This is a genomic window from Methylotetracoccus oryzae, from assembly GCF_006175985.1.
Taxonomy (GTDB): domain Bacteria; phylum Pseudomonadota; class Gammaproteobacteria; order Methylococcales; family Methylococcaceae; genus Methylotetracoccus; species Methylotetracoccus oryzae.
Genome location: NZ_SRSH01000009.1, coordinates 112,792 through 170,462 on the forward strand (window position 1 = coordinate 112,792; position 57,671 = coordinate 170,462).

Here is a 57,671-nt window from a genome sequence, read left to right on the forward strand (position 1 = left end):
CCTGAATCAGCCGAGCAACCAGAGCTTTCAGGTTGACTTGCTCGACGGTTCGATGCGTCTCCCGATCCCGTTCCTGGGCGACGGTTGGCATGCGATTGGGCGCTGGCAGTATTCGCTACTCGACCAGATCACGCTGGAAGCGTTCGGCGGTATCGAGCGCGAAACCTGCTGCTGGCGCCTGGGCGTGGTCGCGCGGCACTACATCAACAGCGTGACCGGGGTCAGCGGCACCAGTAGTTTCACGTCCACGGCGAACAACGGCGTCTTCGTGCAGTTCGAGTTCAAGGGTCTGACCCGACTGGGCGACCAGCTCGAAAAGCTCCTGACGCGGAGCATTCGCGGCTACCGGACGCCAGAGCAATGACGGCCAGGCACCTCGAGGCGATGACCATCCGGGTGATCACGGTGACGCGCGCGGCCGCTGCGGCGCAGCTTCTGTTAGTCGCGTGCTGCATACTTTTTGCGGGGACGGCGCGAGCCTATGACGAATCGATCGATCGCATCGTCGCGGTGGTCGAAGACGGCGTGATCCTGGAAAGCGAGTTGGACAACAAGGTCCGCACGATCCGCCGCAGCCTGGATCAAAGCAATACTTCGCTGCCCCCGATCGACGTGCTGCGCCGGCAGGTTCTGGACCGGATGATCCTCGAGAAGATTCAGCTGCAACTGGCAGAAAAGGCGGGCATCGGAGTGGACGACGAGACGCTGCGGACGGCGGTGCAGCAGATCGCCCAGCGGAACCAGATTTCAGTCGATGAACTGCGTGCGTCCCTAGAGCAGGAAGGCATCGGCTATGCGGATTTTCTGAACCAGATTCGCAGCGAGATTACGCTCGGGCGCTTTCGCTCCAGTCAGGTGAACAGCCAGATTAAGGTTACCGACCGCGAAGTGGATCACTACCTCGAGACGCAGGCGCAGTCGGGAGTAGGGGCGGACAGCGAATTTCTTCTCGGTCATATCCTGATCGCCACGCCGCAGGCGGCGTCTCCGGAAGATGTTCAGAAAGCGAAGGAGAAAGCCGACGCGCTGGCTGCCGAACTGGCAAAAGGGGCCGACTTCAAACAGGCAGCGGTCGAGAATTCGAGTGATCCGCAAGCGCTGAATGGCGGAGAATTGGGGTGGCGCAAGCTGGCACAGATTCCGACCTTGTTCGCGGAAGCCGTGCCAAAAATGAAGAAGGGTGAAGTCCAGGGGCCGATGCGCAGTCCGAACGGATTTCACATCATCAAATTGATCGATGTGAAGGGATCTGAGCAGCAGACCGTCACTAAAACCCGTGTTCGCCACATCCTGATCAAACCCAACGAAGCTTTGTCCGACAGCGACGCAGAGCAAAAGTTGGTCGGGCTCAAGGAACGGCTGGCGAATGGAGAGGATTTCGCCGACCTCGCGCGCGCGCACTCGGACGACAAGGGCTCGGCGATCAAGGGCGGTGAACTTGGGGAGGTTGAGCCGGGCGCGCTGGTGCCGCCGTTCGAAGAAGCCATGAGCAAACTGAAGCCCAGCGAAATCAGTGAGCCGGTGCAGACGCAGTTCGGCTGGCACTTGATCCAGGTGCTCGATCGGCGGGAATCATCGGACAATAACGAGGCGCAAAGGAATCAGGCGCGCGACGCGCTTTTCAAGCGCAAAGTCGAGGAGGAGACGGAGCTCTGGTTGCGTCGAATCCGGGATGAGGCGTATGTCGAGATCCGGCTGCCCGAGGCTGCGCCGGAATCGCTGTTGCCATCCAATCCACTGTCCCCATCGTCGCCCTGACGTGGCGCTCCCCCGTATCCTATTGACGACGGGCGAGCCAGCCGGTATCGGCCCCGATCTGCTGGTAGCGATTGCCGGGGAGGCCTGGGACTGCGAGCTCACCGTTATCGGTGATCCGGCCTTGATCGAAAGCCGGGCGGCTGAGCTGGGTGCGTCGCTCCGGGTGCGTCGGACGGCGCCGGCTGTGACGCTGGGCCGGCATGAGGCCGGCTGCTTGTCGGTGTGGCCGACGCAGCGCAGCGTGCGAGCCCAGTGCGGCCGGTTAGAGCCGGACCACTCCGCCTATGTGCTCGAAACGATCGACGAGGGAACGCGCGCCTGTTTGAGGGGGGTATTCGATGCGCTGGTGACGCCCCCGGTACACAAGGGGGTCATCAACGCCGCGGGGTTCGCCTTCACCGGTCACACGGAACACATTGCCGCGCTGACTGGAGGCGATCCGGTAATGATGCTGGCCGTGCCGGGCCTCCGGGTCGCTTTGGTGACGACCCATATGCCGCTCGCGAAGGTCAGTGGTGCCATCACGCCGGAACTGCTGGAGCGGACTCTCCGCACCGTACATCGGGATCTCCGTTTGCGATTCGGCATAGTGACTCCGCGGATTGCGGTGTGCGGCCTGAATCCACATGCCGGCGAAGGAGGCTACCTGGGGCGCGAGGAGATCGAGGTCATCGAGCCGGTCCTTCTTCGTTTGCGTGGCGAAGGCTGGCAGCTGCGCGGCCCGCTGCCGGCCGATACGGCATTCTTGTCGGAGATGCTGGCGGAGGTCGATGTCGTGCTGGCGATGTATCACGACCAGGGTTTGCCGGTGTTGAAGCATGCCGGATTCGGTCGCGCGGTCAATGTCACACTTGGCTTGCCGATCATCAGAACCTCAGTCGATCACGGCACTGCGCTCGACCGCGCAGGCACCGGGCGGGTCGATGCCGGTAGCTTGAGGGCCGCGATCGAGATGGCGATCACGCTGGTGCGGCGGGGACGCCTGCTGGAGAAGCGGTGATGTCACACGCGCCCCGGCGGCGTTTCGGCCAAAATTTCCTGCGCGATGAAACGGTGCTGCGGTCCCTGATGGATGCGATTGCCCCGGGCCCCGAGGACCGAATCGTCGAGATCGGGCCTGGCCGGGGCGCTTTGACGCAGCGTCTCGCGGGCACGTGCGCGGAGTTGCACCTGGTCGAGATCGACCGCGATCTGGTCGCGGAGTTGCGGCAACGCTACACGGGCGATTCGCGTGTCGTCATCCATCAGGCCGATGCGCTGAAGTTCGACTTTCGTGAGTTGGTCACCGACGGGTGCAGGCTGCGCCTGGTGGGAAATTTGCCTTACAACATCTCGACACCGCTGCTGTTCCACCTATTCGAGCAGCAAGCTGGCGTAGGCGACATGCACTTCATGTTGCAGCGGGAAGTGGTTCAGCGGCTCACAGCAAATCCCGGCTCGGCCGATTACGGCCGCCTGACCGTCATGTCGCAGTACTTTTGTCGCTCGGAGTCGCTGTTCGAGGTTTCTCCGGAGAGTTTCTTTCCGCAACCCAAGGTGATGTCCGCCGTCGTGCGATTGGTGCCGCATCAACAGCCGCCAGTCAAGGTTTTTCTTCCGGCACTGCAAAAGGTCGTGCTCGCCGCGTTCGGACAGCGTCGCAAGACGCTGAGGAACTCATTGAGTGGGCTGCTGGGGCCCGAAATGCTGGCAGCGCTCGCCATCGATACGGGCCTGCGCGCTCAGGACCTGGATCTGGAGGATTTCGCGCGCATAGCGGCAATGCTGCCGCGGGTCGAGGGTGGGTGAGGTGCCGGCTGATCGGCTATCGTGCCGAGTGCGGATAGTGTAAAACTTCGCGGCGAGAGGTTTGCATCCCTTTTTGCTCGGCGCCCCGCACAATAAAAACCCCGATCGGCTTTGACGGCCGGTCGGGGTTTCTCGTCTGACGAGTAAGCCGGAGCTTACTTCATCATCGACTTCTTGAACATGCGGTCGAGCTTCGCATTGACTTCCTCTGAAGCCGCCGCTGCACGGCGAGCAGCAGATTCAGCGCTGGAAGCCTTCGCTTCAGCCGACTGTGCAGCCGACAGCGCTTCCTCGGCGGTGCTCTTGATCGAAGCCTGTTCGGCCTTCAGACCATCGATCTGGGTCTGCAGGGCGGTAACGTCAGACTTCGAGGCGCAGCCCACCAACAAACCGGTCGACAGCAGCACTACGGACAATTTGGTTGCGTTCAACATAGCTAGCTTTCCTTCTTCCTTACTGAGGTTGATTGAGTCGTTCATCCACGCGGGAACTCACGACTCCCGCCCGTTAGTTTGCCGCTATTTCGGCGGATTTTCCACAACTATTTTGGTTTCGCCCTCCCTCACCGGATGCTCACCAGCGTACCTTTCCTGACCCAGTGCGCGAGCCGGTCCACTTGACGGTTGGTCAAGGCTACGCAACCATGCGTCCAGTCGAACAGTTCATGGACATCCGCATTGCCGCGGCCAACGCCGTGAATGCCTATGCGACCCCCGAGCGGGGTACTTTGCGGTGGGACATTCCGGCCGAAGTGGGCTTCCATGATCTGATTCAGAGTATCCCCGCCGATCAGGCCTCGGTCGAAAGCACGACGAGCGACCTGCAAATTGGGATAGGTAAAGCCAAAGAATCGATGAAACTGGCTGCTCTCGTTGATCCAGCCGATCCGATATTCCCCGAGCGGGGTCTTGTCGTCACCGCGTTGCTTGTCAAAACTCGCACCGCGGCGGCCGATCGCGATGCGGGGAAATGATTCCACCGTCTGTTCGCCGGCCATGACATTCAATTCGTGTGTCTTGGTATCGATCAACAGCCAAGTGTCGGGCGTGTTCGCTGGTCCGGCAATGGCCGAGCAGCAGAACGACGTTGCCCACAATGACAGGGAAAGATAGCGCCTCAACGACATTAACCTCATTTTTGCAATTGCGTAAGCTGAAATCCATCATTTACCGAAGCGAATTACTCCGCCAGTAAATGGTACGACTCCCCAAGCTCATCGGACAATAACTATGCTCATCGAGACCAGAAAGACCCAACCTTATCGGGACCAAAAACCAGGAACTTCCGGGCTGCGCAAGAAAGTCAAGGTGTTCCAGCAGCCTGGCTATCTCGAGAATTTCGTGCAATCGGTATTCGACACACTCGGTGACGTCATCGGCAAGACCCTCGTGCTGGGGGGGGATGGTCGCTACTTCAATCGCGAAGCCTCGCAGACCATCATTCGAATGTCGGCGGCCGCAGGAGTAGGGCGTCTTCTGGTCGGCCGCGGTGCGATTTTGTCGACCCCGGCGGCTTCCTGCGTGATCCGCAAGAATAAGGCGCTCGGCGGCTTCGTCCTGTCGGCCAGCCATAATCCGGGTGGACCGGATGAGGATTTCGGCATCAAATTCAATGTCGCTAACGGAGGGCCCGCCCCGGAGAGCTTCACCAATGCGGTCTACTCGCGGACCCTCGAAATTGGGGAGTATCGGATCGCCGAGTCGCAGGAGATCGATCTCGACCGGCTCGGCGAGTACCAACTGGGCGAGATGACAGTCACGGTCATCGATCCCGTGGATGATTACGCCGAGTTGATGGAAAGCCTGTTCGACTTCGAACTGATCAAGGGCGCGCTGAAGACCGGCACGATCACGCTCCGCTTCGACGCGATGCATGCCGTCACCGGGCCGTATGCCAAGCGGATTCTGGAGGAGCGCTTGGGCGCCGCGCCCGGGTGTGTCATGAATGCGGTGCCGCTCGAGGACTTCGGAGGCGGTCATCCGGATCCCAACCTGACCTACGCGCACGAACTGGCCGAACTGATGCATGGCGCCAAAGCGCCCACCCTGGGCGCCGCATCCGACGGGGACGGCGATCGCAACATGATCATGGGGGCACGGTTCTTCGTGACACCCAGCGACAGTCTGGCCGTGCTCGCTGCCAATGCGCACCTGATTCCGGGGTACCGGAACGGTATCTGCGGTATCGCACGTTCAATGCCGACCAGCCAGGCGGCGGATCGCGTCGCGAGGGCTCTTGGGGTCGAATGCTTCGAAACCCCGACCGGCTGGAAATTCTTCGGCAACCTGCTGGATGCGAAGAAGATAACCCTGTGCGGGGAGGAGAGCTTCGGGACGGGATCGGGCCACGTTCGGGAAAAGGACGGTTTATGGGCGGTGTTGTTCTGGCTGAATCTCGTGACGGTGCGCCGGCAGTCGGTGGCTGAAATCGTGCGCGATCATTGGCGCCGGTTCGGCAGGGATTTCTACACGCGCCACGATTACGAAGGTATCGATTCCGTGATCGGAGACAGTATTCTCCAGTCGCTGCGCGATCAGTTGCCGAGTCTGGCGGGTCAGACGCTCGGCGGGCAGGTCGTTCGCTTGGCGGACGATTTTTCCTACACGGATCCGGTCGATGGCAGCACCAGCGAAAAGCAGGGCATCCGGATCCTTTTCGAGGATGGATCGAGGATCGTGTTCCGGCTCTCCGGTACAGGTACGGAGGGAGCGACCTTGCGTATCTACGTGGAACGCTACGTGCGTGACGAGGCGCTGCACGGGACCGAAACCCAGGAGGCGCTGCGCGACCTCATCGAGCTTGCGGAACGACTGTGCGAGGTCAAGAAGCGTACCGGCATGACCGAGCCGACCGTCATCACCTGACCGCAACTGTCTCGCGTCCGGGTCCAGGGACGCGAGGCCTTTCTGTCCCGAGGCTCGTTTTGCTCCGCGACTCCATCGAGCCCAGGTTCCGCTGCGCCGGCGTCGGCCGGCGCCGTCCCTGGTCGGATTGCGCTGCCGCTTCCGCATTCCGGCCATGAGGAGAGCGCCGATGTCGCATCGAATTTCGCGAGTCGTGATGCCAGTGGGTCTGTCCAGCTGTCCAGGCCGATCCTCATGGCTGTCGATCGCCGCGTCAGCGTATTGCTTTTGCTGACGTCAGTATTTTTTACACTCCCGGTGCCGGTGCACCAATCCTCCGTCGACAATGGGCTGTTTGTCGTCGCAGGCAAGGGGTTTATGAGTGTTGGTACGTCACATGCTTGTTCTTTGGGGTAGTCGTTTTCCGAGCGACAACCCGGATGGCTTGATCGCCATTCGCAGTAAGTCTCGCCGAGCGGCGCTTGTGGCATGGCGTCTGGACTGGAGCGTAAGCCCAGTTGATGCCCCTATCGAGCGCGGGCGGTGAAGTACAGCCGGGTGAAGACCGACTCGGGTCATTTACGTGAGCGCATATTGTCAATCGAGGTTACGCGACGCATGAGTCATTCGATGGAAAGTGTTCAATTTCCCTTGCAATCGATGCGGTTATTTGCGGTTGTCCTGATGTCGTTGGGTGCGGCTTCGACGGCGTCCGCCACAACCTCGCTGGTCCGTACCGCGTACGACAGCATCATTGCCGATAGCACCGGCCAATGCCTTGATCTTGGGCGCGTAGCCGGCTCGCCCAGTGCTGTCGCGCAATGGGATTGCCAGGGTCAGACGGGGCAGCGCTGGACCATACAGCGCCGGTCCGGCGCCTCCGTGATCATTAATGCCAAGACGCGACGTTGCCTCGCAGTCGAGGGAGACAGCAGTGATGCTGGCGCCTCTCTGGTTGAGGCCGCCTGCAACGTGCCCAGTCGCTTCTGGAACGTCTCGCCCTCGGGCAGCCGCTTGCAACTCGTTTCGCGGCAGAGCGGCCTTTGTGCGACGGTGCGTGGTGCGTCGCGTACGCGGGGGGCGGCCATGGAACTTCAGCCCTGCACCGATGTGTCGCACAAGCGCTTCGTCATCAGTCGAGGACTCGTGGCGCCGGAGACCTCGGTCCACCTGATCGGTCAGGAAAACGGCCTGTGTGCGGTTGTCCAGGGTGCGCAATTCGCGGCGGGAACGGCAGTCGTTCAGCAAGCCTGCGGCACGACCCTCAACACACAGTGGACATTGCAGCCGTATGGGGCGGGGGCGGCTGGAGCGTATCGGATTGTTGCCGGCCACAGCGGTTCCTGCCTGGCGGTCGATGTCGCGACGGATGGGGCAGGGATGCAGTCCGGCGCGCGACTCGTCCAGGTCGCCTGCACCGGTCAGCGAGCCGAACAGTGGCTGCTTCGCGCTCAGGTGTCTCGCTCGGCCTATCGGCTGGAATCCAATCTGAGTGGCCTTTGCCTCGACGTGGCTGAGGCGAGTCGCGCCAAAGGTGCTGCGCTGGTGCAAACGGCGTGCAGCAACGCGGCGCCGACGCAGAATTGGACTCTGGCCATCGCCAACCCGCGGGCCTCGTGGGGCAACCTGATCAATCTGCCGCTGGTGCCTGTGGCCGTGTCGAATCTCCCGGATGGCAGGGTTCTTGGCTGGTCTGCAGGGGCCGAGCTGTATTTCGAAGTGCCGGCTGCGGGCGAGCCTGCACAGACTCAGTCGGTGGTTATTGACCCCAGCACTGGCGACTGGTCCCAATACCGCGTATCGAACACCAACCACGACATGTTCTGCCCAGGAACCAGCAACTTGCCGGATGGCAGGCTCCTCGTGTCGGGCGGCAGTTCGAGCCGGCGCACCAGCATATTCAATCCCTTCGAGTCTCTGGCCGATCCGTGGATCCGGGGACGGCAGATGAACATCAACCGCGCTTATCAGGGCAACACGGTATTGTCGACCGGCGACGTGTTCACGCTGGGCGGATCGTGGAGCGGCGGGATCGGCAACAAGACGGGCGAACTTTACTCGACCTCTGCCGACGCCTGGCGTTTGCTGTCTGGCGTGCCGCTGCCGGATACGTCGGACATCATCGGCCCCGATCTCGGCGGCACCTACCGGGGTGACAATCATGTCGCGTTGTTTGCGCAGCGCGATGGTTGGGTATTCCATGCCGGCCCGAGTGCCCAGATGCACTGGATCGACACGAAGAACGGCGGCAGCGTGTCGGCCGGGATTCCGCGCGGGGACGACACCTACAGTATTAATGGCAACTTCGTCCTGTACGAGGCCGGTGATGCGAGCCGCATCCTGAAGCTTGGCGGCGCTCCCAATTATGATTCCGGTGACGCGTTCGACCGGGCCTATCAGATTGATATCAACCAGAGTCGCAACGTTGCCGTCAAGCGACTGGCTCCGATGAATCACCCGCGTACCTTCTCCAACAGCGTGGTTTTGCCCAATGGTCAAGTCATCGTCGTGGGCGGGCAGAGTCGTGTTCGGCTGTTCTATGACGACGATGCCGTGTTCGAGACGGAACTTTGGGATCCGAAGACCCAGGTGTTCACCAAGCTGAATGCGCCGATTGCGGTAGCGCGCAACTATCACAGCGTAGCCCTGCTGTTGCAGGATGGGCGGGTACTTTCGGGCGGCAGTGGCCTGTGCGGTGTTAACGCCATGCAATCAACCGGTTGTCCTGGGAATCATCCGGACGTGCAAATCCTGACTCCCCCCTACTTGCTGAACGAGGATGGCTCGCTGGCAGATCGGCCGGTGATCAGCCAGGCGCCGGCAGTGGCGGCGTTGGGTGCCACCATCTCGGTCGATACCGACCGGCCGGTCAGTGAGTGGGCGATGGTACGCATGTCATCCACCACCCACACCGTCAACAACGACCAGCGGCGAGTCCTGCTGAGGCACACCAGTGCCGCGGTCAGAAATCGGTACAGGCTCGCCATTCCGGCAGAGAGCGGTACCGCTTTGCCGGGTTACTGGATGCTGTTCGCACTCGACGCGCGGGGTGTGCCGAGTGTGGCCAAGACCCTCCAAATCCAATGAGGATTCCCGGCAGCCCCTAGACGCAGGCTTTTCCCGCGGCGGCGCTGGTGCTGTGCGCCGCCGTCCGCTGTCTCGTTGTTGGTTGCCTGTCCTGCCTGGTCGATGGCAAGCAGGCAGCGGGTGTGCAGAGTCCGCGAGGCACTCTGCCTTCACCGTTGCCCCGGGTACGGACGAGACTCGCTGAGGAGCAGGTACTTGCCCGCGAATTGCGGGCCGAAGCACGCATATGGAAAAGGTGGCTCTAGGGCGTGCCAACAAGAGGCGCTCGGTTGTCCCCTCACTCGATCGGCATGTCTTGCACTGTATTCGTCTCGGTGCACACGCGGGGCGCTCGGGCCGAATCGCTCCCACTCACGCGCAGCGCGGATGTAGCTGATCATGGCTCTTTGACTTCCAGCGTGCCATTTGGGCTCTCACCGAATACCTCAGGCGCGTAAAGCGCCTCGACTCGCGTCGGTGGCAGGGCAAACCGGCCAGGATTGTTGAACCGCACCGTGTACTCGACGGTCCACCGGCCCTTGGGGACATAATCGTAGTAGGACCTGAGAGCATCGAAACGCCGCTCCTGGTAAAGCGGCCAGGCCCCGCCATCCTGGCGCTCGTCTGCCGTCAGAAGAGATGAATCGCGTCCCAGACCCGCGCCCAGAATCGAGGCTCCGGACGGAATCGGATCGTCGACGACCACCCAGGCCATGTCGGCCTGAGCTTCCAGTTCCAGACGGACGCGTGCGACGTCGCCGCGGCTCCAACTCCCGGCCTGACGCTGCTCGACCGGCAGCAGCGTCCGGTGTATCGCATAGCCATTGAAATCGTCCGCGCGCAACGGCACGGCGGCACGGCTCTGGATCGTCGCCCAGGGCGTGCCGCTTCCCTGATGTTCCAGTTCCAGTGCCGCCGGTTGCGTGGGCCAGCGGAGATCCACGGTGCCGCGGGTAGCATCCGGACCAAAGCGCCAGGAGGCTCGCTGTTCCGCCAGCTTCACTTCCGTGACGCCGCTCACCGCACCGCCGCGAAAGGCCGCCGCGAATTTTTCGAGCGCCAGGGTGCCCCAGGCGTTGGCGACCGTCGTGTCCCAGTGGCCTTTTCTCTGGCGTCCCAGTGCGCCCGTCACCAGACGAGGCAGGTCGCTGCGCCAGTCGAGACGCCCCGACACAGCAAGTATCAATCGCGCGAGGTTGGCGTCGGTGCCGGCCATCAGCCACGGCAGTCCGTCGGACCGTTCGGTGGAGAATCCGGCAGTAGTGCCGCGAAAGCTCAGGCGTGACCTCAAGGTCTGGGCGGCTTCCTGCAGCCGGGCGCCGCGACCCGCGATGGTGGGCAGGCGCTGCAGGATGCCGAGCCAATCCAGGATGGCTGACGTCGGCCAGAGGGCAGGTTCGATGGTCAGCGCGTCCAGCATGGATGGTCGCGCCTGTCCATGCCGCGCCAGCGCTTCGATCGCGGTCAGTCTGCGGACGACCCGATCGGCCATGTAGGGGGCCGTCTGCCTCGACAACCGTCCTTCGACGAAGCCCTGCAACGCGGCCAATGCACGGCGACGGCTCGCGTCGGGCAGGGGCCAGCCGCTTTCGTCGGCCATTGCCAGAAGATACGCGGTCAAGGTGTCGCTCCCCTGGAGCCGGTCTCCCGGAAAGTATTGGAATAGCCCGTCTCCGTCGGTGTAGCTCGGCAGTTCGGCCATCACGGAGTCCCACAGCCCACGATCGCGGAGGGCGACCGCCCGCGAGATGCGCTGTTCCAGGCACGTGTAGGGGTAGTTGTGCATGTACTCGCGCACGCCGTCGCCGCCGTCCCCCAGCCATTCTCGCAGGTCGACGCGCACGCCGCCGGCGCCCGGAACAGCATCCGGTGGCCGAGCCGTCTCGATGCGCACCGGTTGGGTAAGTTGCACCAGTGTGGCCTGCTGCACGCGCACCGGCAGTGCCGGGATGACCGTCTGGGTCAGTCTCAGGTTGTCGCGAGCGTCGCCACCGTCGCGCTCGCTGGCCGTGATGTCCCAGGTAAGCTGTGCCGTGTCGGTCGGCACCGTCATCTGCCAGCGTAGCTCCTGCGCCTCTCCCGGTTTCAGGCTTATCGATTGCGGCATCAGCGTCGGGAGTGCCGATTGCCCGGCTTGGGCGGTGACACTTGCCGACACGTCGGCCGTCACGGCACGACTCGAGGCGTTACGCGCGGTGAAGATCGCCACGATTTCATCGCCTTCCCTGACCAGCGGCGGCAGTCCGCTGTGTAGGGCCAGATCCTGGGTCGCGCGTATCGTCGCACTCCCGGTTCCGAAATATCCGGTGCCGGCGTTGGCGACCGCCGTCAGACGAAAGCCGGTGATCGAATCGTTCAGCGGCACCTCGATTTCTGCCTGCCCGCCGGCATCCAGCGGAACGCGCCCGCGCCAGAGCGGTAGCGTGTCAAACAACTCGCGTGCCGGCTGACGGCCACCCCCGCCGCCGTGCGGGACTGCCTTGCGCCCATAGTGACGCTTGCCGACGACCTGCATTTGGGCGGTCGACGTAAACACCTCGATACCGCGTCGTCCCATCATCGCATCGAGCAGTTGCCAGGACCGATTGGGCTTGAGTTCGAGTAACCCTTCGTCGACCGCCGCAAAGGCGATCTCAGCCGATTCCGGCAACGATCCGGCGTCGGCGCGGTTCACCGCGACCTTGATTCGGGCCCGTTCGCGGACCCTGTAGCTTTCCTGCTCAGGCATGACCTGCACGTCCAGCCGGTAAGGCTTCCACCCCACGTCGATGCTGCGTGTGCCGAGCCGGTAGGCCGGTTTGTCGAGATCGACGGTGGCTGTGAGCTTCTCCCTGTCTTTGATCAGATGCAGTTTGCGACCCAGTTCGTGTAGCCATCCAAGGGGCTCGGCCGCGCGTCCGCGCACCGCGAGCACGGAGACGAATGCATTCGGCGCATACTGAGGCTTGATGGGGATTTCGATGATCGGTGATTTCCCGGACAACTCGGTGACGAAGGCATCGAGCACGCCTTCGCGCTCGATCGTGACGAGCGCAGTCGCCTCGCGGAACGGGCTGCGCACCTGAACTCGGGCCGTGTCGCCGGCCTCGTAGGCGGCGCGCTCGGGCAGCACGTCCATACGGTCACTCGGACCGCCTTCGAACCACCAGTCGTCGCCGGCGGCGACCCACACTTCCCTGGTGGCCAGCGCCGTATTGCCGCGGTCGTCGCGCGCACTCGCCCGCAACACGACCGCTCCCGAGCTTGCCGGTGGGACCTCGCAGGATGCGAGCCCGAGGCGGTCGGTGCGTACGTCGCAGCGTGCCGGGAGACGCCGCAACTCGGAGCGGTTTTCGTACGCGTAGAAGCCACCGATCAGGCGTTTGCGGTAGGAAAAGGTCTTCTTGGCGAACAGTTCGACCTGAATGGCCTGACCTGCAAGCGGTTTGCCGTCCAGGCCGAGTGCGACGACCTGGAACTGCAGACGATCGCGGCTCACGGCCCAGTTCTCGGTCCGCAGGCCCAGATTCAGCTTAGCCGGCCACAGCGGAATGCGGTGTGCCACCGTGAGGCGTTCGCCGTTTGCATCCGGGTATTCCAGTTCCGCCAGCAGTTCCTGGGGTGTCTGTGCGGTCGGTAGGTCGGTCAGCGTGGTCCGCGCCGAGCCGTTCCGGTCCAGGGTGAGCGGCAGAGCGCGTGCCGGTGCCGTGACCTCGTCGGGCGCTTCGTCGGTCTCCTCAATCAGGCCTTCGGCCACCTCTGTTCCACCGAAGCTGAAGTCCTCATAGGCCGGAAAGGTCAGCGCGCGGGGCCGTACTTGTGTCCGCAGCACGACCGGAAGGCTCCCTGCGCCACCGCCGCTCAGATAGCTGACGAACAGGTCGACCGTGGCGCTGGATGCGTTGACCAAGGGTTCCGCGCCGGACTGGATCACGGCGCGCATCGTCGGCACCCGGAACTGCTGCACCTGGAACTGTCCGGCGTCGGCGAGCCACTGATCGTCACGGTATAGCCGCAGGTCGTAAGCGCCCAGCTTGGCTTCCCGCGGAATCGTCCAGCTGGCCTCGGCGATCCCACGCGCGTCGAATGCCACCGGCAGCGGATATTCCTGGCTACTGCCGGAGTGGCTCATACGCAGCTGGTTCGGCTGGGTACCCGCCGGAACCGCAAAGCCATCCATGACTCGCTCACGCAGGAAAAGCTTCATCGACACGGTCTCGCCGCTGCGCAGCAGGCTCCGGTCAAGCACGGCGTGGGCGACGCGGGCCTGCTCGGCCGATCCGGTCATCAGGCCGAAGTCGCTGGGCTGGATGCCCCGGTTCCAGCCGGAGAACGTGAAGCCGAGTTGCCCGTCGCGGCGGGCGCTGACGAACAGGGGGGGGCGGGAAGCGTTCCAGTCGCCGCAGTCACGATCGTCGTTAGGGGGAGGAAGGGTTGCGCCACCGATCGTGGCCAGGCCCGCGGCGTCGGTTGTGCCGGTCCAGATTGCATTGCCTTTGCAGTAATCGCTGATCCGTATCGCGGCATTCGCCACGGGTGTGGCGCGATCCAGGGTCGTGACCCAGACGCGCGAGGACTCTCGTCCCCATTTGAAATGTACGGCCAGATTGGTGACCAGCGCCGAAGTCGCCACGTACCGCGGTGTCGGTGCGTGCAGCAACGCCGCTCCGAGCCGCGGACTGGCCAGTTCGATGACGTAGAAGCCGGGCGTCGGCAGTGGAATGCCGATGACTTCGAAAGCCCCGCCGCCCAGCGGCTTGGTGATGGACAGCGGCGTGGTCCCCGGCGTGCCGGCGAACACCGATGTCGATCCGGTCAGCTCCTTCCAGTGCGGCGGCTTGTCGGTACCGGTCCCGACCCACTCTCCACGTCGCTCGGCCGCCGTCTTGACGGCCTTGAGCCAGCCGATGATACGTGCATCATCGTCATCGACGCGTTGTAGCTGCCCGGACAGCGCAGCGCCCCGTGTTGCCTCGGGCCCCAGGATTTCCGCTGCGACGGCGTCTTCGACATTCCGCAGCGTGACCGGCAAGATGCCGCCTTCGCTGGACTCAAGGATGCCGAATTCCCCGGAGAACTTGGCCAACGGCGGATATTCGTCGGTAGCGACCGGGAAAGGAAAGCGCGCAGCGTTTTCCAGCGGGCGTCTGGCATCATCGGTCAGGTCGGCCCCGAGCCGGATTTCAAATTTGGAAGCTTCGGGGAAAGGCCCCTTGAACACCACATGGTCGATCGTCGCCTTCCCGGTCTCGAAGGCTTCGGGCGAAAAGGTCCGCCCGTCGGCCACGGCAACCAGGCGGATTGCGGCCGCCTGTTCGGCCGGCAGCGGCGCCGAAAAGAACAGCTTCATGGGCAGGAACGGTACACACTGGGCCTGGGCATTGACGCGTTCGCATTCAAAACGGGCGGTGAAGGGCGGGCGGGTTCGAAATTCGAGCGTTCGCGCTTCGGTGGTTGCCAGTCCGCTGCCGACGGCCTCGATGCCCTTGCCCCAGACCAGGCGCACGGGCGTGTCCGGCGGCAGGCGGCGACGGCACTGCAGTGCGACCAGGCGTTCCTGCAGCGCTTTTGCGTCGGGAAATCGGTCGAAGAAGTAGCGGTATTCCTGTCGAAGTTCACTGGTCAGCAGGGTGTCGCGGGCGGTGCCCGTCAGCAACTGGGTTCCGATACGCTCTCCAAGCCCTTCCACCTCGCAATGCGTATGAGCGACGATCGACTCGCCGGTTGCTGCGGCGTCGAGCGCCAGGATGAAGCTTTGGTCGGCATCGATGCCGCCGTGACCCTCGCCCGGCAGCGAATCGATGATGCCGGGACCTCCGGTATCAAAAGTAAACGCACGGTTGCCGCTCAGGAGGCGGCCGCCGAGTGAACTGAGCGAGGGCTCGACGGTGAACGAGCAGCGCAGTCCGGCAGGCAGGTCGGTCGTGAAATCGTAGATCCAATTGCGGCTGTCAAGCCAATGCCCCCGGCCGGCCACCGGGCAGTCGATCCGGAAGGGCTGCGGTCCGGGGGCATCGCCGAAGCGCAGCATCGGGGACGAGAAACGGGCGGTGACCTGGCGAATCGCCTTGACTGTCCCCTGCGGCGAAAAAGCCTCGACCCGTAGCGTTTCTTCCGGGGAGGAACGGGGCGTCGTGGTGCCGGTCGCTCCCCCTTGACCGGGCAGTGCCAGTACAAGCAGGGCTTGAAGCATGGGAAACCGCATGGGAGTGCCTCCGTGGCAGGCGATGGCCTTCGATTCTAGCTGTTCCGAGCGGCAAAAGCGTCAGAGCGTCGACACCGGCAGATCGCTGGCGGGCATCCGAAGCATCGCACGGAGCGGGCGGTTGGCTACGGCTTCTCGGTGTTCGATCGCTTGTCAGTAACGCACGGTTCTGAAATCCTGTCAGCGACTGCGCTGCCGCCGCACTTCCCCGACTCCGTCAGGGTAAGTCAGCGGATAGAGGGGGCTCAGGTCTCGAGAGCTCCGCGCGACTGACGAGGAGGGGTTGCGATGGAACGAATTCCGGAACCGGACTTGATGGACGATGACGATCAGGCGGAAGCCTATCATCTGGCTGATTTCAGTGAGCCGCACAACCATTTCGTGACGCTTTTTGGCCAGTACTTCGAAGCGGGCTCCTGGCAGGGGCCAGTGCTGGATCTCGGCTGTGGTACCGCCGACGTGACCCTGCGCTTTGCCGACGTTTTCGACGCGGTCGAGATCGACGGCATCGACGGTGCGGAGAGCATGCTGCGGTTTGGACGGGCGGCCATCTCCAGCCGGGCCCTGGGGCATCGCGTTCGCCTTTCGCGTGCCTATCTTCCGCTCGATGATCCTCCGCGCAGCGAATATGGCGCTGTGATCTCAAATTCGCTGCTCCACCATTTACAGGATCCGATGGCTTTATGGGCGGCGATCAAGCGAGTCGCTATGCCGGGCGCTCCGGTGCTCGTAATGGATCTGTTGCGGCCCGCGGATATCGGGCAAGTCGAGCAGTTCGTCGCGAAGTATGCCGCGGACGCGCCGGAACTGCTGCGAAGGGACTTTCGCAACTCGCTCCGGGCGGCCTACCGTGCCACCGAGGTGGAGGCACAGTTGCAGGAGGTCGGATTGAGCCGTCTCCGGGTGTCCGTGGCGAGCGACCGGCACCTGGTGGTAGCAGGGCGAGCGTAGCGCGGGCTCCGGCGATTTCGGCCAGCCTCGAAAGGGACTTGACGGGGTCCATGTGTCAGGTTTCTTTACACTTCCTTTTGGGGTGCGTTAGATCTGGTCGCGTTATTCCGGATCGCGCTATTCATAAACAGTCACTTACAGCGCGTGGCTCAGCCATTGCCTTTATATCCTTTGGCGCTATTTTTTACGACGTCGACGTGGCGTGTGGACGTCGGCCTGCGCGGCAGTGGCGCAGTATTGCTGCGGCCTGAGGCTTGCCCGGAGCGCAGGTCGGATCCGGCCTGCCGCGTTCGGAGGATGCCGCTGAACAGCGGATTAAGACTGTGCCATGGCGTTTCGACCGCGATATCCCCTATCGAGTGTCATGATTTTTTACAGCAGTTTTCGCTGACATAGCTGTTCATTTGCGTGAACTTTGAACGGTTGTTGAAATCCCTTTCGGCGTGCAACGCTTGTAACTGGCTGCAAGCGGGGTTCGAGCAGGCTGGCGGACTGAGGCAGGCTACACGGGTGGTCAAGAAATCGCCTGCCTGCCAGGACGGCTCCTGAATGCCGACAGTGCAGTGTCTATCGGAGCGTCTCCAATCACCTGGGCTCGGCCGATTTCTGGTCTCGGGAATGCTGCGGCTGTGAGCCGCCACGGCCTGATGCGGGCGGGTGTCTGGTGACCCGCGTTTTTTGTTTTGCTTTGATTTTTGTCTGAAGGTAATTCCATTGATGTTCGGAGTTTCAAGTATGTATCGAAGGATGCTGGTAAAGGCAGGTCCGGTCACCTTGCTGAGTCTGTGCGCGATGGGCGCACAGGCGGGCGACTGGACCAAGTTTGCGGGGGATCGATCGCTCAACGGGACCGTTCGGGATGCGATCTTCAAGGGATCGAACGTGGGGGGGTTGGCGATTCAGTGGCAGGCGAACACCGGCGGCGCCGTTTGGGCGTCTCCGGTCGCGAAGTACTTCCCTTCGATACAGAAGACGCTGGTCTTCATTGGGAACAGCAGTCGGATGATTGCGGCTTATGACGCCGCAACCGGCGACCGCGTCTGGTATCTCAGGACCGGTGCCGCCGTGTTTTCGACGCCGGTGATCTGGGGCAACAGTGTCTGGGTCGGCGGCCAGGACCGCTATCTTCGCAAACTGAACGCCATGACGGGCGCGATCGAGTGCCAGTACGTCAGCGACGGCGGTATCACATCGTCTCCGCTGATCACCGATCCGGATGGGGCGGGTCCGGCGACACCGATGATCTATTTTGGCGACGCCGGTCTGGCCGGAGCGGACGACGGTGGCCATGTCACTGCGGTCGATGTGGCCGACTGTAAAGAGAAGTGGCGCTTCAGCGGGTATGGTCCGGTGGGTGCGCCGCAACCGCTGGCCGGGACCTGGTCGCCGATCTCGTTCGCTCCCGGCTGGGGCGGCGGCCATCCGCCGCTGATCCTGTTCGGGGGATCGAGCCCTGACAACGCGGTCTACGCAATCAATGCTATTACCGGCAATGCGGCCACCAACGTGCCGCTGTGGCGACTCCAGGCCGCCCCGAACATCAACGACCTGGACGTTGGCGCCGGTGTGACCGCAGCACATGTCAGGCCCGCTACGCCGGGTGGTGTCGGATTCGTATCGGCGAAGAATTCGGTGATGCGGGCGATCGACCTCAACGATGGCAAGCAAGTCTGGGAATTTGACGTCCTGGCGGACTCCCCGGGCAACTACCATGTTCGGTCGACAGCCGCCTACCTGCCGGGGCGCATCATCTTCGGCTACGGCTACGGACTCTATGCGCTCAACGCGACGACTGGCGCCAAGATCTGGAAGACGGCCGACTTCCAGGCGGAAGGTCACGACGTCCTTGCTTCGCCAGCGATTTCCTTCCCTTCCGGATCCCGGATCGGCGATGCCGCCATCTTCTACGGTGACATCCATGGAAGATTCCACGCAGTCAATGGTGGGGGCCAGGAGATGTGGTCGTATGATACCGGTGGCCCGATCTTCGCCTCGGCCGCGCTTATCCAGGATCGGATCTTCGTCGGTAGTGGTGACGGCTTTCTTTATGCATTCGGGCTCGGCGGTGGCGTGAGTGCCAAGCCGGACACCGTCATCTCCTCGCCGTCCGGCGGCACTGTCCCGCATCCAGGTGTCGGCGCCGACGTCACGGTGAGCGGCTCCGCCAGCGATGACAGATCGGTCAGCCGGGTGCTCGTCGCGGTACAGGATACGTCGACCGGCCGATGGTGGGATGCAGCCACCAAGACCTGGGTGCCCGTATTCATGCAGACAGAGGTCGCGACCTCGCCTTCCGCGGGCGGTTCAAACGTCACTTGGCAGACGAAATTCCCGATCGCGACGGCCGGGGGCAGATTCTATGTGCAGGCGGAGGCGGTCGATTCCGACGCCCAGCACGACGCAGAGGTCGCACAGGCCCGGTTCACCGTGCCAACGCTGGGGAATCCGCCTGACGCTGCCTTCACGTACCCGGCTGCGGGCCAGAACCCGCTCTCGCGCTTTCCGAATGGGCGGGAGTCCTATCCGATCACGGTAACGGGTACCGCGACCGACACGCGGGGCGCGAACCCAGGCGTTCAGCGGGTTTACGTCGAAGTTCGCAACTCGGATCACAACGAGTACTACTGTGGCCCTGCCGGCTGCCCGGGGCTCCCGGCAGGCACCTTGTGGCAACCGCAATGGGCGCAGATCGAAGCCACGCTGAGCAATCCGGGTGGCACTTCGACCGAGTGGTCCATCGTGTTCCCGACCTATGACCATCCGCATAACTATCGATTCCGCGTCAAGCCGGTCGACAGGGACGGCGAGACGAGCCAGGGCTGGATCGACGGCGGAAAGATCTGCGTCCGTGATCCAGGTCCGGTAACCGACTGCTACCGAATCTAGTCCTGCGTTCTGCTTCCTGAGGCAACCGGCGGCACCGCGCCGCCGGTTGTGTCTTTTCTCTCCATCGGGGGGGCTCCGAGTCTGATGGCTCGGAGCCATCCTCGTGTCCTCGCGAACGCCGTGTAGGAGCGGGCCTGATCGCACGAGTTGCGCTTCTGGCACATGCCCGGGCTCGCGAAAGCCATGACCTTTGTGATACTGCGGTCACGGCAAGCGGAAACCGCTCGCCGGCGTCTTCAGGCGGGGAGTGGCAAATCAGTCATCGGTTCACGGCCGGCCGTCCGTGCCGCGCCGCACCAGCCCATCCGCCCAACTGAGGATGGGTTGTAAGCGCGCTACAAGCAAACGCCGAGCGCCTGCAACATCCACCCAGCGGAACTCTTCGTGTTCGGCCCTGCCGAGTCGCGGATTGATGTGCAGTTCGACCTCCCCGTTCAACGATTCTGCCAGGTAATAGCGGGCAATCTTGCCGATCCCGTAGGGGGGCGTTTCCTGGAAGTCCTTGCCCCACCGAAACACCAGGTCGCGCAAACCGGCCTCTTCCCACACCTCGCGCTGAGCAGCCTGGAACGGATCCTCGCCCGGTTCAACCATGCCTTTGGGAAAATCCCAGTAGCTGAAGGCCCTCAGCAGCAGGTAGCGCGGTGTGTCGTCGCAGCGCCTCACCACGACGACGCCGGCCGACAAAAGGTACTCCTTGGAAGATTTGTTCGAAGTCATAGGGCATCATACACGCTCGTATGCCGGGGGCCTTTGAGGCACCGGATCGGGGCCTGATTCATGGGGTGAGGACGCTTTCCTGATGGAGGTGCGAATGCCTATCGCGCGTGTCGAAGCCGGTCGTGGCTGGTCCTGGGTAATCGAAGGGTTCGCGTTATTTCGCAGGGATCCGGCGATCTGGATCGGATGTCTGCTCGTCTATCTGCTCGCGGCATTGACTGTGTCGGCGGTGCCCGCAGTCGGGCCGCTGGCCTCCACCGCGCTGCAGACCGTGCTGCTTGCCGGCCTGCTGATTGGTTGCCGCGAGGTCGAGGGCGGCGGCAGGCTGACCTTTTCCCATCTGCTCTCGGGGTGGCGAGCACAGGGCAAGGCACTGGTCGTGCTGGGCATCATCGTTGCGACGGGATGGTTCGCTGTCCTCTTGGTGATGTACGCTCCTTTTGCGGCCATGATGGGTATGGGCTACTTCGGTTCGGCCCTGACGGAGACGCCGGAGTGGCCGGAGAGCCTGCCGGTTGATCTCGACCCGTCCATGATCTGGGCCTCCCTCGCGGTGTTGGCTGTAGCGCTGCTGCTCGCCGTACCGGTGGCCATGGCGACCTGGTTCGCGCCTGCGGTGATGGTGCTGCGCAACATCGGCGTCGCCGATGCCCTGAGGGCGAGCTTTCTCGGGTGTTGGCGCAACATCTGGCCCCTCAGCGTCTACACCTTGCTGCTGGTCCTCGCCGGCGTCATCGCCCTGATTCCGTTCGGGTTGGGATTCCTCGTCCTCGGGCCGGTGTGGGTTACGTCCTTCTACGCCTCCTACCGCGACATCTTCGGCGCGCCCGATCGCCGGTAAGGACTCCTGCCGAAAGGGCGCATCATCCGTCTTCGGGGCGGGAAATTTTCCTTAATTCGCGCTTTGCCGCGATGGCCGCCAACACCTTTCGACATGCCGTCTCCGGTGTCCGGCGCGGCCGTTGATCGCGTCCGGCAGACCGCGGTGTGTCAAAGATCGTATGCCGTGCGTCAAAGGGCTCAGCCTCGTCGCGTCCCGGTTGCGCAAGGGGTTCTGCCCGCCTTTCACCATGCGGTGCTGCGAAGGTGGCATGGCGCCTGCATATATTTGCAGTGCATAACCTCAACTTGCATCGCGGCGGTTGCTGAAACGGGTTACCCGGAAACGGGAACTCGTTCCCTCGACAGCCGCTTTTTTTTTGCGGGCTTACAGGTTAATGTGTGCGCCCAAGGGGAAGCGGGCGATCCGCGTGCCCCGATGAATCGTTGTTCGTTGCATTTGCAAACAGAAAAAGAGGGGATGTTATGCGTAAGATCACCAGGACGGCGCCTATTACTGGTTTGACCGCCATCAGCGCTCTTGTTTTCGCCATTGGTATGCAGTCTCCGGCGCAGGCCCAGGAAGCGCCTTACAAGGTCGATGGCAACAAGGTCGACAAGGCCACGCTCTCGGGCTACAAGCTCTACACGCGTGAGCGTTGCGAAACCTGCCACGGCCAGACGGCCGAGGGTGGCGGAGCTTTCCCAAGTCTCGTCGCCGCGTTGAAGAACATCACGAAGGAGCAATTCGTCGCCACAGTGACGAATGGCAAGGGCGCGATGCCTTCATACAAGGACAATACCAAGGTCATGGAAGGCATCGACGGACTCTATGCCTACGTGAAGGGCCGCTCGGACGGGGCAGTTCCGGCCGGCAAGCTCGAAGAGTTGCCGTAATCGACCCTTGGCCGGGTCCATTCCCGGCCGTCAGAGTGGCTGAAGCTTGGCGTAGGCCAGCATCAGCCATTTGGCGCCCGCTTCGGCAAAGTTCACCTGGACTCTAGCCTGGGCGCCTACCCCCTCCTGTTGCAGGATTACGCCTTCGCCGAACTTGGCGTGCTGCACCCGCTGGCCAAGCCGGAGTCCGGTTTCGCCGGGAACGGGGCTTGCCCTGGTCGGTCCCAGACCTACGGCCGGCCTTGCTATCGTGCCCCTCAGCCGCACTTCCTCTAGTTGTTCTGCCGGGATTTCCCGAATAAACCGCGACGGTCTGGGGTAGGTTTCCTTGCCGTAGAGGCGGCGACATTCCGCGTGGGTGAGGTACAGTTTTTTCCGCGCTCGGGTGATGCCGACGTAACAGAGTCGGCGCTCCTCTTCCAGTCGGCCCGGCTCTTCCAGTGACTGCAGACTGGGAAAGAGTCCTTCCTCCATGCCGACCATAAACACCAGATCAAATTCCAGGCCCTTCGCGGCATGCAGCGTCATCAGCTGGACACAGTCCTGAAATGCGTCCGCCTGGTTCTCGCCCGCCTCGAGGGAGGCATGCGCGAGGAACTGGTCCAGTCTACCCAGTTCTTCGTCGAGGGGTTCAGTCTCGAATTGCCGCGCGGCGTTGACTAGTTCGTCCAGATTCTCCAGTCGCGCTTCGGCCTGCTCGCCCTGCTCTTTGCGGTAGTGATCCAGTAGCCCGCTCCGCGCGATCACTCGCTGCACCTGCTCCCACAAGGGCAACTCCGCGATCTCGTCGGCCAGGGCCCGGATCAATCCGATGAAGCCGGCCAGCGGCGTCCGGGCCCGAGCCGCAAGCCCCGGGTCGTAGCACAACCGCTCGGTCGCTTCCCATAAGGAGATGCTTTCCTGCCTCGCCAGATCGCGGATCAGGTCCAGTGTCTTGGCGCCGATGCCGCGCACCGGTGTGTTGATGATCCGTTCCAGCGACGGATCGTTGCCACGGTGGGCCACCAATCGCAGATAGGCCAGGGCATCCTTGATCTCGGCCCGCTCGAAAAATCGCAGTCCACCGTAAACGCGATAGGGGATGCCCATCGCAACGAGCTTCTCTTCAAGCTGGCGGGATTGTGCGTTGGACCGATAAAGGATGGCGGCCTCGGCGCGCCGGTTGCCGTTCTCGATCGACTGGCGGATGCGTTCGACGACGAAGTGGGCCTCTTCGGTTTCGTTGAACGCGTCGTAGACCGAGATCGGTTCGCCGACACTCCCCTGGGTCCAGAGGGTCTTGCCGAGACGACCCTCGTTGTGTCCGATCAGCGCATTCGCGGCTTTCAGGATCGTGTCGGTCGAGCGGTAGTTCTGTTCCAGTCGCACCAGTCGGTGGTCGGGGTAGTCTTTCTGGAAGCTGAACAGGTTCTCGATCTTGGCGCCGCGCCAGCCATAAATAGACTGGTCGTCGTCGCCGACGACGAACAGGTTCTGGCGTTCGCGCGTCAGCAGCCGTAACCAGGCGTACTGGATCTTGTTGGTGTCCTGGAACTCGTCGACCAAAACGTAGTGGAACCGCCGCTGGTAATGCGCGAGCGTCTCAGGGTCGTCGCGCAGCAATTCGTGCACGCGCAACAGGAGTTCGGCGAAGTCGACCAGCCCGCTGCGGGTGCAGGCGTCCTCGTAGGCCCGATAGATCCGCTGCAGTTCGACCTGGTGCGGGTCGTAGGTCTCCGGGAGGTGACGCGCGCGCCGGCCTTCGTCCTTGCAGCCGTTGATGAACCATTGGATCTGGCGGGGCGGCCAGCGCGCCTCATCGAGGTCCAGCGTTTTCAGGATGCGCCGGATCAGGCGGTACTGGTCGTCCGAGTCGAGGATCTGAAAGGCGTCGGGGAGTCCGGCGTCGCGGGCATGTCGGCGCAGCAGGCGATGGGCAATGCCATGGAAGGTGCCCATCCACAGGTCGCGTGCGCTGATGCCCAGCAGCGCTTCGATGCGGCCCCGCATCTCCGTCGCGGCCTTGTTGGTGAAGGTGACCGCGAGGACGCCGTGGGGCGGGATTTCCTCGGCCCGCATCAGCCAGGCGATGCGGTGGACCAGCACCCGCGTCTTGCCACTGCCTGCGCCGGCCAGCACCAGCAGTGAGGCTTCCGGCGACGTGACCGCCTCACGTTGGGCATCGTTTAACGGGGCGATGATCGGGGTGATATCCATGTGGCTATTCTACGAATGCGGCTTGCGCAAACTCAATGAAGCAAGGAAAATCCGGGCGTTTAACCACCGCACGAGGAATCGCGAAGATGGCCTTCGATTACAAGCGCATGCTCCACCGGGAACTCAATGTCGGGCTAAAGGAACGCCAGTTGCGTTATTATGCCGGCGCCGCGTCGGCATTCATTTCCGTGTTCCTGGGCAACGTGCTGCTGCTTCTGCTCGGGATCGTTCTGATCGCGACCGGTTACACCCGGTGGTGTCCGGTCTATTCCGGCATGAGCCGCAGTACGGTCGATCCGGCCGAGGAAGTCCCATCCGAATCGGCGGGCTCTGTGCACTGAACGAGGGCTGCGGGCCGGAAGCGCTCCGCCGTATCGCGGGACCGGGTTTGCCCGTGGCGGCAATGCGACCGGGTCGCGCAACCCTCAGGTCAATCCTCCCTGCGGAACTCGCCATCGATAGTGCGCGTGTCGGCGCCGTTTCGGGACGCCGGTGCCAAGCCCGCGAAGCGGGTTTGGAGATGCCGCGCCATCCATGATCGCGACGGCGGCAGCAGACAGAACAGGGCCAGGACGTCGGTCAGGAGCCCGGGAACGACCAGTAGAATGCCGCCGGCGATGACGAAAGCACTGTCCAGCAGTTCGCGTCCCGGTGACTGGCCGGCTGCAACGGCCTGCTGCACCCGGCTCCAGATAGTCCAGCTGCGGGACTGGAGGATTCTGGCACCGATGGCACCCGAGGCCAGCACCCAAAGCAACACTGCGGCGAAGCCGAACATCTGGCCGGCTCTCGCGATCAGATACAGTTCCAGCAGCGGCAGTCCGATCAGGATCCATAACGGGTAGCGACTGGAGAGCATGGCGTGAAGCCTCATTGGCGATCGTGGCAGGGGAGTAGGGTGTGAGCAGCGATTTCTGCATCGTCCTGGCCAGTTGCCCGGATGACGAGACGGCGAAGACGCTGGCCGAGGGACTGATTGGCCACAGCCTGGCGGCGTGCGTGAATATTTTACCCGGAATGACCTCGATTTATCGCTGGGAAGGTCGCCTCGAGCGGACTCGCGAGAGCCTGCTGTTGATCAAGACCCGCACCGACTGCTTCAGCGCATTGCGGGATTATCTCGTCGCGAAGCATCCCTACGAGGTGCCCGAAATCGTTGCAGTGCCGATCGAGGCCGGGCTTCCCGCCTACCTGTCCTGGGTCGATGCGTCAGTCGCACCGGGGGGGGCGCCATGATCCTCCGTTGGCTGTTCTTGCTGGCCACGTGCGTTCCGGGTTTCGGGATGGCGGCCGTATTGCCGGTCGACGAGGCGTTCAAGTTGAGCGCCGTCTACGATGTGTCCGGGGAGGCTCGCGTGTCCTGGGTCGTGGCCGACGGCTACTATCTCTATCGCGACAAATTCAAGTTCACCTCGCAGTCCGACGGCGTGGTCCTCGGCCCACCGATCCTGCCGCCCGCCAAGCAGAAACAGGATGAGTTCTTTGGCCTGATCGAGACCTATCGCGGGCAGTTCGACGTTCGCGTGCCGGTTGCACCGTCCGGCTCCTTTGCGGGTCCCCTGCGTCTCGAGATCCGTTTTCAGGGCTGCGCCGACGCCGGCATCTGCTATCCGCCACAGCGCCGCAGCGTCGAGTTGGCAATGGCCGACGCGCCCACGTCGCTTCCCGAGCAGGGGGCATCGGTCACCAGTCGACTGACCGATGCGTTTCGAGCCCTGGGGCTGAAGTCCGGACCCGCCGAGTTACTGCCTGCGGACGAAGCATTCCGCGTGTTGGCCGAGGTCACTGGGCCGGACATGGTGCACCTGTCGTGGCGCATCGCCGACGGGTACTACCTCTATCGGGAGAAATTCAAGGTAACGGTCGTTGCCCCGCCCGCCGTCCACCTCGGCGAGTATCGCGTGCCTCGCGGTGAACCCAAGCATGATGACGAGTTCGGCGACGTCGAGGTTTTTCATCAGGATGTCGGCTTCGATCTGCCGCTGGTTCGCGCGGATGCGCAAGGTGTGCGGGTACGACTGCAGGTCGCTTTTCAAGGCTGCGCGGATCGAGGGGTTTGCTATCCGCCGATGGAAAAGACGCTGGACCTGGACCTTCCGGAGCGGACGGCACCCGCGGCCGGTGCGGAGTTGCCCACGGCGGGCGGGTCCATCCCGGCCATCGGGGAACCCGCCGTCGCGGAGCATGATCGGATCGCGCAGGCGCTCAAGGACCGGTCACTGGGTGCGACCATGGTGTCGTTCCTCGGCTTTGGATTGTTGCTGGCCTTTACGCCCTGCATCTTTCCGATGATCCCGATACTGTCGGGCATCATCGTCGGACATGGCGCCACCATCACGACCGGTCGCGCCTTCTCGCTGTCGCTGGCGTATGTGCTGGCGTCAGCGGCGGCCTACACCGTCTTCGGCGTGCTCGCAGGGCTGTTCGGCAGCAATCTCCAGGCGGCTTTCCAGGCGCCCTGGGTGATCGTCGCGTTCAGCGCGCTGTTCGTGCTGCTGGCCTGTTCGATGTTCGGGTTTTTCACCCTCCATCTGCCCGTTGCCCTCCAGTCCCGCATCGCGGCCCTCAGTTCCCGGCAAAAACATGGAACGCTTCTGGGGTCGGCCGTCATGGGCGCGCTGTCGGCGCTCGTCGTGGGGCCTTGCGTTGCGGCTCCGCTGGCCGGTGCCCTGATCTACATCGGTCAGACCGGTGATGCGTGGCTCGGCGGCGCGGCGCTGTTTTCGCTCGGTATCGGGATGGGGGTTCCGTTGCTGTTGCTCGGGGCCTCGGCCGGCACGCTGTTGCCAAGAGCCGGTGTCTGGATGAACGGCGTCAAAGCGGTATTCGGCGTGGGGCTGCTTGCGGTCGCAGTCTGGCTGCTGGAGCGAGTGATTCCGGCGCCGGCGGCCATGATCCTGTGGAGCATGCTGCTGATCATTCCCGCAATCTACCTTCGCGCGCTCGACCCGCTGCCAGCCGCCGTGTCAGGCTGGCACCGGCTCTGGAAAGGGGTTGGCGTCGTGATGCTGGTCTACGGCGTGTTGATGTTGCTGGGTGTCGCCGCGGACAATCACGATCCGCTGCAACCCCTGCGCGGCCTGTTGGCGCAGTCGGCGCGGCAGGAGTCGGCGGCCCGTGTGTCATTCGTTCGAGTGCGGGATGGTGCCGACCTCGATGCGCGCCTCGCAGAAGCCCGTGCGCGCGGGCAATGGGTGATGCTCGACTACTACGCCGACTGGTGCATTTCCTGCCAGGAGATGGAGCGCAACACGTTTGCGAATCCCCGCGTCGTCGAGGCCTTGGCTGGTCTGCTGCCGCTCCAGGCGGATGTGACTGCGAACGGTCCGGCAGACCAGGCGCTGCTGCAGCGGTTCGGCCTGGTAGGGCCTCCGGCAACACTATTTTTTGGGCCGGACGGACGGGAGCATGCCGCCCGCCGAATCATCGGCTACCTTGGGCCCGAGGAGTTCCTGAAGCATGTGCGAGAGGCGTTCACCGATGCGCGCTAAGCTACTCCTGATCCTTTTTGCCGGTGCTGCCTTCGGTGCCGGTCTCTGGGGGTTCCGTTACGTTTCTCAGGGCACGCTCACGGTGCCGACGCCCGCGTCCGCCGGGACACTGTCCGACATCGCGTTTCCCGATGTGACGGGAAAAATGCGAAGTCTTTCCGAGTGGTCCGGCAAGATACTCATCGTGAACTTCTGGGCAACCTGGTGTCCGCCGTGCAAGGAGGAAATGCCCGAGTTCGATCGGCTTCAGCAGGAGTTCGGATCGCGGGGCATCCAGTTTCTCGGCGTCGCTCTCGAAGACGGCGATGCCGTGCGGGCTTATCTGCAACACAAGCCGGTCGGGTATCCGATCCTGATCGGCGAAGCCGGTGGCACGGAATGGGCCGAAACCTTGGGGAATACGCTGCAGGTGTTGCCATTCACCGTGATCTTCGATGGCGCGGGGCGCGTCGTGCAAACCAAGGCCGGGCCTTACAAGCGTAGCGAACTGACCGAATTGTTCGGGCGTCTGCTCGGTCCGAACTGAGTCCGTTGTGACCGAAAATGACCGCTGCGAGTGAAGATCGCGCATTTTCTGGACAGTTCTCGTCTTTTTGGGCAAAATTTGCGCCGCTTCGAAGCTCAACTGCGCGACAAGAATTACTATAACTGCAATGCCGAGCGTGCTGTTCCTGAACGGTCCCAACCTGAACCTTCTCGGTCAGCGGGAACCTGAGATCTACGGCAGCGACACGCTCGAGGACATCGAACGTCGGTTGTGCCAGGTGGCCCGTGAGTATGGACTGTCGGTGGCGTTCTTTCAGACGAATGCCGAGCATGAGTTGATCGAACGTATACACGCGGCCTTCAGGGACGCGACGGACTTTATCGTTATCAACCCCGGAGCCTTTACCCACACCAGCGTCGCGTTGCGCGATGCGCTGTTGGGTACGCGACTGCCCTTCATCGAAGTTCACCTGTCCAATGTCCATGCGCGCGAGGCGTTCCGGCGCCACTCGTATCTTTCCGACATCGCGCGTGGCGTGATCACCGGGTTCGGAGCGCAGGGCTACGAGTTCGCGCTGGCCGCGGCGGCACGCGAGATTTCCAAGAGTTCCTGAGAGAAAAATGGACATCCGAAAAGTAAAAAAGCTGATCGAGATGATCGAGGAGTCCAAGATCGCGGAGATCGAGATCCGCGAAGGGGAGGAATCGATCCGCATCACGCGCTACACGGCGCCGCCACCGGTCGTTGCCGCGCCACCGTCGCCTGCAGCCGCGGCCTATGCGCCGACGGCAAGCCTGCCGCCCGAGACTGTTGCGGCCGAGGCAGAGCCTGAGTTTGCGCACGTCGTCCGGTCCCCGATGGTCGGTACCTTTTACCGGGCGCCGACGCCCGGCGCGAAGGCTTTCGTCGAAGTGGGACAGACCGTCGCTCTGGGCGATACGCTGTGCATCATCGAGGCGATGAAAATCCTGAATCAGATCGAGGCGGACAGGGCCGGGGTGGTCGCGAAGGTTTTCGTCGAGAACGGGCAGCCCGTGGAGTACAACCAGCCGCTGTTCGCGATCGACTAGCCGACTCGCGCCGCCTCGTCCGTTCAGCCAGGTCAATTCCCCATGCTCGGTAAAATCGTCATCGCCAACCGCGGCGAGATCGCTCTTCGTATCCTTCGCGCCTGCCGGGAACTCGGCATCAAGGCCGTTGCCGTCCATTCCGAGGCCGACCGCGACCTTAAACACGTGCGCCTGTCGGACGAGTCGGTCTGCATCGGACCCGCGGCCTCTCGCGACAGTTATCTGAATATCCCGGCGATCATCAGCGCGGCCGAAGTGACCGATGCCGTGGCGATTCACCCCGGCTACGGGTTCTTGTCCGAGAACGCGGACTTCGCGGAAAAGGTCAATCAGAGCGGTTTCATCTTCATCGGCCCGCGTCCCGAGACCATCCGCTTGATGGGCGACAAGGTGTCCGCCATCGAGACGATGAAGAAGGCCGGCATTCCCTGCTTGCCCGGCTCGGACGGCCCCTTGACGGAGGACTACGATGCGTCGCTGAAGATCGCGCGCCGCGTCGGCTTTCCGATCATCATCAAGGCCGCCGGGGGCGGGGGTGGCCGCGGCATGCGGGTCGTCCACAGCGAAGCCAATCTGCACAGCGCCATCACGCTGACGCGCAGTGAAGCCGCCTCCGCCTTCGGCAACGACAGCGTGTACATCGAGAAGTTTCTCGAGAATCCTCGCCATATCGAGTTCCAGGTGATTGCCGACACGCACGGCAACGTGATCCATCTCGGTGAGCGGGATTGCTCCACGCAGCGGCGACATCAGAAGGTCATCGAAGAGGCGCCGGCACCGGGTATCACCGAGACTCAACGGCATGAGATGGGCGAACGCTGCGTCCGCGCCTGTCGCGAAATCGGCTATCTGGGTGCGGGGACCTTCGAATTCCTGTTCCAGGATGGTGAGTTCTACTTCATCGAGATGAACACCCGGGTCCAGGTCGAACATCCGGTGACGGAGATGGTGACGGGCTTCGACATCGTCAAGGAACAGTTGCGGATTGCCGCCGGCGAGCCGCTCTCGTTGCGCCAGGAAGACATCGTCATGCGCGGGCATGCAATCGAATGCCGGATCAACGCCGAGGATCCGGTCACCTTCATGCCGTCGCCCGGGCTGATCGAACAGTTCCACATGCCCGGCGGGCCGGGCATCCGGGTCGAGACCCATATCTACAACGGTTACCGCGTACCGCCCTATTACGATTCGATGATCGGTAAACTGATCGCTCATGGCGAGACGCGTCTCGGCGCGATTGCGCGAATGCGGACCGCGCTGCACGAGATGGTCGTCGGTGGCATCAAGTGCAACATTCCCCTCTTGCTCGATATCGTCAACGACAAGGCCTTCGAGGCCGGTGGCCAGAACATCCACTATTTGGAACAGAAACTCGGCCTGAAGCCCTGAGCCATGTGGCGCCAGCTCGCAGTGGAAGCGGACGAGCACGTCGCCGAGGCAATCGCCGATGCGCTCTCGGACGACGGCGCCTTGTCGGTCAGCCTTCAGGATGCGGGCGATGTGCCATTGTTCGAGCCGAAACCTGGGGAAACACCGATCTGGGCCCGAACCCGAGTGATAGGACTGTTCCCGGAAGAAGCGGACCTGGATACGGTGCGCCGCAACCTGATGGGTCGTTTCGGACAGGCGGTCACAGCCTGTGACGTTGAATCCCTGGAAGACCGGGTCTGGGAACGCGAATGGCTGGAGCATTTTCGGCCCGTCTGCTTTGGGCGTCGGCTATGGGTCTCTCCGACCGGATTTGCCGTCGATGAACCGGGTGCAGTCGTCGTGACGCTGGACCCCGGCCTGGCCTTCGGCACAGGCTCTCATCCGACGACGGCGCTGTGTCTGGAATGGCTGGATGGACAGAATCTGTCCGGCTGCGCCGTTATCGACTACGGTTGTGGATCGGGCATCTTGGCCGTGGCAGCGCTGGTGCTCGGCGCTGCCGAGGCTCATGCCGTCGACATCGATCCCCAGGCCCTGCTCGCCACCGAGGACAACGCCGCCAAGAACGGTGTCGCCGAGCGGGTCCGTTGCGCCGTGCCCGACCAATTCGGTCGTGAAGTCACGGCTGACATCGTGATGGCGAACATCCTCGCCAATCCCCTGATCGACCTCGCCGGCGAATTGTCGCGGCGCGTGCGTGCCGGCGGTTGGCTCGTGTTGTCCGGAATTCTTGCCGAGCAGGGTGCCGATGTCGCGCACGCCTACGCGGCGGGCTTCGAGTTTGCCCCGGTAGCGCAGCGCGAAGGCTGGGTGCGTCTCGTGGGCCGAAAGAGGGGTTGACGTGATGGGCAGCCTACCGCCCCTGCGGTTGCGACGTAACGAAGAACGGCGCCTGCGCGCCGGACACCTGTGGGTGTTCAGCAATGAAGTCGACGTCGAACGAACGCCGCTGCGCGACTTCGCGCCAGGCGATCTGGTCCGTATCGAGGACCATCGCGAGGCTCCGCTCGGCGTCGCCTATATCAATCCCGAGTCCCTGATCTGTGCGCGCGTGCTGACCCGCGATGCCAGGGCCGTCATTGACGACACTTTCCTGACCCGGCGTCTGACCCGGGCCTTGCACCTGCGGGAACTGCTGTTCGATCGGCCGTTCTATCGCCTGTGCTATGGCGAGAGCGACGGCCTGCCCGGCGTTGTCATCGATCGTTTTGGGGATGTGCTGGTCGTGCAGACGAGCACGGCCGGTGCCGAGCGCTTTCTCGATGTGATCGTCGATATCCTGCAGAAACTGCTGATGCCGCGGGTCATCGTGCTGAAGAACGTGTCCAGCCTGCGGACGCTCGAGGGGCTCGACAGCTATGTTCGCGTCGTCAAGGGAGTGGTCGACGGTCCGACCCAGATCCGCGAGAACGATGTCGCGTTCTGGATCGATCCGGTCAACGGGCAGAAGACCGGGTGGTTTTTCGATCATCGTGCCAATCGGGCGATGGCCGCCAAGCTGGCCAAGTGCCAGCGCGTGCTCGATCTGTTCTCCTACAGCGGTGCCTGGGGCGTGCAGGCAGCGGTGTCGGGCGCCGAGCACGTGGATTGCGTCGACAGCTCCGGGCCTGCTCTGGCGCTAGCGCGCGACAATGCCGCGTTGAACAGCGTCGAGGATCGGATGCGCTTCATCGAGTCCGATGTATTCGAGTTCCTGCGACATGCTCGGGAGGATCGCCGGCGTTACGATCTGATCCTGCTCGACCCGCCGGCGCTGATCAAGCGCAAGCGTGACCTCAAGGCGGGCACTGAAGCCTACCGTCGGCTGAACCAGCTCGCTCTGCAGGCCCTGAATTCGGGGGGAGTGCTGGTCTCGGCATCGTGCTCTTATCACTTGTCGCGCGCCTCATTGAGCGACATGCTGCGCGGCCTGACCCGCCACCTGGACCGGCATGCCGTGTTTCTCTGGCAGGGCGGTCAGGGGCCGGACCATCCAGTCCATCCCGCGATCCCGGAAACCGATTATCTGAAGACCATCTTTTGCCACGTCTCGGCGCCGGGCTAAGACGTCTTGTCGGGACGAATCCCACCCGTGAAATGGGATGGATGGTGGGTTCGAGCTTGGTCTCACCCCGTTTACGCCACCCGCCAACCGGAACCCCTGGTACCGCAGCATGCACCTCAACGCCGCGAGTCTAGTCGAACGCGATCTGCGCACGGTCTGGCATCCGTGTTCGCAGATGAAGGATTACGAGGCCACGCCGCCAATCCCGATTCGTAGCGGCTCAGGTGTCTGGCTCGAGGATCATCAGGGGCGCCGCTATCTCGACGCGATCAGTTCGTGGTGGGTGAACCTGTTCGGGCACTGTCATCCGGCGATCGGTGCGGCGGTGGCCGAACAGCTCGTAACGCTGGAGCAGGTGATTTTTGCCGGCTTCACACACGAGCCGGGCATCGTCCTTGCCGAGCGGCTGACCCGACTGGCGCCGCCCGGGCTGACCCGCTGCTTCTACGCGGACAACGGTTCGGCAGCCGTGGAAGTGGCGCTGAAGATGAGCTTCCATTACTGGCGCAATCTCGGGTTCGATCGCAAGACCCGTTTCGTCACGCTGGAGAACAGTTACCACGGCGAAACCCTTGGGGCGCTCGCGGTTGGCGACGTCCCCCTGTATCGCGATACCTACCGCCCCTTGCTAATGGACGTGGTGACCGTCCCCAGCCCCGATTGCTTTTCGCGGGAGCCGGGCGAATCCTGGGCTGAGTGTTCCGAGCGCCGCTTCGCGGAGATCGATCGCCTCCTGGCCGAGTCCGCCGATACGATTTGCGCCGTGATCGTCGAACCGCTAGTGCAATGTGCCGGCGGCATGCGGATGTATCACCCGATCTATCTGGAGCGCCTGCGCGCGGCCTGCGATCGTTACGGCGTCCATCTGATCGCCGACGAGATTGCCGTCGGCTTCGGCCGAACCGGCACGCTGTTCGCGTGTGAGCAGGCCGGCATCACGCCCGACTTCCTGTGCCTGTCGAAGGGGCTGACGGGTGGCTACCTGCCGTTGGCGGCCGTGCTCACCGGCGAGGCGGTCTACAGCGCGTTCTATGACGACTATGTCACGCTGAAGGCCTTTCTGCATTCGCACAGCTACACCGGCAATCCGCTGGCCTGCCGGGCGGCGCTGGCGACGCTGGACTTGTTCGAGGCGTCGGATGTGATCGGTAGCAATCGCGAGCTCGCGGCTCTCATCGCGCGCCAGTGCGAACCCTTCGCGGACCATCCCCATATCGCAGAGGTCCGGCAGACCGGCATGATTGCCGCGATCGAACTGGTGCAGGACAAGGTGCGACGGGTGCCGTACCCGTGGCAGGAACGCCGCGGATTGCGGGTCCACCGCGCGGCACTGGAGCAGGGTGTCCTGTTGCGGCCCCTGGGGCCGGTCGTCTATTTCATGCCGCCATACGTGATCACGCCCGAGGAGATCAAGCGGATGACCGAGGCGGCGCGCGTTGCGATCGATTCCGCCACGGCGGATTGAGCGATGCGCGTGCCGCGACTGTTCTTGCCCGTTGCGCTAGAGGATGGCGCGACGCTTGTGCTGTCGGAAGAGCGGGCGCACTACCTGAAAACGGTGCTCCGTTTACGGGTGGGTGCGGAACTGGTGGTTTTCGATGGCTCGGGCGGTGAGTGTGACGCCGAGGTCGAGCTGCTGAGTCGTGCCGAGTCGCGGCTTCGGCTTGGTAGCCGGCGGGACCGGTCGGCCGAGTCCCCGCTGTCGCTGCATCTGGGGCTTGGCATCTCACGTGGCGACCGGATGGATCTGGTGATCCAGAAAGCCGTCGAGTTGGGTGTCGCGGCGATCAGCCCGCTGATCGCCGAGCGCACCGTGGTTCGGCTCGATGACGGCCGCCGGGCGAGTCGCTGGGTGCATTGGCAACGGGTGGCTCAGAGTGCCTGCGAACAGTGCCATCGGAACCGGATTCCGCATTTGGCGGAGCCGCAGCCACTGCAGCAGTGGCTGGACGAAGTTCGAGGTACCCGCTTGCTGCTGGATCCCGCCGGCACGCATGCCATCGGCGAGGTGACGCCCACCGCGGAAGGTATCGTGTTGTTGTCGGGACCGGAGGGTGGGTTCTCGCCCAGCGAACGGGCGCAGGCCGAAGCGGCCGGCTTCATGCGCGTGCGCTTCGGGCCCCGGATTTTGCGGGCCGAGACGGCGGCGATTGCGGCATTGACCGCCGCCCAGTTGTTGTGGGGTGATTTGCGCAGCTAAGACCTCGGCAGGTCTGTGCCGGCGCGATCAGTCACGAAAGTTTTCGTACTGCAGCGGCTGTGACAGTTCGCCCTTGCGCAACAGCGCGATCACGGCTTGCAGGTCGTCCCGTTTGGCGCCGGAGACTCGCACCTTGTCGCCCTGGATGCTGGCCTGGACCTTGAGCTTAGAGTCCTTGACCATCTTGACGATGGTCTTGGCCAGCACGCTGTCGATGCCCTGCTTGAGTTTCACCGATTGCCGCGCCTGCCGGCCGCTGACCTCGGGGCTCTGGATGTCGAGGCTCTGGATGTCGACACCGCGTTTGGCCAGCTTCGCCTGCAGGATGTCCATCATCTGTTGCAACTGGAATTCCGACTCGGCCTGCAACTGGACGGTATCGTCCTCCACGGCGAATTGCGCGCCGCTGCCCTTGAAATCGAAGCGTGTCGTGACCTCGCGGTTCGCCTGATCGACGGCGTTGTTAACTTCGTGCAGGTTGACTTCGGATACCACGTCAAAAGTCGGCATCGGCAGGACTCTCCTCAACTCAAATTGCGCTGTTCAACAATCAGTTCGTAGGCTTTGCGGATCTGCTGCGTCTTCACGGTCGCGCTGCGGACCCGTTCCTCGGGCGCGCCGGACGCCACCAGCTTGTCCGGATGATGCTGGCCGATCATGCGACGATAAGCCGATTTGATCTCGGCGTCGCTGGCGGTCGGGCGGATCCCCAGGACGATATAGGCCTCGTCGAGAGCGGAGCGCCGCGGGGGTGGCGGCGGAGACCGCGGACGGGTTCGTTCATAACCCGTATGGGCCAGACGCTGCGCGGCATCCACCCGCGCCTTCAAGGCGTAGAAATCGAGTCGCGACAGATGCAGGCGGTCGCAGATCTGGAGTAGCAGGCGCTCCTCGCTGAAGCGCAGGGGGCCATCCGCATAGGCCATTTCCAGCAGAACTTCCATGAACAGGCGGAACAGCGGGTACCGGTGGTGGCACTCATTCCGGAACTGCTCCAGCGCATCGTTCAGTGGAAAGCCCTGTTTCTTGCCTTCGGTGAACAGTTGGATCGCGGCCCGCCGCAGCTCGGTCGAAAGTTCGAAGCGGTCCATGACGGCTTTGGCCGCGTTGATCTCGGCTGCGGAGACAGCGCCGTCGGCTTTGGCCAGGTGTCCCATCACCGAAAACGTGGCGGTGAAAAACGCCATTTGCACTCGGCGCTGGTCGCCGATTTCGAGCCGGGGCTCCAGTCGCTCGGGTCCTCGCCGGCCACGGTCGTACTGATGTCCGGCTGCGGCGCCCAGGATGGCGCCGAGAGGGCCTCCCATCAGAAATCCGAATGCGCCCCCCAGCACCTTGCCGAGCCAGCTCATGTCGCCATGACTGATTTTTTCTTGCCTCAAGGTCTGCAAACTACCATGATTGAGGGCCAACCAGCAGGTCCAGACCACCGGGAAACGCGATTAACATGGACACCTTGTTCGAGAGCGCCCTGACCGCGCTGCCGCTGCGCAGCCGTGGCAAGGTTCGCGACATTTACGATATCGACGGCGAATATTATCTCATTGTGACGACCGATCGGCTTTCCGCCTTCGATGTCGTGCTGCCGGATCCGATCCCGGAAAAGGGGCGCGTGCTGACGGCCGTGTCGCGCTTCTGGTTCGAGCGACTGTCATCGGTGATCGGCAACCATCTCGCGGATCTCGATCTCGCAGCGGTTCTGCCGGATCCTGAGGAACGCGCGCTGGTCGCGGGGCGTTCGATGGTGGTCCGAAAACTGCAACCGCTGCCGGTCGAGGCCGTGGTGCGGGGGTATCTGATCGGATCCGGCTGGAAGGACTATCTGGTGACCGGCGCGGTCTGCGGGATGCCGCTGCCGGCCGGGTTGGCAATGGCTCAACAGCTTCCCGAGGCGATTTTCACGCCTTCCACGAAGGCGGAGATGGGGTCCCACGACGCGAACATCGATTTCGACGAAACCTGTCGGTTGATCGGCCGTGACCTCGCCGAGCAAGTCCGCGACGTCAGCCTGACGCTGTACCGTACTGCGGCTGCCTATGCGCTGCAACGCGGCATCATCATCGCCGACACCAAGTTCGAGTTCGGCCTGGACCGCGACGGCAACCTGGTCTGGATCGACGAAGCGTTGACGCCCGATTCCTCCCGTTTCTGGCCCGCCGATCAGTACCGCGTCGGGATTAGTCCGCCGAGTTTCGACAAGCAGTTCGTGCGCGATTATCTGGAGACGCTGGATTGGAACAAGCGTGCGCCGGGTCCGCATCTCCCCCCCGAGATCATCGCGAAGACTGCTGCAAAATATCGCGAGGCCGAAGTTCGTCTGACGCAGGCTTAGCCCGCGGCCGGCGTCGTTCCGGGGTCCGCCCGAAACCGGGCGCTTTCGGCGAGGCCAATCGCCTTTCGCTATAATCGCCGCGTTTTCATCGAATCAGGCAACGTCTTCCACCATGGCAAAAAGCACGATCAAGAAAGTCATCCTCGCGTACTCCGGTGGTCTCGACACCTCGGTCATCCTGAAGTGGCTGCAGGAGGTCTACGACTGCGAGGTCGTGACCTTCACCGCGGACATCGGGCAGGGCGAAGAACTCGAGCCGGCGCGCGCCAAGGCGCAGGCGATGGGCATCAAGGAGATCTACATCGACGACCTGCGCGAGGAATTCGCCCGTGATTTCGTGTTCCCGATGTTTCGTGCGAATGCGATCTACGAGGGTGAATACCTTCTCGGCACCTCGATCGCCCGACCGCTGATAGCAAAACGGCTGATCGAGATCGCGAACGAGACCGGAGCCGACAGCATTTCGCACGGCGCCACCGGCAAGGGGAACGATCAGGTTCGTTTCGAGCTCGGTGCCTACGCCCTCCGGCCCGACATCCGGGTGATCGCACCATGGCGCGAATGGGATCTGACCTCGCGCGAAACTCTGGTCGCCTACGCCGAAAAGCACGGCATACCGATCGAGATGAAGCGCGGCAAGGCCTCGCCCTATTCGATGGATGCCAACCTGCTGCATATCTCTTATGAGGGTGGGGTGCTCGAAGATCCTTGGGACGAACCCGAGGAGTCGATGTGGCGCTGGACGGTTTCGCCCGAAAAGGCGCCCGACCGGCCGACCTACATGGAACTGACCTACGCGCGCGGCGACATCGTGGCGATCGATGGTGTCACCGTTTCGCCGGCGCAGGCGTTGAAACTGTTGAATCAGGTCGGTGGAGCCAACGGTATCGGGCGCCTCGATATCGTTGAGAATCGCTACGTCGGCATGAAGTCTCGCGGCTGCTACGAAACGCCGGGCGGCACGATCATGCTGCGGGCGCATCGGGCGATCGAATCGCTGACGCTGGATCGCGAAGTCGCGCACCTCAAGGACGAGTTGATGCCCCGCTATGCAAGCTTGATCTACAACGGCTACTGGTGGAGTCCGGAGCGGCAGATGATGCAGCAGATGATCGATGCTTCCCAGGCCGCGGTGAACGGTGTCGTGCGGCTGAAGCTCTACAAGGGCAATGTGACCGTGGTTGGTCGCAAGTCGGAGCGGGACAGCCTGTTCGACACCAACATCGCAACCTTCGAGGACGATGCGGGAGCATATGATCAGAAGGACGCCGAGGGCTTCATCAAGCTCAACGCATTACGGCTTCGGATCGCGGGGCGCAAGAGCCGCGTCTGAGTCCTCTCAGGGTCGCACCTCTCCGAGGTGCGACCGGCGGCAGCGGTGAGGCCCGCGACCTGCCGATTGGCTCGCGGCAGCCGCTGGCGGTTGGCCGACCGCCTCGTCGCTGCCGGCCAGGTTCGGCCGGCATCTGTTTCGCGGCGCGATGTTGAACCGTCGGGCATGGGCCCTGCGTGACTTCGTGCTCATCTCGCTAGATGAACGCCAGCAGCAGTAGGAGTCCGCTCCAGCCGGCCAGCCAACTGCCCGCGATCTTCATCGCCACGAGGGTTTCCACGGTCTCTTTGCTTTCGAGTTTGATACTCATCGTTTGTCTCCTTCCCCGGTCAGAAATTGCCCACTAATCTTGCCCCGGTCTCGCTGACGGGCTCTGGCTCGGATGCCGAGCTGCCTTTCCGAACGTTGAATCAGTCGCCTACGCAAGCCATGAGCGGGGTGTGTAAATTCCGCCTGAAGCGGACCGCCGATCACGCGCAGTGCCGGGTCGCTTCCTCACGATTTGCGCCGCTGCCCGCTGCACTGGTGTTCCGGGTGTCTAGACGATAAGCTTCGCGTCCCGAGCACACCGTGAACGAGTGGCTTCCCCTATGGGTATTTTTTCCCGACGTCCTCGCCTTGCGAGACGGTTAAATCAGGCTCCGATCTCGAGCTCGGGCGGTGTTCGTCAGGGGAACTCGCTCGCACAGGTTCCATGTCTCGCGCTTCGCTTGACAGGATCGGCCGCGATCGGTAGCCTTAGGTTTCGTTACGAAACTGTATTGCTTGGGCCAGTAGTTGGGTCCGCCGGGGCCCCTTTTCGGTAGGGTGGTACCGGTCGCTCGGCGAGTAGCCGCTCTTCGCAGTCCTCTTGGAGTTCTGAAATGACAACACGCCATCGTGCCAGGCATGCCTCACTGACCTTCTTTCTCGCTGGACTGCTACTGTCGGCGGGTTCCGGCATGGCGAAGGAATTGACGCCGGCTGAGCGGACTCAGGCCGAAACGCTATTCAACGGCAATTGCGCCAGCTGCCATGGTCAGGACCTGGGCGGTTATCTGGCGCCCGCCTTGAATAAGACCCGGTTGGCCGGCCGCAGCCCAACGACGCTGCGCAGCATGATCATGACCGGCGTGTTCGACACCCTGATGCCGCCGTTTTACGGCAAGCTCAGTGACGATCAGATCAAGCTGCTGGTCAACTACATCTCGACGACTCCGAAGCTTGATCCGAAGTGGACGCTGGACGACATGAAGCGTTCCCTGAAGGTCCATGTGCAGGATGAGTCCACGCTGCCCGAAAAGCCGGGCTACGCGATCGAGAACATGGACGATCTGCTCGGCGTCGCGGCGCGTGGCCGCTATGGGCGCGGCGCCGGTTCGAAGGCGGTGTTCATCAACAGTGCCAACAACACCAAGGTCGGTGAGGTGCCGACCGCGACCGCGGCGCACATCATCGAGTTCAACCCCGTCAATCCGCGCTGGGCCTACGTCAAGACCGATGCCGCCGAGCTGTACAAGGTCGACCTGTATTCGATGAAGATCGTCCGCGAGATCAAGACCGGCCTGAATGGCCCGGCGCTCGGAATTTCGCGCGACGGCCGCTACCTGATGGCGGGCTCGTTCGTACCACATGTCGCGGTCATTCTCGATGCCAACACGCTGGAGCCGTTGAAGCTCTTCGCGCTCGAAGGTGTCGATCCCGACGGCAAGTTCGTGACTTCCGATTCGGGCATGATCACCGGCACGCCGTATGCGGATGTCTTTGCGATCGCGCTGGAGAACGCCGGACAGGTCTGGGTCATCGATCTGAAGAGCCCCGATTTCCCGGTCACGGCGATCAAGGACGTCGGGCGCCACCTGCACGATGCCTTCCTTTCGCACGGCGGCCGCAAGCTGATGGTCGCGTCCTACGACGACAGCATCGTCGCCGCGATCGATCTCGAAGAGCGCAAGCTCATCAAGAAGTTGCCGGCCGGTTGCGTGCCGCATGTCGGCGGTGGATCGGTCGTGAAGGTGAACGGCAAGACGCTCGGTTTCGGTACCAATTTCGGTGATTGCGACCACGAGGTCGTCAGTGTCTGGGATCTGGATGCGATGGAAGTCGTCAAGCAGGTGCCGGTCAGCGGTGGCACCGAATCGCCGGCCGCGCATCCCAATGCGCCGTACGTGGCGGTCGACATCATCAGCAAGGACCGTCGGGCCCGTACCATCCAGCTGATCGACAAGAATACGCTCGAGGTGGCGAAGACCCTCGACGTGGGCGGGCATGCCTACTTCCCCGAATACAACGCGCGCGGCAATCTCCTCTTCGTCAGCGCGGGCTATTCGGGGGATGAGGTCGTCGCGTTCGATTCGCAAACTCTGAATCGCGTGGCTTCATTCGAAATGGAAAGCCCGGCCGGCATCTTCTCGCGGGCACGGGCGAAGTTCATGACCCGCGGGCTCGCGCCCGGTGACCTATGACGCCCACGGATCCGGGTGTCCGGAGTAATCCTCGAAAAGACAGGAGAAATGCCATGTCCAGATTGCGTGTCCCGTTCGCACTGATCGTCGCGCTGGGTTCGGGCCCGGCCGCGGCGGCGAACCCGGAGGCCGGCAAGGCTACGGTAGAGTCGGTCTGCGCGGCTTGTCACGGTATCACGGGCATCAGTGCCGGCGATGCCTTTCCGAACCTCGCCGGACAAAAGGAGGCCTACCTGCGCTCGGCGCTGACCGCCTACCGGGATGGGACCAGAAAGGCGCCGATCATGAACAACATGGCGGCCAGCCTGAAGGACGAGCAGATTGCGGATGTCGCTGCGTACCTGTCGTCGTTGAAGCGCTGCGAATAGCCGGTGGTCAAGGAGTTAGCCTGGGGGTTGTTGCTGGCGCCGATGGTCGTCCACGCCGAGACGCTGAAGGCGGAGCGCCAGCAGCAACTGCTCAACCTGTTGAAGCAGGATTGCGGGTCCTGTCATGGCTTGCAGTTCAAAGGCGGTCTGGGTCCGCCGCTGCTCCCCGAGGCGCTGAGTGGCAAACCCGACTCGACCCTGATCGATACGATTGTGAATGGTCGCCCCGGTACGGCCATGCCTCCGTGGCGGGGTTTCCTGACCGCGGATGAAGCCGCGTGGCTGGTTAATCAACTGCGTAACCCCCAATGAAGTTCCTGGTTCGTCTGCTCGCTCTGGTGGCCCCTCTGTCCTTGGCGGTCGGCGCCGAGCTTCGCGGTACCGGCGATCTCGGTGTCGTCGTCGAGCGTGCCGAGGGCAGCGTGCAGATCGTCGACACGACCCGCAGGACCCGCGTCGGCCGGATTACCGGCCTGGGCGACCTGTCCCACGCGACGGCCGTTTTTTCCCGCGACGAGCGCTACGCCTACCTGTTCGGCCGCGACGGCGCGCTGACCAAGCTGGACCTGTTGGCGGGTAACGTCGCGAAGCGCGCCGAACAGGCCCACAACAGCGTCGGCGGCGCGATATCGCAGGATGGGCGCCTGCTCGCAAGTTCCAATTACACGCCGGGCGGCGTGCGGGTGTTTTCTGCCGAAACGCTGGAGCGGGTCGCCGACATTCCGGCCGAGTACGGCAACGGACAGTTGTCCAAGGTCGTCGGTCTGGTCGACGCGCCCGGGCAGCGCTTCGTGTTCAGTCTGTTCGAAGCGGGCGAAATCTGGGTCGCGGATCTGCATGATCCCAAAGCGCCCAAGGTCCAGAAGTTCAAGGCGGGGAAGGAACCGTACGATGCGCTCATCTCTCCGGACGGCCGGTACTATATCGCCGGACTGTTCGGCGAGGAGGGTTTGGCGCTGCTCGATCTGTGGAATCTCGACGCCGGGGTCAAGCGGATTCTGCCGGTCTATGCGAAAACCGACGAGAAACTCCCGGTGTTCAAGATGCCACACCTTGAAGGCCGGGCGCTGGTCGGCGACTACTGGTTCCTGCCGGCGGTCGGCCATCACGAGATGCTGGTCGTCGACCGCCGCTCTTGGGAGGTCGTCAAGCGCATTCCGCTCGAAGGCCAGCCGGTGTTCGTGATCGCGCGGCCGGACGACCGGCAGATCTGGGTCAATTTCGCGCTGCCCGACAACGACAAGCTGCATGTGATCGATACGCAGACCCTCAGCGTGGTCAAGCGGCTGGCACCGGGCAAGGCGGTGCTGCACATGGAGTTCACGCCCAAGGGCGAGGAAATCTGGGTGTCCGCGCGCGATGACGACCGCCTGGTCGTTTACGACACCGAGACCTTGGAAGAGAAGGCGCGGCTGCCGGCAGACAAGCCCAGCGGCATCTTTTTCACGGCACGCGCGCACCGTCTCGGACTGTGACATGGCCACCGCGCTTTCTGTCTTGCAGCAGCATCTGCTGAACGATTTCCAGCGTGACCTGCCATTGACGCCGACCCCTTACCGGGAGATGGCGGACGCCTTGGGAGTTGACGAGGAAGCCGTGCTGTCCCACCTGCAGTCGCTGCAGACCGGCGGCGTGATCAGCCGCGTCGGGCCGGTATTCGCGCCCAACCGCCTTGGTGCCAGCACACTGGCGGCAGTTGCGGTGCCTCCGGAACGGTTGGAGGAAGTGGCGGCGTTGGTGAACACCTATGCCGAGGTCAATCACAACTACGAGCGCGAGCATCGCTATAACCTGTGGTTCGTATTGACCGCGAGGGACGAGGCACGCCTGAGCGAGGTTCTCGCGCAGATCGAGGCGGCGACCGGTCTTCCGGTCCTTTCGCTGCCGCTGCTTGAGGAATTCCATATCGATCTCGGTTTCCCGCTGCGCTGGGAGGACTGACGCGTGGCGACGGTGAACGATCCGCGTGAAGATCCCAGGCTGGCGCGCCTGCTGGAAGCCATTCAATCCGGCTTGCCGTTGACGCCTCGCCCTTATGCAGAATTGGGCGAGCGGGTCGGCTTGAGTGAAGGTGAGGTCGTCGACACCGTGTCGCGCTGGGTGCGCGAAGGGCTGATCAAGCGGCTCGGTGTCGTCGTGCGCCACCGCCCGCTGGGCTACCGAGCCAATGCGATGGTGGTCTGGGATGTCCCCGATGACCGCGTCGGCGACATCGGGCGCCGGATGAGCGCCCACGAGTTTGTGACCCTGTGCTATCGACGGCCCCGTCGGGGCGAGGACTGGCCCTACAACCTGTTCTGCATGATCCACGGACGTGACCGCCACAGCGTGAACGCCCAGATCGAATTGCTCGCGGAAGCCTGTGGATTGACCGATACGCCGCGCGCCGTGCTGTTCAGCAGCCGTTGCTTCAAGCAGCGCGGGGCGCGCTATCTGGCGGAGGTGCCCTCCGGCGACACACGGTCTGGCCGGATGCGCCCGGCATGACCGAGACCGAGCGGGTCGTCATCAATGGTCTGCAGGGCGGATTCCCGATCTGCGAGCGGCCATTTCTCGAGGCCGCGGAGAAACTGGGCCTGGGCGAGGAGGAGTTGATCGGCGTCATTGAGGGGCTGCTCGATCAGGGCCTGCTGAGCCGCTTCGGACCGCTGTACCACGCCGAGCGGCTCGGCGGGGCACTGAGCCTTGCCGCGATGAAAGTGCCTGAGGCCGAGTTCGATGCGATTGCCGAGCGGGTCAATGCGTTCCCCGAGGTCGCGCACAACTACGCCCGCGACCACGCGTTGAACATGTGGTTCGTACTGGCCACCGAAACGGTGGAGCGACATCGGGCCGTGTTGCGCGAGATCGAGGCTGCTACCGGCCTGAACGTCTACGACATGCCCAAGATCACCGAATACTTCGTCGGCCTGCATTTCGTTGTCTGAGCTATGGAGACGCCCGTGCTCGACGACACCGACCGCCGCCTGATCCTGGCCACTCAGGCTGGTTTGCCGCTGACGCCAAGGCCTTATCATGCGCTGGCCGAGCAACTCGGCCTGTCGCCCCAAGACGTCATGGTGCGACTCCGGACGCTGCTCGATCGCGGCGTGATCCGTCGCATCGGGGTGGTGCCGAACCATTACCGCATTGGCTACACCGCCAACGGCATGACGGTCTGGGATGTGCCGGATGAGCGCGTCGATGAACTCGGCGAACAGGTTGGCCGAATGCCATCGGTTAGCCATTGTTACCACCGGCCGCGCCATCTGCCGGACTGGCCGTATAACCTGTTCGCCATGGTGCACGGGCGGACGCGGGCCGATGTCGAGCAAGAGGCCGATCGGATTGCCGCGGTGCTCGGTTCCGCGGTCCGCGCCCGCAGCGTGCTGTACAGCACCCGCATCCTGAAGAAGACCGGGCTGCGGTTGCAGTCCTAGCCCAGCCGCGACCTCATGTTCCGCATCACCCCCTATATCCAGGAACTGCTGACGCCTTCGGCGCCGCCGGCGACGTCACGGCGCCGCGTCCTGCCGGGTCCCGTCGTTATCTGGAATCTGGTGCGGCGCTGCAATCTGACATGCAAGCACTGCTATACCACCTCGGCCGACATCGATTTTCCGGGTGAACTGAGCACCGAGGAGGTGTTCACGGTCATGGATGACCTCAAGGCCTTCCGAGTGCCGGTGCTGATCCTGTCGGGCGGCGAGCCGCTGCTGCGGCCCGACATCTATGACATCGCCGCTCGGGCGAAAGGGCTCGGCTTCTACGTGGGGCTGTCCAGCAACGGCACGCTGATCACCGACGAGAACATCGATCGCATCGCCGCGGTCGGCTTCGATTACGTCGGCGTCAGCCTGGACGGTCTGCGCGACACACATGACGCCTTCCGGCGTAGCAAAGGTTCATTCGACCGATCGCTGGCTGGCGTCCGGCTTTGCGTGGCCCACGGCCTGAAAGTGGGACTGCGGTTTACGCTGACGCGCGATAACTTCGCCGATTTTCCGGGCATGCTCGACCTGATGGGGCAGGAGCGTGTCGACAAGTTCTATCTGTCCCACCTCAATTACGGTGGCCGCGGCAACCGCAACCGCAAGGACGATGCGGTCTACCTGATGACCCGGCAGGTCATGGACCGGTTGTTCGAAACTTGCCTGGAGCGGCTTCGCGCCGGTGACCCGGCCGAGTTCGTGACCGGCAACAACGATGCCGACGGGGTTTACCTGCTGCACTGGGCGGAAGCACGTTTCCCGGGCAGCGTGCCAGCGCTGCGCGCAAAGTTGACCGCCTGGGGCGGCAATGCTTCCGGTGTCAATATCGCCAATATCGACAATCTTGGCAACGTACACCCCGATACGTTCTGGTGGCACTACGGTCTCGGCAATGTCCGTGACCGGCCTTTCTCGGCGATCTGGCCTGACACGAGCGATCCACTGATGGCGGGACTTAAGCAGGATCCTCGGCCGGTGAGGGGCCGCTGTGGTGCTTGCGCCCACCTCGATATCTGCAATGGCAATACCCGCGTTCGCGCCCACCAGACCACCGGCGATCCTTGGGCGGAGGATCCCGGTTGTTATCTGACTGATCAGGAGATTCAGGTCTCGCGCGACCCGGCTTGCCGGGCCGCCGGTCGTGAGGTCGGCGCTCCCCTGATCTGAGTATCGATGGTCGGTATCCTCCCGCTTCCAAGCCGCTGAACAGCGGCGGGCGCCGCCCGTTGGCGTCCCACTCCATTCCCTGTCGCCACAACCCGCTCTGTCTTTGCCGTACCGGCATCGTCTCCCAGCTCAAACGCACTGACACGGACGACCGCAGGTTCGCCGTGGGGGCCTCGCATTCCAGGCTGCATGGCCTGTTACAGATCTTAAGCCCTTTTCAACGACCGGCCTGTTGTCCGTCATGTTCAGGCAGGTCGTCGGGGGACTCTCAGCGATCGCCCAAGTTGCCACTGTCCGGATGAGCGCGTCCTTGTGGAACATCCCGTGACGTCTTTACTGGGTGGCACGCGGGCTCGACACCTTTCTTCCCGCTGCAATCGACAGGCTGCTCCTTGTTGGCCGGCGAGATGCTGAGGCCTATGCCATATTCGGTTGATTGAAATACCGGACCAAGGGGCCACACCGGCGGAAAAGCGGCACATCGTGGTGGGAGGAGGGGTCCGTCGAGTGGGTTGTTCGCCGCGCTCCGGATGGCTGGCAAGCCTGCGGGATAACGGCCGATGTGCATTTCTGAGAAGCGTTCCCAGGCATAACACGGAAGCTATACCTTTCCCTCGCTGTCGCTACCCAAAAGTGTAAGCAGGGGCGAAATGCAGTATTCGCACCGGTTGCAATACGTGGCATAGGATATGCCTAAAGATATACTGTGCCCGCATCCAGCGATGTTGGTGCGATTGGCTTCGGCCATCCAGGAACGCCCGATCCAAGGATTTGCAGAGCTTGCTTCGGGCGGTTTCGCCTAGACAGGCATCAATGACCTTTGGGGGGATCTATGAGCAAATACTGTCACGTCGGGCGCGTTTTGGTCGCGCTACTGGCGAGTAATGTGGCTTGGGGTGTTACGGTGTCACCATCCACCGTGGACTTCGGCCAAGTCCAAATCCATCAAACGAGCGCACCCGTAAGGATCGTGGTGACGAACTCGAGTGCGCAATGGTCCGAGCGGGTCTGGGGGATCACCTTCAGTCATCCCGCGTTCACGAGGGTGGCGAGCACCTGTCCTTGGTGGTTGAAGGCGGGGGCGAGTTGCACGATGGATATCGTGTTTGCGCCCGAAGAGGCTGCTACTCATGCCGACACGGCGCTGGTGGACGGTTCGATCGCCGATCAGACCATTTCGCTTTCCGCTCAGGCGGTGGCTCCTCCTGTCACGCAGTTCGGGCCCAAAAAGTGGAATCCCGGGCACTATGCGCAATTGGGCGTGCTCTACAACAATACCAGTCTCAACAGGATCGCGGCCATCCCGGAGATGAAGGGCGTCATGCTCTCTTATCACTGGGGCAACCTGGAGACGGCGAAGGGCGTATACGATTTTTCCCGGATCCGGAGCGACCTGGAATTCTTGCGCATTAGAGGCAAGCGGCTGGTATTGCAGATTTCGGACAAGGCGTACCGCCTCGAACGGGAAGACGCCTGCACGCCGGAGTACATGAAGACGGATCCCGAATATTTGGGCGGGATGATAAAGTTCACGACCCAAAATATGCAGCGGCCGGGGTGTATCGCAAAACGCTGGGTGCCGGCCGTCATGGATCGGCTGATCGCGTTGCATGCGGCGTTGGGGGCTGAATTCGATGGTGAGCCGTTCATCGAGGCGATCGTGACCGAAGAGAGCGCTACGACGGTAGCCTTGACGGATAATGCGACGCCGCAAACCTATGTCGATCAGTTGAAACGGCTCGCCTCCGCATTCGCGAGCTCCTACCCGAGCACCCTGAGCGTACTGCAGCTGAACTTCCGTACGTCGCCGAATGAGTACGAACTGATGGAGCATCTCTACCGGAATGGGATCGGCGTCGGTGGACCTGACACCAGTCCTCTGGTCGTGACCGAGTTCGTTCCCGAACTGACTGCGGCATATGCAGGCAAAGTGCCGATCCTGATGGCAGTGAACGCAACCCATCTGACCTTTTCGTCCGATCCGATCGGAGAAGGGCTTCTGACGCTGGATCAGGTCTTTGACTTTGCCGTCACCGATCCCAATGGGATCAATGCCAATCACCTGTTTTGGTGGTTCTTCGAGAAGCGATGGACTCCCGGTGTGTCCTACGATTTCTACGATACCCTGGAGGTCATCAGGCAGCGTGGCGGGTACATCAATACCACCTGCCCGGAAAACACGCTGTGCGCGGAGTAGGTCGCGGTTGGCCCGAGAGGTAAATCCGACGCCGAATCCGGAAAATTCGGTAGTGGCGGAAAGTAACGAGCCTTAAGGGCCCGAGCCAAATGAGGTCGCCAAAGGGGACCGGTTGCATCGCACACCGCGTTCGATGCGGCCGATCCCGCCAGTGCAGTCTTTGATCTATCCGGGATGCCGCCCGTCAGTTCGTCACGGGCGGCTACCGACAGGCCTTGCTCTGAACTGCGTATTCGGTCACTTACGCCGCCAGCGTGACGGCGGTGACGCCTTGAGCGTCTTTTGCGCCGAACCTCACGGTCCCGCTACCGCGGTTCTAATTCCTCCGACACCGACCAGAGGTCACTCACGGTTGAACCTCGAAAGCCCCGATATCCATATTGGTTCCGCCCATACGCAGGAAGCCTTCACCCCGCTGGTCGTAGATCTCGTTACGTCCATAGATAACCTTTTGATAGTCCGGGTCGCCCGCGTCCACGGCCGCGCTTCCAGGCAGCAGCGCGTGCGTGGGTGTCGGACCGCCATTGTTGGCGAGACTCGCATCCAGAATCTGTGCCGGCGCCTGGGTCGGCACGATATCCCGGTTGCCGGCTGTGACGCCTGCCAACCCCGCGGATCCGCTGTGCCCGAGCAGGTTGTAGTGATTGACCAACGCATAGCGCGCGCACAGATTCCCGGTGCAACTCATCTCCGGGCCGCTGCCGCCAGTCGTGTTTCCCGTGACGACCGTGTTGGAAAGCACGGTAGGGCTGTTCGAGACATACACGCCTCCGCCCCGGGTGTTGGCGTGATTGAAGGCGACCGTACTACGGGTCAGTGTGGTGAGACCTTCGCCCCAGACCGAGACGCCCCCTCCGCTCGACCGGGATGTGTTACCGCTGATGGTGGTGCTGACAACCACGAGTCCGCTGTGGGAAGTCGTTCCCGTCAGTCCGCCACCGAGGCCGTTGGAAACATTCCCGGAAATGGTACTGCCAGAAATCGTCATGGTAGCGAAAGCCCCATTCTCGACTCCACCACCTGACGTTTTTGCAAGATTGTTACTTATGACGCAATTGCGGAGGGTTCCCTGGCTGTCCCACTCCTGACGTATGCCCCCACCATAAAATGCGGTATTTTCTCTGACGGTTGAGTCCGATATCGTCAAAATGCTGGCGCCGCTATAAATCCCGCCTCCATCGTTTTTGGCTGCGGTATTCCCTGAGAAAGTGGTCCTGAGGATCTCTGCCTGTCCATGATATTGGGCTAGTCCGCCGCCTGTGCTTCCCGTGTTACCTGTGACGGCGCTATCCGCCAGCTTCAGGTGTCCATAGACGTTATAGATCGCGCCGCCGCGGTAGAAGCAGTAATTATCGGCCAGGGTGCTGTTCTCGATGTCCACACTGCCCTGATAAATCAGTATGGCGCAGCCGCCGTTACGGATTCCATCGCCCTCCCAGTCCGGTTGCCTACCGCCTTGAAGCGTAATGTTTCTGAGAGTCAGTGTGCCGGTCACCGCCATTAAACGAAAGGACGGCGCACTGCTGCTCCGAACGATACTGCTGCCGTTCCCTTGAATCGTGATGTCCGATGCGATGATGGGAAGACCGGTGACCCCATACGTCCGGTTGTGGACGGCAGTCAACTCCTGGGTACTCGCCGGCGGCAGAACGAGCGTATCCGCGCCCTGTCCGGCGGGACAATCGGCTTGTATGGCGGCGTCGTTGTTGGCGTTGATGATCGCCTCCATCAGGGAGCAGAGTCCGTCCTCGGCGATGGCCGGCGGCGTGCCGGGGGAAATCGGCATCTCGGTGGTCCATCCTGTTTGAGGCAGCAGAACGGAAAACAAACCGATCCCCAGCAGTGATGACAGAAGCCGGTTCCGATGTGCCCCTGTGTTACCCGATGGCTGTTCGGTAAGTGGCCGATGCCGTCTTCTCGAGTGCTCCAGCTGCTTCTGGTCAGGTAGGCAAGAGTTTGATGAATCAATACTCCCGGGCCACCAAAGCGGCGATTCGACGTGATCCGTATCGGCCGGCGCGATTAAATGTAAGTTGAGTGCGACGCTTTGGGGTAAAAGATTACGGTGGCAATTTGGATAGTTCATGACTGTAGTCTCTGTGCACATAGATCGTGGGGCAGCTTTGCTCGATGCGGTTTCCCGTTGGTCGAGCTGAAAAGGCGCCGTTCATCTCCTCCGCTTTGCTGCCCTTCCCGAGCTGATATCGTCCCCCGTCGTCCACGGGTGGTGGTTATTCTCTTGGGGCAATTACATGGATCGCCCGTCAATAGTCTTATGTTCCAGCGCGATTCCCTCGGCGGTACTGGTCCCGTGTCCCGATCTAGTCTGACCATCCGTTGTAGCCATTTCTATGGGTATGAATGCCTATTTTTACGAGGATGCGCCATCGGGATTATTTCCTAAGGGCGGGGGCGTAGGGCGGATCGATCCGCAGCGCTGATGAGATGGTGTTGCAGTCCGAGTAGGCGATGGTCGGGAGGCTCGACGGCGGCACCGTGTGTATCCGCTGCTTCGAATTCATCGCCACCCTTCAATCAATAATTCACCGGGGATTCGGCGGAAGGCGTGGCCACCGTTCATGGCTGGGATGGGCCTCGCACAGAATGGTCGCTGGTTCTCGTGGCGCGAACCGGGAGCCTTGCCCCGAGCTTGGCTCTCACGACAGGAGCGGCGGACACCGGCGCATCCGGGCCATGGGCAGAGAAGCCATGTGAGTTATGTGGGAATGGTGGGGCCTCGCGGATGTGTCTTTAGAGATAGTCTCTTGTTCGATTTTCAATGGTGATGCCTAATCTAGTGCTTTAGACGTACGTATTAACACGTAGTCTAGCCTGTTTTCAAGCTCAGGAATCCCCTGTGTTGCGCCGGCGCCATATCGCGGGCTGGATTTGCGGCCAGTTCGGCCTAGAAACCCAAGCACGGGTAGGCCTCGTTCTTTGAGGAGTCGTAAGGTTAAGGCGACACGGAGGTGCCGCTCTTGCGGCGACAGGTCCCGCGCGTTGGCCAGCAAGTTCAGTTCTTCCTTCATCACGGCGATGCTGAGCGGTGCGTTCTGCGCGATCTGCGCCGCGAGCCCGTAGCTTGTCGCCTCGAGTTCTTCGGCCGGCACGACGCGATTGACGATACCGAGTTGCTCGGCGCGGCGTGCCGCGATGGGCTGGGCGGTAAAGGCCATTTCCTTGACGATGTGCGGATGCACCGCATTCATGAAGGTCATCAGATCGGTGAGGTTATAGGGCCCCCCGGCTTCGCCGGCGTGATCGCGAAGGTTGACGCTTCGCAGGCGACGACGATGTCGCAGGCCATGGCGACCTCACAGGCGCCGCCCCACACGCTGCCCTCGATCATGGCGATGACCGGCATCGGGGTTTCCTCGATCGCGCGCACCAGCCGGCGCAACGGGTCGTCCCAACCGAGCGGGTCGCGGTTCGATAGTGGCAATTCTTCGACATCGTGGCCGGCGGCCCAGGCGGTGGTGCCTGGCTGAATCCCAATAATCCCTCTGGCAACTGTCGTCTGCGCACGACGCCAGCGATCAGTTAAGACCCTTGACGGCGACCATCCGGTCTGCAGCCGACCGGCATTAAGTCGCTCTATCGTGATGCCGCGGGTTTGCGGTGCCTCTGCGGAAGCTCACACCAAGTCCAAATAAAGCAGCGCCTTACGCCTAGGGTGCCGGCACATGTCGGACCCTATATCTCGCGCCGGAAAGCGGTACGCCGGGGGCGGTAAACCGTTATGGCATGGCCTGTGCAGATATCGAGAAGCGGTTGCCAATGGCGTCCGCTGGGGAACTGAAGTCCTATGACTTCAGCTTTTTTGGAACGTCTCTCGTGGGGTTGCTCTGGTTATTTTTCCTCGAGGGTACTCCCGTGGGTTATTGCCGTAGGGCAAGCATCGTGAAAAGATTCAGAAAAATAGAAATTCGCATAGCCTATCTCTTGGTACAGTTTTCTCTTGTATTAATGAGTCATGCCGCGTTTGGGGTAAGTGTCTCGCCAACAGCTGTCGATTTCGGGGCCGTTGAAGTCGGACAGGAAAGCAAGTCCGTGCGGTTGGTGCTTAAGAATGCGAGCTCTCAGTGGCATGAGAGAGTCTATGGGGTCAGTATGAGCGAAACGGATTTCAGACAGGTATCAAGCGATTGCCCCTGGTGGCTCCCGCCGGGTGGAAGTTGTTCCATGAACATTGCCTATGCACCTGCGGCCGCCGTATCCAACACCGGCACTGCGACTTTGAATGCGTCCTTTGGTGATGCCGTAGTTCAGCTGAAGGGGCAGGGTCGCGCGGACCCGGTAGCCCGGAGTGGCGCCAAGAAATGGAACCCAGGGCACTATGCCCAGCTGCCGGTCATTTATAACGATGCCAATATTGAAGAAATTTCCAAGATCCCGGAGATAAAGGGAATCATGATTTCCTATCAATGGGGGAATCTCGAGAAGAAAAAGGGAAGCTATGATTTCTCCAGGATCCGTCACGATCTGGGCTTGCTGCAAGCCAGGGGTAAGCGTTTAGTATTGCAGATTGCAGATAAGACGTATCGTTCTGAGCTTGAGAATGCCTGTGTGCCTCCCGATATGCGAACCGACGCGAAATATTTCGGCGGTCAGGTGTCGATTACGCTGAATACGGGGCGGCGTGGATGCATCGCAAAGCGTTGGGTTCCGGCTGTCATGGATCGGTTAATAGCGCTGCATAATGCCTTGGGGTCGCAATTCGACAAGGAACCATTCGTCGAGGGTATCGTTACCGAGGAGAGTGCCACATCGACGGCATTCACGAATGGTGCGACTGCTCGGAGTTATGTCGATCAACTCAAACGACTCGGTTCAGCCCTGTCAACGGCCTATCCGAGCACTTTGGCTGCGATGCAACTTAATTTTCGGATCGAACCCCATCAGGCCGAGCTGGTCGATCATCTCTACCGCAACGGAATCGGCTTCGGCGGCCCGGATACCAGTCCCCTCGTGAAGACTTCGGTAGTGCCGACCCTGTCCTCCGCGTACGCCCGTAGGACTCCCATTCTGATGGCCGTGAACGCGACCCATCTGACGCTTTACGAAGATCCTATCGCCGAGGGCATCCTGACCCTGGATGATGTGTTCGATTTCGCGGTCGCAGATCCGGCGGGCATCAATGCTAACCATCTATTCTGGTGGTTCTTCAAGAAGCAGTGGAATCCGGGGGTTTCGTACGACTTTTATGATACCGTAGCCTTGATCAAACGGCGTGGTGGGCAAATCAATACCAGCTGCCCGGAGAATATCCTGTGTGGAAACTGAGCGCGGTGGCACGGTGTAGACCTGGATACGACCGGGAAACGTTGATCGGGCGACCGGTAGCCGACGGCAGGTCCTGGTCTCTCCGCCAAGGAAATTCGGAATAAGAAATGTCTTGGCAGCGTTCAGAGCCGGTGAGACAACACGCGACGTTGCCTTACCTGACGGGATCAACCGATCAAGGTTTGTTCCTCGGTCAGGTAAGGCGACACGATGGTTTCGTGCATGAGCCGGGTGTGGGTCATGAACGGGGCCCGACAGGCGTGCTGCGACGTAAAGCCGTTCCTCGTCGTCGAGCCGGCCTGAATGCCTCCTGATTTACCTGCCCGATGCTGAGGTGCTCGCCGCGACGGTGTTTTCGTCCTCGCGGCTGGACTGGCCTCATTCGCCCCGAAACAGCGGCCGGCGTTTCTCCAGGAACGCCTGAATCCCCTCGCGGTAATCCGCGCTGTTGTAGACGACGCGCCGCAAGGCCTGAATGCGTTCGAAGGTTTGTGGCGACAGGTCCCGCGCGTTGGCCAGCAAGTTCAGTTCTTCCTTCATCACGGCGATGCTGAGCGGTGCGTTCTGCGCGATCTGCGCCGCGAGCCCGTAGCTTGTCGCCTCGAGTTCTTCGGCCGGCACGACGCGATTGACGATACCGAGTTGCTCGGCGCGGCGTGCCGCGATGGGCTGGGCGGTAAAGGCCATTTCCTTGACGATGTGCAGATGCACGGCGTTCATGAAGGTCATCAGACCGGTCAGGTTATAGGGCACCCCCAGCTTCGCCGGCGTGATCGCGAAAGTTGACGCCTCGCAGGCGACGACGATGTCGCACGCCATCGCGACTTCGCAGGCGCCGCCCCACACGCTGCCCTCGATCATGGCGATGACCGGCATCGGGGTTTCCTCGATCGCGCGCACCAGCCGGCGCAACGGGTCGTCCCAACCGAGCGGGTCGCGGTTCGATAGCGGCAATTCCTCGACATCGTGGCCTGCGGACCATACCTTGACGCCCGGTGCAGCGCGCAGCACGACGACCCGTGCGCCGGCATCGACGAAGTCCTTCAGCGCCGCCATGACCTCGTCGATCAGCTGGCTGCTTAGTGCGTTGCGTTTTTCCTGGTGATTCAGCGTGATGGTGCCGATGGTATCGCGTTGGTCTTTCAGGGTCAGAGACATGGGCGTGGTCCTTTGCGGGAAGGGGGCAAGGTGGCTTGCCGAAGGCGCGATACCGAGGGGACCCTGGGGGTCAGACTAACTGAACGCATCCACGTGTTCACCGAATACGTTCTGCAGGCAGCTGCAGATCTCGCCGAGGCTGACGGACACCCGGACCGCGGCGATGATCGCCGGCATCAGATTCTCGTTGCCGCGGGCGACCTGCTCGATTCGGCTCAGCGCGGCGGCCACGGCCGCGGCGTCACGGTTGCGCTTGACGGCGGTAACGGCCTCGGCCTGGCGCGTCTCCACCGCAGCCGCTACCGAGAACAGGTCCATCGCCGGCGGCTTGTCTTCGACGAATTTATTGACGCCGACGATGGTCCGGTCGCCGGTCTCGATCGAATTGCCGTACTCATAGGCCGCCTGTTCGATCGCGCGCTGCACATAGCCCTGCTCGACTGCCGCGACCATGCCACCGATCGAATCGATCCGTGCCAGCCATTCTTCCGCCTCCGCCTCCAGGCGATCGGTCAGGCTTTCGACATAATAACTGCCGCCCAGCGGGTCGATCGTATTCGCGACGCCGGTCTCGTGCGCGATGATTTGTTGTGTGCGCAGGGCCAGACGCACGCTGTCTTCAGTGGGCAGTGCCAAAGCCTCGTCCTTCGAGTTCGTATGCAAGGACTGGGTGCCGCCCAGCACCGCGGCTAGCGCCTGGATCGCCACCCGCACGACATTGTTGTCGGGCTGCTGCGCGGTCAGCGCGACGCCGCTGGTCTGGGTGTGAAAGCGCAGCATCAGGCTCTTGGGGTTCTTCGCGCCGAAGCGCTCCTTCATCAGCCGGGCATAGAGGCGGCGCGCGGCGCGGAATTTGGCGACTTCCTCCAGCAAATCCATGTGTGCTGCGAAGAAAAACGTGATCTGCGGCGCGAAGTCGTCGACGTCTAGGCCGGCGGCGATGGCCGTTTCGATATAGCAGACGGCGTCCGCCAGCGTGAAGCCGATTTCCTGCGCGGCGGTCGCCCCCGCCTCGCGGATGTGGTAGCCGCTGACCGATATCGCGTTCCACTTCGGCAGGGTGCTGGCACAGTACGCAAACAGGTCGCTGATCAGCCGCAGGCTGGGTTTGGGCGGGAAGCGGTAGGTGCCGCGAGCGAAGTACTCTTTCAGTATGTCGTTCTGGATTGTGCCGGCGAGCGCCGTCAGCGGGGCTCCCTGGCGTTCGGCAACGACGATGTACATCGCGAGGATTACCGCAGCTGTCGCGTTGATCGTCATGCTGGTCGACACGCGATCCAGCGGGATTCCATCGAACAGCGCCGCCATGTCCTCGACCGTGGACACCGCGACGCCGACGCGTCCCACTTCACCGCAAGATAGCGGGTCGTCGCTGTCGTAGCCGATTTGCGTCGGCAGATCGAAGGCGACCGACAGGCCGGTAGAGCCCTGTTCGAGCAGGTAGCGAAAGCGCCGGTTCGACTCCTGCGCGGTCGCATAGCCGGCATACTGGCGCATGGTCCAGAAACGCCCGCGGTACAGCGTCGGCTGAATGCCGCGCGTGAACGGGTACTGTCCCGGGAAGCCGAGTTTGTTCCGATAGCTTTCGCCCGTGAGCGCCGCCGGGTCGGGGACGTACAAGCGGTCTACGTCGAGACCGGATCCGGTCTTGAACTGCGCCTGCCGTTCCGGACATCGAGCGATCGTCTTGGCGACAGTGCCATTTTCCCACTGCCGCTTCGCTTCCTCAGGCGTCAACGCCTGTTCAGTATCCTTCTCGTCCATGCGGTGGTTCCTCAGACATTGTTCAACGCTGCGTGCCGCAGCAGCGCGTCCGACAGCTCGGCCAGTCCCGTTTCGCCGCGCAACACCCGCCCGACCGGGTCGCTGTCGGCGAGCGCGCTCCATTCCGCTTCCAGCCGGCGCTGCGCGAGTTCCAAGACGGCCGCCCGCAGGTGCGTGCCGAGCCGTGTCCGCCGCCGGGCCAGCCAACGATCCGCTTCCGCGTCGCGTCGCCGGTCGAGATAGTCGAGCAATTCGGCGATACCGTCATCCTCGCGCGCGCTCACCAGTCGCACCGAATCGGGCCCCCGTTGTTTCCGGTCATGGTCGATCAGCCGCACGGAGGCCATCAGTTGCGCATGAAACTCGGCAGCCCCGGCACAATCGCCCTTGTTGACGACGAACACGTCGCCCGCTTCCATCAGACCGGCTTTCTGGAACTGCATCGCATCGCCCTGGCCCGGTGCCAGCACGATCAGCACGAGGTCGGCCAGGCTCTCGATCTCGATTTCCATCTGACCGACGCCGACGGTTTCGATCAATACGATATCGCAGCCGGCGAGCCCCATCACCTTCAGCATGCCAAAGACCCCTGCTGCCAGTCCCCCGATGTGTCCGCGGGTCGCGGCCGAACGGATGAAGATGTTCGGATCGCCGGCGTGTCGCATCATTCGGACGCGGTCGCCGAGAAAGGCGCCGTTCGAATAGGGGGAGGAGGGATCCACGGCGATCACGCCGATATGGCTGTCGGGATTTTCGGCCCGACAGTGCTGTAGCAGCCGGTCGACCAGCGAACTCTTGCCTGAACCGGGGCTGCCGGTCAGGCCGAGCACCAGGCGCGGTTCGGGTGCGCCGGCGAGCTTGCCGAGCACGTTGACGGCCGCGCCGCTGCCGCCTTCCGCGATCGTCATCAGCCGCGCCGCGGCGCGAATGCGGCCAGGTCCCGCGGTCCCGGCCTCGCGAATCAGCGCCTCGACATCGACATTCATGCCACCTGCCGTTTATCGAGCAACTGACCGATCCGGTCGACGATCGTCCGCGCCGACGTGCCGGGTGTGAACACCTCGGCCACGCCCATGGATTTCAGGGTCCTGACGTCGTCGGGCGGAATCGTGCCGCCCCCGACCAGCACCACCTGTCCCGCGCAGCGGCGGCGCAACTGTTCGATCACCCGTCGGAACAGGGCGATATGGGCGCCCGACAGAAATGACAGGCCGACCACGGCCACGTCTTCCTGGACGGCTGCCTCGGCGATTTCCTCCGGCGCCCGCCGGATACCCGTGTAGATCACCTCGTACCCGGCGTCACGGAGGACATGCGCGACATA

The 57,671-nt window shown here is 62.6% G+C and carries 49 protein-coding genes (2 of these 49 only partly in view); 34 read left to right on the top strand and 15 right to left on the bottom strand.

Going from position 1 to position 57,671, the window contains the following annotated elements; all coding sequences use genetic code 11:
• The 4 genes in view from BWR02_RS10815 to rsmA are tightly spaced (at most 20 nt apart) and all read left to right on the top strand, a layout consistent with a single transcriptional unit that may run on beyond the window.
• Nucleotides 1-364 carry the 3' end of an LPS-assembly protein LptD gene (locus BWR02_RS10815; protein ID WP_139557793.1) on the top strand. It extends 2,183 nt beyond the left edge of the window, so 364 of the gene's 2,547 nt are visible here — the last part of the coding sequence; its start codon lies beyond the left edge, outside the window; the stop codon is at nt 362-364.
• A gap of 20 nt (nt 365-384) precedes the next feature.
• A complete protein-coding gene (locus tag BWR02_RS10820; RefSeq protein WP_139557794.1) occupies nt 385-1,758 on the top strand; it encodes a peptidylprolyl isomerase in 1,374 nt (457 codons plus the stop codon).
• 1 nt (nt 1,759) lies between these two features.
• Nucleotides 1,760-2,758, top strand: a complete 999-nt coding sequence (pdxA, locus tag BWR02_RS10825; RefSeq protein WP_236102132.1) for a 4-hydroxythreonine-4-phosphate dehydrogenase PdxA — start codon at nt 1,760-1,762, stop codon at nt 2,756-2,758.
• Complete coding sequence (rsmA, locus tag BWR02_RS10830; RefSeq protein WP_139557796.1) at nt 2,758-3,546, top strand: 16S rRNA (adenine(1518)-N(6)/adenine(1519)-N(6))-dimethyltransferase RsmA; 789 nt, start codon at nt 2,758-2,760, stop codon at nt 3,544-3,546. The genes pdxA and rsmA overlap by 1 nt, the downstream gene beginning before the upstream one ends.
• 155 nt (nt 3,547-3,701) lie before the next feature.
• On the opposite strand, the gene BWR02_RS10835 is transcribed toward rsmA, so the two are convergent.
• Nucleotides 3,702-4,025: an Lpp/OprI family alanine-zipper lipoprotein gene (locus BWR02_RS10835; protein ID WP_236102134.1), complete on the bottom strand. Its 324-nt coding sequence runs from the start codon at nt 4,023-4,025 to the stop codon at nt 3,702-3,704.
• Nucleotides 4,026-4,108: 83 nt separating this feature from the next.
• Nucleotides 4,109-4,672 carry a L,D-transpeptidase family protein gene (locus BWR02_RS10840; RefSeq protein ID WP_236102157.1) on the bottom strand — a complete coding sequence of 188 codons (564 nt, stop codon included), beginning with the start codon at nt 4,670-4,672 and terminating at the stop codon, nt 4,109-4,111.
• A gap of 103 nt (nt 4,673-4,775) precedes the next feature.
• Between BWR02_RS10840 and BWR02_RS10845 the strand changes: the two genes are divergently transcribed.
• Nucleotides 4,776-6,410, top strand: a complete 1,635-nt coding sequence (locus tag BWR02_RS10845; protein ID WP_139557798.1) for an alpha-D-glucose phosphate-specific phosphoglucomutase — start codon at nt 4,776-4,778, stop codon at nt 6,408-6,410.
• A 609-nt stretch (nt 6,411-7,019) separates the two neighbouring features.
• Entirely contained in the window at nt 7,020-9,476 is a 2,457-nt protein-coding gene (locus tag BWR02_RS10850; protein ID WP_162560106.1) for an RICIN domain-containing protein, read from the top strand.
• 376 nt (nt 9,477-9,852) lie between these two features.
• Here BWR02_RS10850 and BWR02_RS10855 read toward each other — a convergent pair whose 3' ends face one another.
• Entirely contained in the window at nt 9,853-15,639 is a 5,787-nt protein-coding gene (locus BWR02_RS10855; RefSeq protein ID WP_139557800.1) for an alpha-2-macroglobulin family protein, read from the bottom strand.
• 288 nt (nt 15,640-15,927) lie between these two features.
• On the opposite strand from BWR02_RS10855, the gene BWR02_RS10860 reads away from it, so the two are divergent.
• Both BWR02_RS10860 and BWR02_RS10865 read left to right on the top strand, forming a co-directional pair.
• A complete protein-coding gene (locus BWR02_RS10860; protein WP_139557801.1) occupies nt 15,928-16,590 on the top strand; it encodes a class I SAM-dependent methyltransferase in 663 nt (220 codons plus the stop codon).
• A gap of 735 nt (nt 16,591-17,325) precedes the next feature.
• Nucleotides 17,326-19,476, top strand: coding sequence for a BamB-related PQQ repeat family beta-propellar protein (locus BWR02_RS10865; RefSeq protein ID WP_162560107.1), 2,151 nt, complete (start codon nt 17,326-17,328; stop codon nt 19,474-19,476).
• A gap of 267 nt (nt 19,477-19,743) precedes the next feature.
• Here the strand turns inward: BWR02_RS10865 and BWR02_RS10870 are convergent, their stop codons facing one another.
• Nucleotides 19,744-20,196 (bottom strand): bis(5'-nucleosyl)-tetraphosphatase, encoded by a 453-nt coding sequence (locus tag BWR02_RS10870; RefSeq protein ID WP_139557803.1) that lies wholly within the window; start codon nt 20,194-20,196, stop codon nt 19,744-19,746.
• 94 nt (nt 20,197-20,290) lie between these two features.
• Here BWR02_RS10870 and BWR02_RS10875 point away from each other — a divergent pair, with 94 nt between their 5' ends.
• Together BWR02_RS10875 and BWR02_RS10880 are read left to right on the top strand one after the other, a co-directional pair.
• Nucleotides 20,291-21,037 carry a BPSS1780 family membrane protein gene (locus tag BWR02_RS10875; RefSeq protein ID WP_139557804.1) on the top strand — a complete coding sequence of 249 codons (747 nt, stop codon included), beginning with the start codon at nt 20,291-20,293 and terminating at the stop codon, nt 21,035-21,037.
• Between the two features lie 464 nt (nt 21,038-21,501).
• Nucleotides 21,502-21,912 (top strand): c-type cytochrome, encoded by a 411-nt coding sequence (locus BWR02_RS10880; RefSeq protein WP_201276230.1) that lies wholly within the window; start codon nt 21,502-21,504, stop codon nt 21,910-21,912.
• A gap of 30 nt (nt 21,913-21,942) precedes the next feature.
• Here BWR02_RS10880 and uvrD read toward each other — a convergent pair whose 3' ends face one another.
• Nucleotides 21,943-24,108 (bottom strand): DNA helicase II, encoded by a 2,166-nt coding sequence (gene uvrD / locus BWR02_RS10885; protein ID WP_139557805.1) that lies wholly within the window; start codon nt 24,106-24,108, stop codon nt 21,943-21,945.
• A gap of 86 nt (nt 24,109-24,194) precedes the next feature.
• On the opposite strand from uvrD, the gene BWR02_RS10890 reads away from it, so the two are divergent.
• On the top strand, nt 24,195-24,449 hold the full coding sequence (locus BWR02_RS10890) for a YgaP family membrane protein (protein ID WP_139557806.1): 255 nt from the start codon (nt 24,195-24,197) through the stop codon (nt 24,447-24,449).
• 89 nt (nt 24,450-24,538) lie between these two features.
• Here the strand turns inward: BWR02_RS10890 and BWR02_RS10895 are convergent, their stop codons facing one another.
• Nucleotides 24,539-24,967: an FxsA family protein gene (locus tag BWR02_RS10895; protein ID WP_162560108.1), complete on the bottom strand. Its 429-nt coding sequence runs from the start codon at nt 24,965-24,967 to the stop codon at nt 24,539-24,541.
• 41 nt (nt 24,968-25,008) lie between these two features.
• Here BWR02_RS10895 and cutA point away from each other — a divergent pair, with 41 nt between their 5' ends.
• From cutA to BWR02_RS10945, 10 genes are all read left to right on the top strand, one after another.
• Nucleotides 25,009-25,344, top strand: a complete 336-nt coding sequence (gene cutA / locus BWR02_RS10900) for a divalent-cation tolerance protein CutA (protein ID WP_139557808.1) — start codon at nt 25,009-25,011, stop codon at nt 25,342-25,344.
• The gene (locus BWR02_RS10905) at nt 25,341-27,599 is read left to right on the top strand and encodes a protein-disulfide reductase DsbD (protein WP_139557809.1); all 2,259 of its coding nucleotides are present in this window, start codon (nt 25,341-25,343) and stop codon (nt 27,597-27,599) included. The genes cutA and BWR02_RS10905 overlap by 4 nt, the downstream gene beginning before the upstream one ends.
• Nucleotides 27,589-28,125 carry a TlpA family protein disulfide reductase gene (locus BWR02_RS10910; protein ID WP_162560109.1) on the top strand — a complete coding sequence of 179 codons (537 nt, stop codon included), beginning with the start codon at nt 27,589-27,591 and terminating at the stop codon, nt 28,123-28,125. Before BWR02_RS10905 ends, BWR02_RS10910 begins: the two co-directional genes overlap by 11 nt.
• Nucleotides 28,126-28,252: 127 nt before the next feature.
• Nucleotides 28,253-28,699: a type II 3-dehydroquinate dehydratase gene (gene aroQ, locus BWR02_RS10915; RefSeq protein WP_139557811.1), complete on the top strand. Its 447-nt coding sequence runs from the start codon at nt 28,253-28,255 to the stop codon at nt 28,697-28,699.
• A gap of 7 nt (nt 28,700-28,706) precedes the next feature.
• Nucleotides 28,707-29,156, top strand: coding sequence for an acetyl-CoA carboxylase biotin carboxyl carrier protein (gene accB / locus BWR02_RS10920; RefSeq protein ID WP_129883702.1), 450 nt, complete (start codon nt 28,707-28,709; stop codon nt 29,154-29,156).
• Between the two features lie 42 nt (nt 29,157-29,198).
• Entirely contained in the window at nt 29,199-30,545 is a 1,347-nt protein-coding gene (accC, locus tag BWR02_RS10925; protein WP_129883701.1) for an acetyl-CoA carboxylase biotin carboxylase subunit, read from the top strand.
• A 3-nt stretch (nt 30,546-30,548) separates the two neighbouring features.
• On the top strand, nt 30,549-31,427 hold the full coding sequence (prmA, locus tag BWR02_RS10930) for a 50S ribosomal protein L11 methyltransferase (RefSeq protein ID WP_139557812.1): 879 nt from the start codon (nt 30,549-30,551) through the stop codon (nt 31,425-31,427).
• A 4-nt stretch (nt 31,428-31,431) separates the two neighbouring features.
• Complete coding sequence (locus tag BWR02_RS10935; RefSeq protein WP_139557813.1) at nt 31,432-32,631, top strand: class I SAM-dependent rRNA methyltransferase; 1,200 nt, start codon at nt 31,432-31,434, stop codon at nt 32,629-32,631.
• A 109-nt stretch (nt 32,632-32,740) separates the two neighbouring features.
• The gene (locus BWR02_RS10940; RefSeq protein ID WP_139557814.1) at nt 32,741-34,096 is read left to right on the top strand and encodes an adenosylmethionine--8-amino-7-oxononanoate transaminase; all 1,356 of its coding nucleotides are present in this window, start codon (nt 32,741-32,743) and stop codon (nt 34,094-34,096) included.
• Nucleotides 34,097-34,099: 3 nt separating this feature from the next.
• Entirely contained in the window at nt 34,100-34,831 is a 732-nt protein-coding gene (locus tag BWR02_RS10945) for a 16S rRNA (uracil(1498)-N(3))-methyltransferase (protein ID WP_139557815.1), read from the top strand.
• 27 nt (nt 34,832-34,858) lie between these two features.
• Here the strand turns inward: BWR02_RS10945 and BWR02_RS10950 are convergent, their stop codons facing one another.
• Entirely contained in the window at nt 34,859-35,341 is a 483-nt protein-coding gene (locus BWR02_RS10950) for a YajQ family cyclic di-GMP-binding protein (RefSeq protein ID WP_139557816.1), read from the bottom strand.
• 14 nt (nt 35,342-35,355) lie between these two features.
• Nucleotides 35,356-36,213, bottom strand: coding sequence for a co-chaperone DjlA (djlA, locus tag BWR02_RS10955; RefSeq protein WP_236102136.1), 858 nt, complete (start codon nt 36,211-36,213; stop codon nt 35,356-35,358).
• 65 nt (nt 36,214-36,278) lie between these two features.
• Between djlA and BWR02_RS10960 the strand changes: the two genes are divergently transcribed.
• The 12 genes from BWR02_RS10960 to BWR02_RS11015 all read left to right on the top strand — a co-directional run bounded on the left by BWR02_RS10960 (nt 36,279) and on the right by BWR02_RS11015 (nt 48,142).
• Complete coding sequence (locus BWR02_RS10960) at nt 36,279-37,163, top strand: phosphoribosylaminoimidazolesuccinocarboxamide synthase (RefSeq protein ID WP_139557817.1); 885 nt, start codon at nt 36,279-36,281, stop codon at nt 37,161-37,163.
• A 112-nt stretch (nt 37,164-37,275) separates the two neighbouring features.
• Entirely contained in the window at nt 37,276-38,496 is a 1,221-nt protein-coding gene (locus BWR02_RS10965) for an argininosuccinate synthase (RefSeq protein ID WP_139557818.1), read from the top strand.
• Nucleotides 38,497-39,359: 863 nt separating this feature from the next.
• Nucleotides 39,360-40,940 (top strand): nitrite reductase, encoded by a 1,581-nt coding sequence (locus tag BWR02_RS10970; protein ID WP_268921413.1) that lies wholly within the window; start codon nt 39,360-39,362, stop codon nt 40,938-40,940.
• A 53-nt stretch (nt 40,941-40,993) separates the two neighbouring features.
• A complete protein-coding gene (locus BWR02_RS10975; RefSeq protein ID WP_139557819.1) occupies nt 40,994-41,308 on the top strand; it encodes a c-type cytochrome in 315 nt (104 codons plus the stop codon).
• 3 nt (nt 41,309-41,311) lie between these two features.
• Nucleotides 41,312-41,620 carry a c-type cytochrome gene (locus BWR02_RS10980; RefSeq protein ID WP_328591519.1) on the top strand — a complete coding sequence of 103 codons (309 nt, stop codon included), beginning with the start codon at nt 41,312-41,314 and terminating at the stop codon, nt 41,618-41,620.
• Nucleotides 41,617-42,783, top strand: coding sequence for a cytochrome D1 domain-containing protein (locus BWR02_RS10985; protein WP_139557820.1), 1,167 nt, complete (start codon nt 41,617-41,619; stop codon nt 42,781-42,783). The genes BWR02_RS10980 and BWR02_RS10985 overlap by 4 nt, the downstream gene beginning before the upstream one ends.
• Nucleotide 42,784: 1 nt before the next feature.
• Nucleotides 42,785-43,249 (top strand): Lrp/AsnC family transcriptional regulator, encoded by a 465-nt coding sequence (locus tag BWR02_RS10990; protein WP_139557821.1) that lies wholly within the window; start codon nt 42,785-42,787, stop codon nt 43,247-43,249.
• Between the two features lie 3 nt (nt 43,250-43,252).
• Nucleotides 43,253-43,795 carry a siroheme decarboxylase subunit beta gene (gene ahbB, locus BWR02_RS10995; protein ID WP_236102138.1) on the top strand — a complete coding sequence of 181 codons (543 nt, stop codon included), beginning with the start codon at nt 43,253-43,255 and terminating at the stop codon, nt 43,793-43,795.
• On the top strand, nt 43,792-44,235 hold the full coding sequence (locus BWR02_RS11000) for an Lrp/AsnC family transcriptional regulator (RefSeq protein WP_139557822.1): 444 nt from the start codon (nt 43,792-43,794) through the stop codon (nt 44,233-44,235). The genes ahbB (BWR02_RS10995) and BWR02_RS11000 overlap by 4 nt, the downstream gene beginning before the upstream one ends.
• Before the next feature lie 15 nt (nt 44,236-44,250).
• Nucleotides 44,251-44,727 carry a siroheme decarboxylase subunit beta gene (gene ahbB / locus BWR02_RS11005; protein WP_236102140.1) on the top strand — a complete coding sequence of 159 codons (477 nt, stop codon included), beginning with the start codon at nt 44,251-44,253 and terminating at the stop codon, nt 44,725-44,727.
• A 15-nt stretch (nt 44,728-44,742) separates the two neighbouring features.
• A complete protein-coding gene (nirJ, locus tag BWR02_RS11010) occupies nt 44,743-45,945 on the top strand; it encodes a heme d1 biosynthesis radical SAM protein NirJ (RefSeq protein ID WP_139557824.1) in 1,203 nt (400 codons plus the stop codon).
• Between the two features lie 1,093 nt (nt 45,946-47,038).
• On the top strand, nt 47,039-48,142 hold the full coding sequence (locus BWR02_RS11015) for a hypothetical protein (protein WP_139557825.1): 1,104 nt from the start codon (nt 47,039-47,041) through the stop codon (nt 48,140-48,142).
• A 346-nt stretch (nt 48,143-48,488) separates the two neighbouring features.
• Here BWR02_RS11015 and BWR02_RS11020 read toward each other — a convergent pair whose 3' ends face one another.
• From BWR02_RS11020 to BWR02_RS21480, 3 genes are all read right to left on the bottom strand, one after another.
• Nucleotides 48,489-49,970: a right-handed parallel beta-helix repeat-containing protein gene (locus tag BWR02_RS11020; RefSeq protein WP_162560110.1), complete on the bottom strand. Its 1,482-nt coding sequence runs from the start codon at nt 49,968-49,970 to the stop codon at nt 48,489-48,491.
• Between the two features lie 961 nt (nt 49,971-50,931).
• Entirely contained in the window at nt 50,932-51,360 is a 429-nt protein-coding gene (locus BWR02_RS21475) for an enoyl-CoA hydratase-related protein (RefSeq protein ID WP_201276231.1), read from the bottom strand.
• Nucleotides 51,360-51,746, bottom strand: a complete 387-nt coding sequence (locus BWR02_RS21480; RefSeq protein ID WP_201276236.1) for an enoyl-CoA hydratase-related protein — start codon at nt 51,744-51,746, stop codon at nt 51,360-51,362. Before BWR02_RS21480 ends, BWR02_RS21475 begins: the two co-directional genes overlap by 1 nt.
• Before the next feature lie 578 nt (nt 51,747-52,324).
• Here BWR02_RS21480 and BWR02_RS11030 point away from each other — a divergent pair.
• A complete protein-coding gene (locus tag BWR02_RS11030; protein ID WP_139557827.1) occupies nt 52,325-53,425 on the top strand; it encodes a hypothetical protein in 1,101 nt (366 codons plus the stop codon).
• Nucleotides 53,426-53,803: 378 nt separating this feature from the next.
• Here the strand turns inward: BWR02_RS11030 and scpB are convergent, their stop codons facing one another.
• The 4 genes from scpB to BWR02_RS11050 form a co-directional block, all read right to left on the bottom strand.
• Nucleotides 53,804-54,583, bottom strand: coding sequence for a methylmalonyl-CoA decarboxylase (gene scpB / locus BWR02_RS11035; protein WP_139557828.1), 780 nt, complete (start codon nt 54,581-54,583; stop codon nt 53,804-53,806).
• Nucleotides 54,584-54,658: 75 nt separating this feature from the next.
• Nucleotides 54,659-56,347, bottom strand: a complete 1,689-nt coding sequence (locus BWR02_RS11040) for an acyl-CoA mutase large subunit family protein (RefSeq protein WP_139557829.1) — start codon at nt 56,345-56,347, stop codon at nt 54,659-54,661.
• An 11-nt stretch (nt 56,348-56,358) separates the two neighbouring features.
• Entirely contained in the window at nt 56,359-57,333 is a 975-nt protein-coding gene (locus tag BWR02_RS11045; protein ID WP_139557830.1) for an ArgK/MeaB family GTPase, read from the bottom strand.
• Nucleotides 57,330-57,671, bottom strand: partial view of a cobalamin B12-binding domain-containing protein gene (locus tag BWR02_RS11050; protein ID WP_139557831.1) — the 3' portion only. 93 nt of this gene lie beyond the right edge of the window; only the last 342 of its 435 coding nucleotides appear in the window; its start codon lies beyond the right edge, outside the window — the gene reads right to left on this strand; its stop codon occupies nt 57,330-57,332. The genes BWR02_RS11045 and BWR02_RS11050 overlap by 4 nt, the downstream gene beginning before the upstream one ends.

Excerpts from the sequence above, each read along its gene's own strand:
- BWR02_RS10975 (WP_139557819.1), top strand. The coding sequence starts at position 40,994 with ATGTCCAGATTGCGTGTCCCGTTCGCACTGATCGTCGCGCTGGGTTCG.
- BWR02_RS10850 (WP_162560106.1), top strand. The coding sequence starts at position 7,020 with ATGGAAAGTGTTCAATTTCCCTTGCAATCGATGCGGTTATTTGCGGTT.
- nirJ (WP_139557824.1), top strand. The coding sequence starts at position 44,743 with ATGTTCCGCATCACCCCCTATATCCAGGAACTGCTGACGCCTTCGGCG.
- BWR02_RS10835 (WP_236102134.1), bottom strand. The coding sequence starts at position 4,025 with ATGAACGACTCAATCAACCTCAGTAAGGAAGAAGGAAAGCTAGCTATG.
- BWR02_RS10865 (WP_162560107.1), top strand. The coding sequence starts at position 17,326 with ATGTATCGAAGGATGCTGGTAAAGGCAGGTCCGGTCACCTTGCTGAGT.
- BWR02_RS10970 (WP_268921413.1), top strand. The coding sequence starts at position 39,360 with ATGACAACACGCCATCGTGCCAGGCATGCCTCACTGACCTTCTTTCTC.
- BWR02_RS21475 (WP_201276231.1), bottom strand. The coding sequence starts at position 51,360 with ATGACCTTCATGAATGCGGTGCATCCGCACATCGTCAAGGAAATGGCC.
- BWR02_RS11040 (WP_139557829.1), bottom strand. The coding sequence starts at position 56,347 with ATGGACGAGAAGGATACTGAACAGGCGTTGACGCCTGAGGAAGCGAAG.
- BWR02_RS10940 (WP_139557814.1), top strand. The coding sequence starts at position 32,741 with ATGCACCTCAACGCCGCGAGTCTAGTCGAACGCGATCTGCGCACGGTC.
- BWR02_RS10860 (WP_139557801.1), top strand. The coding sequence starts at position 15,928 with ATGGAACGAATTCCGGAACCGGACTTGATGGACGATGACGATCAGGCG.
- uvrD (WP_139557805.1), bottom strand. The coding sequence starts at position 24,108 with ATGGATATCACCCCGATCATCGCCCCGTTAAACGATGCCCAACGTGAG.
- BWR02_RS10905 (WP_139557809.1), top strand. The coding sequence starts at position 25,341 with ATGATCCTCCGTTGGCTGTTCTTGCTGGCCACGTGCGTTCCGGGTTTC.
- BWR02_RS10950 (WP_139557816.1), bottom strand. The coding sequence starts at position 35,341 with ATGCCGACTTTTGACGTGGTATCCGAAGTCAACCTGCACGAAGTTAAC.
- BWR02_RS10890 (WP_139557806.1), top strand. The coding sequence starts at position 24,195 with ATGGCCTTCGATTACAAGCGCATGCTCCACCGGGAACTCAATGTCGGG.
- BWR02_RS10965 (WP_139557818.1), top strand. The coding sequence starts at position 37,276 with ATGGCAAAAAGCACGATCAAGAAAGTCATCCTCGCGTACTCCGGTGGT.
- BWR02_RS10845 (WP_139557798.1), top strand. The coding sequence starts at position 4,776 with ATGCTCATCGAGACCAGAAAGACCCAACCTTATCGGGACCAAAAACCA.
- BWR02_RS11030 (WP_139557827.1), top strand. The coding sequence starts at position 52,325 with ATGAACATTGCCTATGCACCTGCGGCCGCCGTATCCAACACCGGCACT.
- BWR02_RS10820 (WP_139557794.1), top strand. The coding sequence starts at position 385 with ATGACCATCCGGGTGATCACGGTGACGCGCGCGGCCGCTGCGGCGCAG.
- accB (WP_129883702.1), top strand. The coding sequence starts at position 28,707 with ATGGACATCCGAAAAGTAAAAAAGCTGATCGAGATGATCGAGGAGTCC.
- BWR02_RS10935 (WP_139557813.1), top strand. The coding sequence starts at position 31,432 with ATGGGCAGCCTACCGCCCCTGCGGTTGCGACGTAACGAAGAACGGCGC.
- BWR02_RS10855 (WP_139557800.1), bottom strand. The coding sequence starts at position 15,639 with ATGCGGTTTCCCATGCTTCAAGCCCTGCTTGTACTGGCACTGCCCGGT.
- aroQ (WP_139557811.1), top strand. The coding sequence starts at position 28,253 with ATGCCGAGCGTGCTGTTCCTGAACGGTCCCAACCTGAACCTTCTCGGT.
- BWR02_RS10985 (WP_139557820.1), top strand. The coding sequence starts at position 41,617 with ATGAAGTTCCTGGTTCGTCTGCTCGCTCTGGTGGCCCCTCTGTCCTTG.
- prmA (WP_139557812.1), top strand. The coding sequence starts at position 30,549 with ATGTGGCGCCAGCTCGCAGTGGAAGCGGACGAGCACGTCGCCGAGGCA.
- rsmA (WP_139557796.1), top strand. The coding sequence starts at position 2,758 with ATGTCACACGCGCCCCGGCGGCGTTTCGGCCAAAATTTCCTGCGCGAT.
- BWR02_RS10960 (WP_139557817.1), top strand. The coding sequence starts at position 36,279 with ATGGACACCTTGTTCGAGAGCGCCCTGACCGCGCTGCCGCTGCGCAGC.
- BWR02_RS10870 (WP_139557803.1), bottom strand. The coding sequence starts at position 20,196 with ATGACTTCGAACAAATCTTCCAAGGAGTACCTTTTGTCGGCCGGCGTC.
- accC (WP_129883701.1), top strand. The coding sequence starts at position 29,199 with ATGCTCGGTAAAATCGTCATCGCCAACCGCGGCGAGATCGCTCTTCGT.
- BWR02_RS10990 (WP_139557821.1), top strand. The coding sequence starts at position 42,785 with ATGGCCACCGCGCTTTCTGTCTTGCAGCAGCATCTGCTGAACGATTTC.
- BWR02_RS11045 (WP_139557830.1), bottom strand. The coding sequence starts at position 57,333 with ATGAATGTCGATGTCGAGGCGCTGATTCGCGAGGCCGGGACCGCGGGA.
- BWR02_RS11015 (WP_139557825.1), top strand. The coding sequence starts at position 47,039 with ATGGATATCGTGTTTGCGCCCGAAGAGGCTGCTACTCATGCCGACACG.
- BWR02_RS11000 (WP_139557822.1), top strand. The coding sequence starts at position 43,792 with ATGACCGAGACCGAGCGGGTCGTCATCAATGGTCTGCAGGGCGGATTC.
- BWR02_RS10910 (WP_162560109.1), top strand. The coding sequence starts at position 27,589 with ATGCGCGCTAAGCTACTCCTGATCCTTTTTGCCGGTGCTGCCTTCGGT.
- BWR02_RS10875 (WP_139557804.1), top strand. The coding sequence starts at position 20,291 with ATGCCTATCGCGCGTGTCGAAGCCGGTCGTGGCTGGTCCTGGGTAATC.
- BWR02_RS10880 (WP_201276230.1), top strand. The coding sequence starts at position 21,502 with ATGCGTAAGATCACCAGGACGGCGCCTATTACTGGTTTGACCGCCATC.
- scpB (WP_139557828.1), bottom strand. The coding sequence starts at position 54,583 with ATGTCTCTGACCCTGAAAGACCAACGCGATACCATCGGCACCATCACG.
- BWR02_RS10945 (WP_139557815.1), top strand. The coding sequence starts at position 34,100 with ATGCGCGTGCCGCGACTGTTCTTGCCCGTTGCGCTAGAGGATGGCGCG.
- BWR02_RS10895 (WP_162560108.1), bottom strand. The coding sequence starts at position 24,967 with ATGCTCTCCAGTCGCTACCCGTTATGGATCCTGATCGGACTGCCGCTG.
- BWR02_RS10840 (WP_236102157.1), bottom strand. The coding sequence starts at position 4,672 with ATGTCGTTGAGGCGCTATCTTTCCCTGTCATTGTGGGCAACGTCGTTC.